Genomic DNA, 47,248 nt, shown 5'->3' on the forward strand with positions numbered 1-47,248 from the left:
AACACGTGGCCGCTGGTGGGCGTATCGAGACCCGCGGCAAGGTTGAGGAACGTCGACTTACCCGAACCGGATGGGCCCATAATCGCGATGAACGCACCCGGCTCGATGTCGAGCGAAATCCCCTGAAGAGCAATGATCTCCTCCGGACCGTTCGGATAGGTCTTACTGAGCTGAGTGAGGCGCACGGCGGAATTGACCGACGGCGGGCTTGCAAACGTGCTCGAGGTCATGAACCGGACTTTCTGTAGAGAGACGAAAAGGTAGCTCCTAACGACGCTACGATCACGCCCAAATCCGCTCTACGGGCTTTCGGGCTAACTCTCGGACTTGCACCTTTCGATGCAAATTTGCGCCCAGCGATGCCTATGGCAGAGTCCGATCAGCCATCTGGTGTCGGCGACACTCCGCCGAGCCCGAGCCCGAGACCGAGACCGAGACCGAGACCGAGGGCGCGGTGAGCGACTATTGAGCGTCGGGAAGGTCGACGAACCGGTTCTGGTATGCCCAGACCACCGCTTGCAGGCGTGATTGCACGCCGAGCTTGGGCAGGATGCGGGCGAGGTGCGACTTCACCGTCGACGTTTCGACCACGAGCTCGCGGGCGATCGCCTCGTTAGACATCCCCTGGGCGAGCAGCAGCAGAATCTCCCGCTCCCGGCCGGTGAGCACGTTGAAACTCCCCGAGCCGCTCACGGGTTGCAGACTTCGGCGCTGCACGAACTCGCGCATGATGCGGCGGGTCAGGGTCTGGTCGATTGTACCGTTACCGGCTGCCACCTGCCGGATCGCCATCGTGATCACATCGGGCTCTGCGTCCTTGAGAAGAAAGCCCGAGACGCCCGCCTCCAGCGCACCGAAGACGTAGTCGTCGAGATCGAAGGTGGTGAGCACCAGTACTGGGATCGGGTCTTCGACGTCGGGGCCGCACAACGCGCGGGCGACGGTGATGCCATCTTGTCCGGGCATCCGAATATCCAGACATGCGACATCCGGGCGCAACTCCCGTGCCATCGCGAGAGCTTGAATACCGTTGGTGGCCTCGCCGACCACCTCAAGGTCGGATTCCAGGTTCACGAGAGCCGTCAGGCCTGCGCGGACGAGGGGCTGATCGTCTGCAATGAGAACGCGGATCATGTTGGCTCCTCGGTAAGGTCTCCGCTTGTCGCGTCCCTCGGGATCGTGAGCCGAACTTCCCAGCCTCCGCCCTCGGTGGCTCCGTAGTGCACTTTGGCGCCGACGAGTTCGGCGCGCTCGCGCATGCCGACGAGTCCGAAACCGCCGCCGGGTCCCAGGTCTGGCGCGTGGGCGCCGTCGTTGCTGACGAGCACGCTCAGGTGACCCGGCTGACGGTCGTCGATCTCGACTCTGCAGTTCGCCCCCGGAGCGTGCGTTGCAGCATTGGCCAGGGCCTCCTGCACCATGCGGTACGCCACTAGCTGACCGAGCAGACCTACCCCCGATCCGAGTTCACGCTCCGTGGTGAGCAGCACAAACTCCGCCGCGGTGCCGGCACTGCGGCGTCGCTCGACAAGCTCGCGTACCGCGGCCAGTGTCTCGACCGATCGGCTCCTCTCCGACTCGTCGCGGAGGAGCCCGACCACGCTGCGAAGATCGTCGAGCACCGTCTTGCTCTGGGCGCGCACCTGTTGTGCTGCGATTTTGGCGGCCTCCGGGTCGACATCGACTTGACGGTAGATGACGGACGCCAAGAGTGCGATTCCCGATATGTGATGCGCAGCAATGTCGTGCAATTCGCGCGACATAGCCATGCGCTCCCGCGAAACCGCGGCCTGAACCAGCGCGTCGCGCTCGCGTTTGAGCGCCAGCACCTCCTTGTCACGCGCCACCCGCGCGTCGTGTCGAGCCGCAAGAAAGAGACCAATGATGAGCGGAAGGCCTACCACCACAAGACCCTGCACGAGGGCGGTTGCGATGGTTGCGAAGTCGAGCGCGACTCCGCTGCGGACATCGTTGATCGCTTGGGCGGCTGTGACGAAGAGGACGACCACGGGCAGCGCCACCCTGAGCCGGCTCGACGGTTGACGAACCGTGGCCCAGAAGACACCGAATGAGACCGCGACCGTTGTCAGACTGAAGGTGACCCCTGGAACGACAATTGCGTGCACCAGCGGGACCAGCGCGACCACCGACAACACCACGAGTGACAAACGACTCGCCCACAGCAGCGCGACTGTCTGCGAAAGGATCAGCGCGAGCACCACCCACCATGCGGCACTAACGGGTGAAACGGCGACGAGGCTCTCGTCGAGCTCGGCTGCGTCAAGCAGGGGGAGGGCAAGCAACCCACCAATAGCCAACGCCCCGGATACGAGCGCGGAGACGACCTCCGTGAGGTGGGAGAGCGCCCGATGCGACGTAGTTGTGGTGGGCACCCTTGATCCTTTCAGTTCAGCCCCTGCGGTCAGGGCTGGGTTATGACTACCTTGCCTGTGCCGTTTTCGGCCAGGGTGTGCGCCTCGATGATGTCGTCTAGGGAGAGTTCGTGGTCGACGCGAGGCGTGTAGAGCCCGTCCCTACCGAGCGCGGATGCGTGCCGCAGGAGGGCTGAGTCGTTGCGGGCATCGACTTTCCTCACGCCGAGCCTCGCGGCTCCTTGGCCGTCGATAACGGTGACGACCTGTGAGGTGTCCCCGACGATGTCCAGCAGGTCTGACAGCGAGTCGGACGGGGCTGAATGCAGGGCTGCGCCGACGCCGCCGGGCGCGAGGACTGCCACACGCTCGGCCAGTCCTGGACCATACGTCGTGGGGCGAACACCGAGAGACTGCAGGTACGGATGGTTGCTCTCGCGCCCCGTGCCGATGACGGTGGCACCAGCGGCGAGGGCAAACGCTGCGGCGGCACTGCCGACGGCGCCTGAAGCACCCTCGATGAGGAGCGTCTTTCCGTTCAGGTCACCCAGAGCATCAAGGGCGACCCCCGCGGTGACGGACGCGAGCCCAGCGGCCGCGGCCTGCGCTGTCGACCACCTCTCAGGGACTGCGGCCCATGCAGTCAGGACCGCGAACTCGGCCGTGGTGTCACTGACCCCGCCCAGACCGAACACGACGTCTCCCACGTGCGTGTCCGTCACACCTGGACCGACCTCGTCAACGACACCGACAGCGTCCCGGCCAGGGATGACGGGCAAGGCCATCGGCAGGAACTGAGCCAGATGGCCCGCGCGCAGGATCACATCGATGGGGTTCACGCTCGTGGCGTGCACCTTAATCCGGATCGATCCTTCCCTGGCATGAGGTTCCGATGCGTCTTCAATGACGAGAACATCGGGGGCTCCGTACGAGTGGAAACGGGCAGCGCGCATGGAGGGTTAACTTTCTGGTGAGCATGATGCAGCAAAAACTTGCTACGGAGAGCGGGTTGGCGTGCCCACGCGGTGAGCACGCCAACCCGTTTTTGATCAGACTGTCGCTCGCGAGCGCGCCGGCAGTACCCAGCCCGCACGGGGGAAGTGGCAGCTGTAGCCGTTTGGATACCGTTCCAGGTAGTCCTGATGCTCAGGCTCCGCCTCCCAGAATGGGCCAGCCGACTCGATCCAGGTGACCACCTTGCCGGGCCACAGACCTGACGCGTTCACGTCTGCGATGGTTTCACGAGCGATCTGCGCCTGCTCAGGCGTGACCGGGAAGATCGCGGATCGATAGCTCAGGCCGAGATCGTTGCCCTGTCGGTTGGATGTCGTTGGGTCGTGGATCTGGAAGAAGAACGCCAGGATGTCGCGATAGGTGGTCTTGGCGGGGTCGAAGACCACCTCCAGCGCCTCGGCGTGGCCCGGATGCCGGTCATAGGTGGCATGACTGTTCCGCCCGCCGGTGTAGCCGACGCGGGTCTGCAGTACGCCCGGCTGACGTCGGATCAAGTCCTCCATCCCCCAGAAACACCCACCGGCGAGGACAGCCGTCTCGGTGCCGGGTGCGCGGGTGATCTGTCCGGTGTCTTGGATGCCACTGGTCATGATGCGTTCTCCTCTGCTGTGTCGGTGTTGTCGAAGAGCGAGCGATACTCGCCATACCCCTGGGCCTCGAGTTCCGCGACAGGGATGAAGCGCAGCGCGGCTGAGTTCATGCAGTAGCGCAGTCCCCCAGCCTCGGCGGGGCCATCATCGAAGACGTGCCCCAGGTGGCTGTCGGCGCCTGCGGATCGGACCTCGTTGCGCTCCATCCAGAGTTTTCTGTCGGTCTTCGTGTGGACGGCGTTCGGATGGATAGGCCTGGTGAAGCTCGGCCATCCCGTGCCGCTCTCATACTTGTCGGCGGATGAGAACAAGGGCTGGCCCGAGACCACGTCGACGTAGATGCCGGGCTCGTGGTTGCTCCAGTACTCGTTGCGGAACGACGGCTCGGTGCCGTCCTCCTGCGTGACGCGGTACTGCAGCGAGGTGAGGCGACTGAGCGCCTCAGGAGTCTTGTGGTAGTCGTTGGACACGATTCCTCCGTTTACTGCCGCCGCTGGGTTGCGGCGTCATTAGTGAGAACGCCGGAAGTGGACCTTTTGGTCCCAAGTTTCTGGGAGCTCGCTGTGACTTCAGTTCTCGGCTCGTCCGTCAGGCGTCTGATCGAGTGCGGCACGTGGCGATGGCGACTGAGCCAGTCGCTCCGAGGGACTGGGTAGATCGTCGAGTCGCTCACCGGCGGTCATCCGACGACAACACTCTCCGTCCCGGCCCCGACGTCAAGTGTGGTTCCCGTCAGCATCGCGTGCGCGTACGGGGTGCTCACTGAGGATGGAGATCCTGTTGAAGAGATTGATGGAGGCGGCCACCCATTCAGCGCTGACGAAGGTCTCCTCTCCGAGCGCGTTGCGGGCAGCGAGGAGATCCGCTTTGCTGTTCTCGCTCAGGGGCAATTCGGTCGCTGTTTCGGCGACAGCAAGCAACGCCGTTTCCCGACTGCTGAACAAGGTGGCTTCCCGCCATGCCGGCAGAAGATCCAGCTTCTGCTGCGGCACACCCAGCTTTCGAGCCTGCCGTGAATGCAGATCCAGGCAGAAGACACATCCGTTGAGCTGCGAGACACGCACCTTGATAATCTCGCTTTCGGCGAGCGCCAACCCGTTCTTGGTGGTCTCCTTGGAGACAGCAGCCGCGAAAACCCCAGCTGCCTTCCAAGCGTCGGGGAGAGCTTTGTCCATGTAAGGGAGCGCGTCATCCCCTGAATGCATCATCGCTTCCCGGGCGCGTCGTCGCCGCGCGCGTCGAGGAGATGGTCTTCAGTCAAAGGAGTGATCTTGTCCCCCACGCTGTCTGTGGCAGCCATGCTTCCTTCTCTCAATGTGACTCAGTGAATACGACCGTGGCCCGAGCGCGCATTGCCCGGAAAAGTGGGATCCACGACATCCGCGTACTGGGGGTGAGAGTGGACGAAGGCCGTGGCGAACGGGCAAGTAAGAGTGGCTGTTCGTCCCTCCGCGCGGAGCGAATCGAGGACTCCGCCGAGGAGCTTGCCGGCGATCCCCTTGCCACGGAACTTGGGAAACACCGCGGTAGCGAGAATTGTCACCCGTGTCCCCGTTTCGTTGTATAGAAGTCCAGCTGCCGTCTTGCCGTCGACCCAGAGTTCGTAGGCACCAGCCTCCTTGTTGTCAGTGATCGTGACTTTCTCCGCCTCGGTCACGCCGGTCGTCGAGTACTCCAGTTCCCGGATCACTTGATCAGTTTCTGTCAGCGTGACCATGCTCTCTTGGCTACTTTCCATGTGCTTCCTGTCGGTCGTGTGGTCACGGATTTACCCCTCGTGCGAGCCACGCCGAGCATTCGGCGCGACACTGGCGCACGGGAGGAGAATCCGGCAAGGTTGGCATCTGAAAGCCACCGGATCCCTCAGTACTACGCCGACGCGTTCGTCTCAGTCCGGCTAGGGAGCACCCAGTCCGGGCGCACGAAGTGACAGGTGTAACCGTTGGGGTACGTGATCAAGTAGCCCTGGTGCTCAGGCTCGGCTTCCCAGAACGGCCCAGCGGGCTCGATGGTGGTGACGGCGTTTCCTGGCCACAGACCTGACGCGTCGACGTCCGCGATCGTGTCGCGCGCGATCTGCTCCTGTTGCATGGAGGTCGGGAAAATTGCGCTCCGGTAGCTCGTGCCGTAGTCGTTACCCTGGCTGTTCAGCGTCGTCGGGTCATGGACCTGGAAGAAGTAGGCCAGGATGTCGCGATACGTCGTCTGGGTCGGGTCGAACACGATCTCGATCGCCTCAGCGTGCCCCGGGTGGTTGCGGTAAGTTGCGTAATCGTTCTCACCCCCGGTGTAGCCGACACGAGTGTCAACCACGCCTGGCTGGCGCCGGAACAGATCCTCCATACCCCAGAAGCACCCGCCAGCGAAGATCGCCGTCTCGGTGTCGGGGTTGCGGGTGATCTTGCCACTGGTGTCACTGCCGCTAGTCATGCGACGTCTCCTGTCGATTCTGCGTCCGAGTTGAACAGGGAGCGGTACTGGCCGTATCCCTCCTCCTCAAGCGACGAGGCGGAGACAAAACGGAGAGCGGCGGAGTTCATGCAGTACCGAAGTCCGTTGGCGTCCTCCGGTCCGTCGGTGAAGAGGTGGCCGAGGTGGCTGTCAGCACCAGCCGAACGCACTTCGATGCGGGGCGTGCTCAGCTGATGGTCGGTTCTGGTGTCCACGGCGTCGTCATCGATCGGTTTGCTGAATGTCGGCCAGCCCGTGCCGCTCTCGTACTTGTCGGTCGAGGAAAACAGGGGCTGCCCGGAGACCACGTCGACATAGATGCCGGGCTCGTCGTTCGCCCAGTATTCGTTGTCGTAAGCGGGCTCGGTGCCCTCGTCCTGCGTGACATGGCGCTGCTGTTCGGTGAGGCGACTGAGCGCCTCCTCGGTCTTCACGTAGCCCTTCGAACTCATGTTTCCTCCTCGGTACGGCCGACCTTCCTAGAGTAGGTCATCTTGGACCTTAGAGTCCACATATTGCTCAATTGGGCGTATGCTCGACCCAGCTTAAGGCCTCGGCATTGAGCTCCCTGTGGCGCATGGCGAGGCCGGTCTCCCGGCTAAGACGACCGCCCGGTGATCGCATGTCACCACGTTGGATTCGAGAGGCTCACATGACCGACTTACGCGTTCCACCTCACGGCCCGTCGCGTGCTCTAAACCCGACAGGCCACAGCACGTCGGCTGACTCCTACGACCAGCGAGCTCTCATGGACGAGATGCAGACGACGGTATCGGCAGAGGAGCCATCGTTCTCGATCACCCTGGACGAGTCCGCGAATGTGTTCGTGGCCACGAAGGATGGCGTCGAGTTCGGCGGCGTGCTGTTCGCCGAAAAGGATGACCGGGTGCTGCTTCTCGCGACGTCGATCCTGCCGGAGTTCCGAGGACAGGGGTTGGCCGCGGCGCTCACACGAAGGGTGCTCGACATGCTCCACGCAGAGGGCAAGAGCGTGACCGTGAGGTGCCCGGTATTCCGCTCGTTTGTCCAGCACCACCCGGAATACGCCACACGCTTGGACCACCGGCCAGGACGGGATCGGAGTGCTGATGCCTAAGCGCGACATGAATCGCTTCGGTCCGGTGCTTGAGAACGTGAGCTTCCAGAACACGCGGTTTGACCCCAACCAAACCCGCTTCGGCCGTTTGGCCAGCAAGATGGCAGCGGCATTCGGGTACTCGGCGGAACTACCCGGCGATCCGCAACTGCTGCAACTACTTAGGCTTCGCGTCGCGCACCTCAACCCATGCTCCTACTGCCTCATTCTGCATACAGAGGTCGCGACCAAAATCGGGATCTCTCCCGTCGTCGTCGCGCACCTGCCGTCGTGGCGGGAGAGCACAATGTTCTCCGCGAAGGAGCGAGCAGCACTGGAATACTGCGAAGCTCTCACCGTCTTCAATCAGGAGAGGTTCGCCGCTGCGCATGACGAACTGCGCACCCACTTCGCTGAGCGTGATGTCGCAGAGATCGCTGCGGTGATCATAAACATGAACGTGTGGACTCGCCTCAAGCTCGCGCAGGGCGCTGTGCCCGTTGATGGAGAAGCGATGCGAGCGAACGAAACGCAGATCCGCGGTCGGGATGACTCGGCGTGAGCCGTCTCGTCAGCACGTACTTGGTCTGATCGCGGCCGGCGGCAGAGAACCTCGGGCGGTTCAGGGTGAGCCCGTTCTTCGTCGAGCCCGACGGGGTAGCACTACAAGCCATCGCAGCGATCATCGATCAAGGCGGGAACTCTGTTGATGTGCAACACGTCTACACCCTTGCCGAGGTCGCCGACGCCCATCGTGCCGGCGAAACTGACCGCACCCGCGCGAAGCTCGTGCCGGACCTCACCAAGTGACCGACACCCTCACCGCCGACTCCGACGCACCTGGATCGTTCTATGAAATCCGACGCGGCAGATCGAAAGACGGCGCGATGAAGCAATCGACCAACCTCGCGCAGGGCGCGCCTTGCCCGTTGACGTTCGCATGTCGCTGGGCGCCTGTCATCGATCATCCAGTAGGACCGCGCCGTCTGGACAACCCGCTGAACGGCTGACGCTGGCTTGACGCCGGTGAGCGAGCACGGAAAGTCATCGGGACGAGTGTTTGCGACTCTGCTGAGGCGAACCGCCCGAGTAGGCGGGCCGGGTAGGACTGGGCGCCGGAGTGTCAGCAGGAATCAGCCCATACTCGAGCGGGCGCCTCAACCTTCGTGACATCGAAGATCGCGTCTGCGGCGCCCCTGGGTGCGCTGTCGCGGGTGTATCTGATCTGTGCTTCGAGTGACTCGTCGCTCAGATGCAGGTCACCTTCGAGCCACACCCCGAAATGCCAAAGCCCCCGAAGCTCTGGGCGCAGTAGGAATCGGCCGTCAACGATCAGCATCGCGTCAGCGGGAATGACCGCCACCGAGGTGTCGGTGTCCAGATTTCCTTCACGGAACCGCGACACGATGTCCCTCAGGCGACTATGGTCATCGTCGGCACGGTAGCTGTCAGACCGAGGAAACGAGAGGGCATGTTGTTCCGCAGCAGCGTCGAGCGCACTCGTGGATCGGACGACTGACCACGACCCGGCGCGCATCGCCGCCGCCAATGAGTCAGCAAACTGACCGGTTGCTTGTCTATCTACGCCGTCGATCGCGATGAGAATGCGACCCCGGTGGTAGTGCTGTGTAATCTCGCCGACGAGATCATCAAAAGCGTTTGCCTGCTCAGCCGTTGTCATGAAGCCAGTATCGGGCACGCACGCAGGCAAGGGCAACGCATATTGGACTCGGCGGGCCAGTTTTCTTCCCTGAAATGTCTTCCATTTCGTGCGCTTTCCTTAATCAGCATGGGACCGCAGTGTTCCATCCATCCAGCACATCGAGTCTCACGCCGATCAACTCCACGTGCGCTCGGCCCGCTCGGCCCAGTACCTGTCCGCGGGGATCGCCAACCGGTCGAGCTCAGCGGCGTCGGAGCTCAGCGGTCGAGCGCGCGTGTTGCTCTCCAACTGTGCGGCGGTCACCGCCCCGCTGAGGATGATATGAGCCCAGTCCTGTGCAAGAGCCGCGCCGATGGCGAGCGCGTCGCTTGTGGTGCCGGCGTCAACTGCGAGGCGGTCCACCCCGGGTGTTCCACCTGGCGCGAGACGGCCGTTAGCCATGGCTTCCTTCACGATAACCGTCCACCCGTGGTCGGCGACGGCCTCGAGCGATCGCTGTGCTGATCGTTCGAGGATGTTCCATGTCGTCTGCACGGCGGAGAACGGCGATGACGGGAGAGCTAGGGCTGTGTCGATGGAGTGCGCTTGATGCGGGCCGCTCGTAGTTAGTCCGACCCGTGTGCCTTCGTCGGCCACAGCTCTGATACCCGCGAGCAGGGCGGGATCGCTGAGAGCAGGGCTCTCGGGGGTTACGGAGTGGACCAGATAGAAGTCCGGAGTGCTCCCGAGGGCGGAGCGGGTCTGGGGCCACTGTTTCTGTAGCATCGCGAGGCTGTGCTCCTTGCGTTCATGAACTGTCGCTCTCGGGTCCCACGCAGCGACGTACTCGTATCCCCATTTGGAGCTGATAGTGAGCTGGGCGCGGCGCGTCGGGTGGGAGGCGAGCCATGCTCCGAGGAAGTCTTCCGCGTGGCCGTAAGACGGGGCGAGGTCAAGGAACCGGATGCCGAGCCCCCACGCGGCATCCAAGACCTCGAAAGTCCGGGTACGCATGGCCTCGATGCTTCGGTCTCCGGGGGCGCCGAAAGCGTCGGATCTGCCCGCGGTGAGGTAGACCGGTCGTCCGAGAGCGGCGAGTCCGAGCCCGATCCTGCTCACCGCCTGGCTGTGGGCTGTCTGGTCGGCGGTCTGGTTCGGTGGGGTCATGTTCTCCTCCATTGGGTGCCTGTGGCGGTGTCGTCGATGACGATTCCGGCGGCAGCCAGCTCGTCGCGGATGCGGTCAGCTTCAGTGAAGTCGCGTGCTCCGCGTGCGCGCGTGCGATGCGCGAGCATCGTGTTGACCAACGCAGCGACCGTGGTCTCGGTGCCGTCATGGGTTGTCGCGTCCAGCACGTCGTAGGCGATGCCTAGCACGTTGAGCATCGTCAACACCGATCGGTACCCGTCCGCGACCGCGGTGAGGTCGCCGTGGTCGAGGGCGATGTTGCCCGCACGCACGTGATCATGCAGGACAGCGAGTGCGGCGGGGGCGTTTAAGTCCTCGTCGAGCGCGTTCGAGAAGCTCTCGGGGAGACGGCCGGCGACCGGGGCGGTCGCGAGCTGTTGGTGGGCTCGGCGCTGGAACGCGGTGACGCGGGTGAGGGCTGCTTCGGCGTCCGCAAGGGCTTGCTGGTGGTAGTCCAGCGTTGATCGGTAGTGAGCGCTCAGCAGATAGTAGCGGAGCGTGGCAGGGCTGACCTGCCGAAGGAGCTCGTCGGCGGAGATAGAGTTGCCGAGCGACTTCGCCATCTTCTGTTCGTTCGTGGTGACCAGACCGTTGTGGACCCAGTACCTGGCGAACTGGTCACCGGCCGCGACGGACTGTGCCAGCTCGTTCTCGTGGTGCGGGAATCGCAGGTCGAGGCCCCCGCCATGGATGTCGAACACCGGTCCGAGATAACGGCGCGACATCGCCGAGCACTGGATGTGCCATCCAGGACGCCCCGCGCCCCATGGCGACGGCCAGGAAGCGGAGTCCGGCTCCTCAGTCTTGGCCCCCTTCCACAATGCGAAGTCTCGAGTATCGCGCTTCGCTATGCTCGGGCTCTCGTCTAGGTCGAGGACAGAGTCGGGTTCTTGCCGGGTGAGGGAACCGTAGTCGGGCCAGCTGCCGACGTCGAAGTAGACGTCGCCGGATCCGTCCGTTGCCGCGTACGCGTGGCCACGATCGATCAGCCGCTTGATGAGGAGCTGGCTCTGCGGGATGTGACCGGAGGTGCGTGGTTCGTAGGTGGGCGGCAGGATTTCCATGGCCGTATACAGGCGGGTGAACTCTGTCTCGATGCGATAGGCCCGCGCCCACCATGGCTCGCGCTCGGTTGCGAGGGCGAGGACCTTGTCGTCGATGTCGGTGACGTTGCGGATGAGTGTGACGTCGTACCCCCGATGTGTGAACCAGCGTCGCCAGAGGTCGTAGATGAGCGCGCTGCGGAGGTGCCCGATATGCGGGGCGGATTGAACGGTCGGCCCGCACACGTACATGCTGACCTTTCCGGCACGCGTGGGCACGAAGTCACGGATGGCACGGACGCGACTGTCGTAGACCTGGATCACCATACTTCAGCTTGACCAGGTGCTTTGGGCTGCACGATGCGGCAGGAGCTCATGGCCGCGCCATCGCGAGGTGCGCCAGCCCCGAGAGGTTAACGAGCACCTCATGCGGTTTCTGGACGATGACAACGAGCGTGTCCTGGCAGTGCGCGCATCGCAGGACCGCCCCGATAGCGGTCACGAAGGCGTGGGCTCGAGCGAGTTCGAAGTTACGATGACAGCTTCCGCATCGTCCGACCGCGGCGGTGATCTCGATGCCGAGAGTGTCGGCGAAGAGCCCGGCGAGCGCGTTTCCGTCGAGGTGGGTCATCCACTGCCTCCGAAGCGTTCCGTGCGTATCTGTGCGGGGTCATGGCCGAGTTGGACAAGCCAACCGGCGACTGTCTCGACGAAAGGTGTCGGTCCGCACACGAAGATTCGCGGCGCCACCGAGGAGGGGAAGACGAAACCGGCAACCGATTCCCGAGTCAGTCGCCCGGGAGGACGCGGCGATTGCGGAGGAGATCTCCGCGTGTACACGATGTCGACGGTCGTCTTTGAGAGCGCAGAGAGCTCCTTGGCGAAGAACACATCCTGAGGCGTCCGAACCGAGTACAGCAGTCGGAACTCGGCGTGGTCAGCCTCGTGCTCACGAGCCGCAGCCATCGCGAACAGCGGGACCACGCCGGATCCGCCGGCGATCAGCTGGACCGGGGAACGCTCGGATTCCGAGGGGATCCAGACGAAGTATCGCCCCAGGGGGCCGTGCACCTCGAGCTCGTCGCCTTCTGCGAGCTGATGCACGAGGTATGGCGAGACTTCACCCGTGGGGAGTTCATCGACCGCCAGGATGACTCGAGTCGTCTCGCCCGACGACGCGACCGAGTAGGACCGGGTCGCCTGATAGCCGTCCGAGGCAGTGAGGCGGACATCGAGGTGGGAACCGGCGTGGTTTCCGGGCCAGGTCGGCACGTCCAGCTCGAGGCGAACCGCCGACGCGGTCTCTCGACGGCGGCGGGCGACGCGTCCGACGTGCCAGCTCGCCCGCAGCGGAGAAGTCACCAATAGCGTTCCTCCCGCCACGGATCACCACGGAGGTGATATCCGTTCTGTTCCCAGAACCCGGGCTCGTCGCTCGGCATCATGCGTATCTCGCGGACCCACTTGGCGCTCTTCCAAAAGTAGAGGTGTGGCACGAGAAGACGCGCGGGTCCCCCATGCTCGTCAGTCAAGGGCTCCCCCTCTGCCTCGGTGGCAATCCACGCTTGTCCTTCGAGCAGATCCTCCAGCGGCAGGTTGGTGGTGTAGCCGCCGTGGCTTCGGACCATGACGTAGTCATAGGAGGTCTCGACGTTCTCGAACAGCCGGTCAAGTGACACTCCGCGCCATGCCATGTCGAGCTTCGACCAATGGGTGACGCAGTGAATGTCGGTGACGATGTCCTCCACTCCCACATCCTGCAGGGCGTTCCAATCCCATCGGTGCTGCGCGCCCGTCTCGGTCGTGATGGTGAACGTCCACTCATGCGCGCCGATGTCTGGCGTCAGGCCGGCTGTCAGGACCGGCCAGTCGTCGACGAGCGTCTGGCCCGGTGGCAACCGGGTGTCACTGGCGCCGCGGCGGCCACCAAACCCGCTACTGATTACAGCCATGAGAAGCTCCTTCTTGTTTCATGTGGGCGCGTTTCAAGCGTGCCGTGGGTGTGCTCGTGGGATGTCAACGACCATGGGGATAGCGGATGTTGTGCTGGGCTCAGCCGTGAGCACTGTCTTCGTCTGGGAGTGCGGCCCGACCACAGCGCGAATCCCGATCCATGACACGAACGCACCCAGGCAGAGGAGCGCTGCCGTGACGACGGCTGGGCGGCGAAGCCCCGAGACATCGATCTCTCTCCCGACGATCACGACGAGCAGAGCGACGATGATGAGACTGGAGACGCGAGCGACCGCGTTGTTGATGGCGGACGCGGGACCGGACCGTTCACCTGGTACTGCTCTTGTCGGCGGTGAGACGGTCACCGTGAGGCCGGCTCCGAAGACGATGACGCCGAGTAGAACCCGCTGCCAGTGGTTGAGATCAGCTGACACGGTGAGCAACAAGAGGGGGCCGAACGCCATCATGATCGGCCTGACGGTCACGAACACTGGTGGACCGAAGCGACCGCTGAGCGAACGGACGCCGCGACCCAACGCGTCGCTGACGGCGCCAGCGACGAGGATTGGCGAACCGGGTGTCACCACGTACGCGTTGATCATCCACTGCTGCCCAGCAATGCCCCCGCCGAGATCCTCGGTGATCGTGGGCAGCTCGACCGTGATCACGGTGTTGTCCATGAACGCGACGAAGGCGATCGAGCGGATAAGTCGTTCGTCGCGAGCCATACCGATCACCTTACGCCGAGGGTAACCGGACCCACTAGTCCAATGATACGAAATGTGCGCGAGTCGGCGGGAGAGGAATCTGAATGCCCGAAGCGGGGACCTGGAACGTTGCGGCGGCGTCGCGTGATGCGTGTACGATCGAGCAATAAGGGACCTTTAGGTCCAGTACGTGATGCTCTGGAGTTACGCGGAGAGGAGAAGAGCGAAGGGAATCGCAAGCTGCCCAGACGAGAAAGCGTGGGATCGCCTGCGAGCCCACGCGGCAAGCCACGTTGCGGAAACACGCCGTGTGACGGCCTGTTCCCGCGAGCGTGTGTCCGATGGACACGCCGACCACAGGACGGACGCTGTCCTGCTCGGTGAGTCGGGAAGGCTAACGTAGAGGCGTGAGTAACAGCGGCGACGGTACGGGTACGCGCCGTTTGACGTCGCGTGGCGCGGCCACGAAGGCACGGATTGTCGAGGCAGCCAACCAACTGATGTTTGAGCGCGGCGTCGCGTCGACGACGCTCGCTGACGTTCGCACCGCAAGCGCAACGTCGAAGTCCCAGCTGTATCAGCACTTCGCTGACAAGAACGCACTAGTGAGGGAAGTCATCGAATTTCGAGCTGAGGCGCTGCTTACCCAGCAGCGCCGTCGCCTGGAGAAGGTGGATTCCCTTCGCGGGCTCGAGCTGTGGCGTGACGAGATGGTGGAGCGCAACGCGCTCCGGGACGGCGCGTACGGTTGCCCGCTGGGATCGATGGCGAACGAGATTGCCGATCAAGATGAGGATACGCGGCGAATCATCGCTACCCATTTCGAGGTGTGGCTTCAGATGCTCATCGACGCGATCGACAGGTTGAGAACACTCGGCGTTCTTCGGGCAGATGCGGACTCCCGGACATTAGCTAGTGGTTTGCTGGCTGCGCTGCAGGGAGGGTACTTGCTCGCGAAGACCGCCCGTGACGTGAATCTCATGAGAGTCGCCGTGGATATGGCGATCGCGCAGATACGTTCATTCTCTGTGGAATCAGACTCTCAGAACTAGGCAACGCGGCGTCCAAGCCAACCCCGTTCGTGCATGACCCCGTGCCGTGCACCCCCGAAGTCCCCGCTACGCTCCACCGTCTCCAACAGCCGGGACGACTATCATCGCACTCGCTAACTCCACCCAGCAGGTCGTCGAAGCGCAGCTCGACTTCGCCGGCCTTCGTCAGTTCGCTAAAGCCTGCGCCGGGCGCGTATGCGATGGTCGCCGAGGCTCTCGGACCTGACCTGCAGGGGTTGTGAGCCAAATACTTAGCTGGAGGCCGCCGAAATCAAACGCCGACCGATCGTCGGTCTTGCAGTCGCGGGCACACCCACTTTGGGTGGTGCATCCCGGGAGCACATTCCGCCACCGCTCCCGATCCTCATCCGCCGCGACTTCAACACCACCGCTGGCAGGAGAGACTCATTGGTCAGTGCATCTGGCGCAGTTCCCGATCCAAGTCAGTTCCGTCCGCGGGTTACCTCTTGGCCTTGGCTTCTTCGACCATCCCCATCGTGGCATCGAACTGCGCCATCATAATGGCCGCTGTGCTGGAGAAGCCGGATGCCAACAGAAGCAGGAGAGAAGGAACAAATGCGCCTGGCGGTGGGACCCATCCTCCGAGGGCCCACGGGAGAACCAGAGCGAACACGAGCGCGACGCTAGTGAGCCATTGGTTGACTACGAGAGCTCGCGACGAGGCCGATGCCCCCTTGGCGAGGATCCGGCGCACACAATCGATTGTCATCGCCACAAGCAGCAAGCCGAGCATGCCGAACGTGACCGCACCCCACATAGGGTGAAGCGCAGCGAGCGCGAGCGGAACCAAGAGAGCGATCGAATACGCAGTGAAGACCCACCGAATGGACGACCGCTGGTATCGATCGGCAGCCTCCGAGCCCTCCAAACGCATGTGCATCTCAGAACCGATGTAGAAGAACACTCCGACGATGAAGGTTCCGAGGAGTGTCCCCGCCACCCCTGCAAAGCCGAGTAGGAAGTCCTGATCCACGTCTTGCATTGTTAACTCGTCTCCTGCGCGCCCACAGCACGCCAGTTAGCGCTTTTCGATCAAAATAGGTGACGGCCGCTTGCTTGTCGCCCTTCTTCGTCTGCTGTTGCATGCGGGTCGAAGAGACGCCGCGGTCGGTCTAGGTGCGCGTTCCACTATACTGGACCCAAAGGTCCATACGAGTCCATGGGTTGAGCGGCGAACGGCAGGCCTGAGCAGGCGCAGTGGCGGCGACGGAGCTGTCAAGCAGCAAAGCAGATCAGTCGTGCAGCAACGCGGTCTCTACCCGATGGCGGCGAACGGCGGTCGATCAGGCTGATTCGGACGAGCAGGGCGGGAGGTTGGGGTTGATCAGGCTCTCGAGGGAGGCGCTCTTCCCCACGGCACTCCCGCTCGCAACCCGAACCGTTGTTCATTCCGGCTCCTCGCATCCTGTGGTCGCCGAAGGCGTCAAGCTGATCTTCGTCACCGAGGGGCGAGGGCGCCTTAGAACCGGCTCGGGCACGATCGACCTGGCCGCGGGGTCCATCGTCGTGCTCCCCGCCGGCGCATGGTGCGCTACCGAGCCTTTTCACCACGTAGAGATGGTGACGCTCTACCTTCACCCGGTGTTTGCGGAATCGCAGGTTACCTGGATGCCGGACGTACACCCGCTGACTTATCACCTGCAGGTGGCGACTTCAGGAGATGAAGCTGCCGGCGCGTTGTACTTGGGCGGGGCCGCGATGGCCGCGTTGCGGCCCCGATTGGTGAGCCTCTCCGAGCACAGTTTGACGGTCGCGGACCACTTTGCCGTGTATGCGGACCTCGCGAATCTGTTCTCCGATATCGGTCGCGTCGCTGGGCATGACTCCCCGGTGATCACTACTGCGGAGCGGTCACTGCAAAGTGTGCGTCAGGAAGTTGCGGACGCGATGTGGCTCTTGCGCGAGGATCCGGGGAGGCGTTGGTCGGTTCGCGCGCTCGCGTCCGAAGTCTCCTTGTCCGTGTCGCAGCTGACCCGACTATTCCACGAAGGGCTCGGAATCGGCCCTGCCGCCTTCCTCCGGAACCTGCGGATCGATCGGATGGCTATTCAGCTGCTGGAGGACCAGCTCTCCGTTGCCGCGGCATCGCGCGCGACCGGCTGGTCGAGCCGATCCGCGGCTAGCCGCGCGTTCAAGCGACGTTACGGAGTCAGCCCAAGTTCGTTCGCGCGTGAACGCGCTCAGAGACTGCTGACCCCGGACTCAAAGTAGTGTGCGACTTGCTGAGGCCCATCAGAGAAGTCCGTGCCGGCTCCGGCACGACCGTGCAGCGGCGAGCGGCAGTTCTTCGCTGACGTGTCACTGGCGCCTTGCGGATACGGCGTCTTGAGGTTGCTGAGAACGCACACTGACGGGCGAATAGATGCGGCGATCACCTACGTGGGTTGATCCGGCCCAGGTTTGTCATCAGCGAAGCGAAACCGCGCGACGGCCGTTTCCCCCCGACGCCCGATCGGTCAGCGAGAGACCGACGACCGTGCCTTCTCTCGCCCAACCGATGTCGAAGGACTTGCGGTGCTTGCCTGGCCAGAACAAAATGAGCTTGCCGCCGTATGTCAGTCGCCACGTTCCCTTTGTCAGGGAATGCCCGTGGGTATAGACCGTGCCTCCCCCGGCGCGGAATCGTTGGGATGCTCCGTCACTGTAGACAAGCTCCGCTCCGAGGAGAGCGGAGCGGTAGTCCGCGAAGCACACGCCGAGGAAGGAGTTCTCGGACGAATCGAGACGCTCCGGATCCACGGTTGCTCCGTCCCGCTGCGCGAACGCGACTATTCGGCCACGTGGGCAAAGAGAAACCAGCGGTCCTTCTCGAGCGTCTGCATGATGCCGATCGCCACGTCCTGGCTCGGAAGGTCGACACCATCGAGGCCGTCGATCGCCGCCTGAGTGTCACGGATCACGACGTCGATGTCGGCGATGAGAGCTCGCACGCTGTCGTCCCATCGGGTGAATCCCGCGGCAACTCGTGTCGAGGTCTTGGCGGCGACCGTGCCGACGCGCGCGTCGATCGGCAACCCCCGCGCGACAATCCGTTCAGCGGCCTGGTCAGCACTGGTCTGGGCGTTGCCGACGATCGCGTCTATCAGTTCGTGAATCGCGATGAAGTTCTCGCCTCGCACGTTCCAGTGCGCCTGCTTGCCGTTGACGGCGAGAGCCTGAAGCCCAAGTACCACCGGCATCAGGAACTGCGATGCCGCGGCCGCGACTGTCGTGGTCATGGGAATCGTCTGAGTCTCGCTCATCCTCATTGGGCTCCGGCTCGGCAGTAACTATTGCGTCAATTATGGTCCTTGGAGTCCAACTCTGTCTAGAGTAGACGTAACCGTCGATCGTCCAGGAGTGCTCGGAAGCAACGTACGGATGCGAGGAGGAGAGGAGCCGATGGAGAGAAGTAGTGGAGGTCGCTCGCACAGAGAGGCGGACGCGCGTCGTGCACTTTCCGCTGAGGGCCTCGCGTGTGCTGACATGACGGACGCGCTCAGACGAGCGCATGGACACCGAGCACATATCACCGGGCTCGTGAGCCCCGTGCCCACACGCCGCCTGTTCGGCCGAGTCATCACGATCTCGTTCTTCCCCACGTACGCCGAGAGACTAGGCCCCGAGGAGTTCAACTTCGGGCGACTGTTCCATCAGGCGGTGCAGGGCGCGACGACCGATCCTGCGCACACTGTCCTCGTGATGGCAAGCAACGGATACACCGAGACTTCGCTTGCTGGAGGAACCAAGCTCTCCCGACTCGCCAACGCCGGCCTTGCAGGGGTGTTGACCGACGGTCGCCTCCGTGACTTCGACGAACTGGCCGAGGAACCGTACGCTGCCTGGTGCTCAGGAGAAGCCGTTGCCTGGGGCGGAGATGAGGTCACGCCGTTCCAAGCGAACGTCCCCATCGTCATAGGAGGAGTCGGCGTGTACCCCGGGCAGTACGTATTCTGCGACTCATCCGGGGCCGTGTTCATTCCCGAAGCCGACATCGACAACGTGCTCGAAACTGCGCACCAGATCCGAAGGGACGACGCTTCCTCCCGCACCGTAATCGCGGGCGAGAATGTCGACGATGCACACGGGACCGAGCGTTGACTCAGCAAGCTCCCGATCGGGCGCCGACGGGCGACGAGTCGGCAAGCTTGGCCACCCTCCTCGAAAGGGTGCCAGAGGGCTGGACACGGGCGATCTACAACGGGCGAACATACGGGCTGGCCCGCACCACCCGCGCAGGGGGGCGAAGCATCACGATCTCCGCCGAAGAGCTCGGTGGCACCGACCTGGTCAGCGCGAACGTGTATCGCACCGCCGCAGCGGAACACTTACGCGCCTGCGAGATGCCCACGGCGAAGGTGCTCGCGTTTCTCCGCGCCTGGATGCCCGCATGACTCATGCCTTGACCGCCGCTCTGCTCGCTGTCATCACCTCGCTCGCGGAGGAACTACGGCCGGGGGCTCTCGAGGGCCTGTCTGTCGCCGACATCACTCTCGGGCGGCCCAAGAGCCGCGACCATGGTGACTGGGCGTCCAACGCCGCCCTCAAGCTCGCCAAGAACCTCGGAGTGAACCCGCGCGAGTTCGCCGTGGAGATTGCGGAACGCCTCGGCGAGGCGCCTGGTATCGCGAGCGTCGAGGTTGCAGGTCCCGGCTTCATCAACATCCGTCTGGATATCGCCGCCGCTGGGGCTGCTGCGAAGATGATCGTCGAGGCCGGCGGTGCGTTCGGGCTGAACGACTCGCAGCGGGGCCGCACGATCAACTTCGAGTTCGTGAGCGCCAACCCGACGGGTCCGTTGCACATCGGGCACACACGGTGGGCGGCGCTCGGCGACTCGATCGCGCGGCTCCTGATCGCGAGCGGCGCGACGGTCACGCGAGAGTTCTACGTCAACGACGCAGGAGCCCAAATGGAGCGGTTCGGCCGTTCGGTTCTGGCGGCGGCGAAAGGCGAGTGCGCGCCCAAGGACGGCTACGCGGGGACGTACATCGACGACCTCGGTCGACGCGTGGTCGAGGCGAAGCCCGGTCTGCTCGATCTCGACCCCGCCGAGCAGCTAACGGTGGCGGGCAACCTGGCGTACGAGTTCCAGCTCGGCGAGATCCAGGCCTCCCTCGCCCACTTCAACGTGCCCTTCGACGTGTGGTTCTCTGAGCGCACGCTGCACGCGCGCGGATCGGACGGACGCCCGAGTCTCGTCGACGAGGCGGTCGACCGCCTGCGCGCGCAGGGTCATGTCTTCGAGGACGAGGGTGCCGTGTGGGTGCGCACGACCGACTTCGGCGACGACAAGGACCGGGTGATCCGCCGCTCGAACGGCGAGTACACGTACTTCGCCTCCGACGCCGCGTATTACCTCAACAAGGGCGACCGCGGCTTCGCGCACAAGATCTACCTGCTCGGCGCCGACCACCACGGCTACGTGCACCGCCTGAAGGCGCTCGCGGGAGCGGCGGGTGACAACCCCGAGAAGGACATCGAGGTGCTCATCGGGCAGCTCGTCTCGATCAACGGTGCGCGGCTGTCCAAGCGTGCGGGCAACATCATCGAGCTCGACGACCTGCGCGACTGGATCGGCACCGACGCGCTGCGATACTCGCTCGCGCGCTACCCCGCCGACTCGCCGCTCACGCTCGACCCGGAGATCCTCCGCAAACGCACGAATGACAACCCGGTCTTCTACGTGCAGTACGCCCACGCGCGCACGCACAACGTCGCGCGCAATGCCGCGGCATCCGGAGTCGATCGCTCCGAGTTCGCACCCGCGCTGCTCGAGCACGAGACGGAGTCGGCGCTGCTCGGTGCCCTGCAGGAGCTCCCCCGCGTCGTCGCGCACGCCGCGGAGGTGCGCGAGCCTCACCGTGTCGCCCGCTACCTCGAAGAACTCGCCGGCCTCTACCACCGTTGGTACGACAACTGCCGTGTCATCCCACTCGGCGACGAGCCCGTCGAGGCCGTCCACCGCACACGACTGTGGCTCAACGACGCCACCGGCCAGGTGCTCCGCAACGGCCTCGGCCTCCTCGGCGTCGACACACCAGAACGAATGTAGTCATGAGCCAGACCGCGCACGGACCACAACCGACCAGATCTTTGTCGCGAGCTGAAGACTGCACGCGGAAGCTCGAACCAGCGAAGTCGTGGCCGCGGACGCATCGGCCCGTCAGCGGCGCGTCATCGGAGGCGTCTTACATAAAAAGGAGAAGCATGAACCCTGCATCAAACGAACCGCCTGAGCTCTTCGCCACCCCCGGTTACGGAGTATGGGCTCGCGAGCATCTTCACTACTCGCAAGCGTTGCGCGTCGGGAACCGGATAGAAACGTCCGGCCAAGGTGGCTGGGACGATGAGTGGTCGCTTCCGGAGTCGCTAGAGGAGGAGATTGTTCGCGCGTTCGAGAACGTGCAGCGAACGCTGGAGACGGCAGGGGCGACTTGGCGTGACGTGGTTCACGTGAACTCGTATCACGTTGCACTCGAACCTGGTGCAATCGGACGCGCACACAACGACGTTATGGTGGCCCAACTTCGTAGGTGGACGGGCGAGCGAGCCCCCATTTGGACGCAGACGGGAGTAACGGCGCTCGGGCTAGTGGGGATGCGAGTCGAAATCCGCGTCACGGCGATCCTCGCCTAAACCATCGATTCGCACCGCGAATCTGGGCGCAGCGACTCAGGCAGCCGACGAGCTCATCGGATGAACACGATAGAGCAGTTTGAATGGGGCTTCTTCGTGTCGTTCACTCGCCGGAAAAGGGAGGCGCCGGCGCTGTGAGCCCACCAGATCGTCCGTGGCTCGCTGTCGTCGGCGCCATGGGTGTGCCTCTCGCCGGGGGCACCAGTAAGGAGCTACCCCGGGGAGATCGGCGATTCGCGATCATTGGTCTCGTACCATCCTCGTCCGGGACGCAGGTAATCACGATCAAGATGGACGACTTGCGCGACTGGATCTGGATGGATGCGCTGCGTTACTCGCTCGCACGATACCCTGCCGACTCGCCGCTGACGCTCGACCCCGAGATCCTGCACAAGCGCACGAATGACAACCCGGTCGTCTACGTGCAGTACGCGTACGCGCGCACGCACAACGTCGCGCGCAACGCTGCGGCATCCGGAGTCGACCGCTCGGAGTTCGCGCCCGAGCAGCTCGACCACGAAACCGAGTCGGCACTCCTCGGCGCGCTGCAGGAGTTCCCGCGCATCGTCGCGCACGCCGCGGAGGTGCGCGAGCCTCACAGCGTCGCCCGCTACCTCGAGGAGCTCGCCGGCCTGTACTACCGTTGGTACGACAACTGCCGCGTCATCCCGCTGGGCGACGAGCCCGTCGAGACGGTGCACCGCACGCGCCTGTGGCTCAACGATGCGACTGGCCGAGTGCTCCGCAACGGCCTGACCCTCCTCGGCGTCGACGCACCGGAACGACTGTAGTCATGAGCCCGACCGGGAGCGCGCAAACACAGCCGACCAGATCTTTGTCGAGAGCTGAAGACTGCACGCGGATTCTCGAACCAGCGAAGTCGTAGCCGCTGACGCACAGGCCCTGTCAGCGGCTGTACGGGCTGTCACTCTTCTGTCTAGAGGCGGCCCTTCAACGTCGATTGCCGATCGTGTGGAGCAGTTTGGAAGGGGGCCCGGTCGGTCGCGACAGCCTCCGATGGGCGGCGCGAACTCTGGGGTCAGCCACGCCTGGGCTTCGCGGGGGTCCGGGTGGGCGTACCTCGCTGGCATCGGGTTTCGTCGGGCAACGGCGGCGAACATGCTCAGAGAGCAGGTACTCCATGCCGCGCGAGGTTCCGCACGCCTACGGCTCCCACGAACTTCCTGTCGCGATCGACCGCGATGGGGCGGTCATCCTCGGTGGCGACTCAGTGAGGGTTCTTCCCCGGCTGGCGCCGTCGATCGCGGATGCGTTGGTGACCGACCCGCCGTACGGGCTCGAGTTCAACGGGCATGCCTGGGACGGAGTATCGGGGTTCGCCGAGTCCCTGCCGGACGTCGATGTGTCGGCGATGAGCGCACCGGAGGTGTTCGAGGCGTGGTGCGCGGCGTGGGCGCGCGGAGCATTGCACGTCTTGAAGCCGGGCGCGCATCTGGCGGCGTTCGGCGGCACGCGTACCTGGCACCGGATGGTGCGCGGGATCGAGAGTGCGGGGTTCGAGGTGCGCGACCAGATTGCGTGGCTGTACTCCTCCGGGATGCCGAAGAGCATGGACATCGCCTATGCGCTGGACAAACGCAACGGGGTGCTGCGGCCGGACCGGGTGGTGCAGGAGTCAGAACGCGAGGGCGTGCTCGGCACGACCAGTCGCGTCGTGCAGCAGGGGGCGCCGGTCAGTGACGATGCCAAGCAGTGGGCTGGGTGGGGCACGGGGCTGCGGCCGTCGTTCGAGCCGATCGTCATTGCCCGCAAGCCGATCCCGGGCACCGTGGTCGACAGTGTCCTGACGCGCGACACCGGGGCGTTGAACATCGACGCGGCACGCTTCGGCGACGGCCGGTGGCCGGCCAACGTGGCGCTAGATGCCGCTCAGGCCGAGACGCTGGATCTGCTGACCGGGTCATGGCGAGGCGCTCCGGCCTCGACCCGGTTCCCGATCTTCCGCTACGAGCACAAGGCGCCGGGATCGGAACGTCCCCGCGCGTTCGGGGTCTCGCACTCGACCGTGAAGCCGCTGTCGTTGATGCGGTGGCTGGTGCGCCTGCTCACCCCGCGCGGCGGTCTCGTGCTGGAGCCGTTCGCAGGCTCGGGCGCGACGGTGGAGGCGGCGCTGGAGGAAGAGATGCGGGTGGTCGCGATCGAGAAGGACGTGAGCTTCGTCCCTCTCATCGCCTCACGCATCGACCGCGTCGCGATGCGACACGGCGAGCCCTGACCCGCGGGCGAGGGCATCTCGAGGCGGGTTGAGAAGAGCGCGGAAGGAAGCGACCATCGAACGCTCCCGAGCGGGCACCTACCTCTCTGGTGTGCGCAAGGCGTGGGCACCAGAGAGGTGGAGGGACCATCATGGCGGAGCTTCCCGACGACGGTGACCGCGGCGAGCTATGGCGCGTGCGGGTACCAGTGGTGTTCGACATCGCCGCGCGCTCGCGGCGGCGGGCTCGCGGGATCGTCGATGAGGCGCTCACTTCGCGGTCTATCGGGGCGCTGTCCGTTCCCGAGGGGCGGGAAGGCATTCGCGGGTGGTCGCATCAGGAAGACTCCTATCCGGGTCTGAACACGTCGGCGTCCGCGCAGCAGACGTTCCTGGCGGACCTGAACACGATCGAGGTACTCCGAACGCTCGTGGAGACCGAGGCGCAGGAGCCAGGCACCCTGCGCGTTCTGACTGCTGCCGAGTTGCAGCAGCTGCGCATCACGCTGGCCGCGGCGGATCGGTACGTGGAGATCCCGAATCCCGAGTACCCCGAGTCGGATCCGCTGTTCGCCGGCCACGCCACCGAGGCGGCACCCGAGCTGCCCGACGGGTTGTACGAGGGTAAGGACATCGGCGGACGGGCGGTCCGCCTTGCAGTGGGGCCATCCCGACTGAACGCGCTCGGGCGCACCGCGGCGACTCTGCCGCTGGGCAACGTGGACTCGCGCACCCTGGCCCAGATCGCCGAGGTGCTGCAGGGCTACGACCGCACCCAGCATCCGTCCGCCAGACTGGAGCAGATCTCGAACCTGGTACGCGCGGCGGGTCACGACGGTCTGGATTCCCGGGAGCTGCTCGCGAACCGGGCGGCGCGCACCCGCCCGCAGGTCGTGGCGGTCGGGGTGATCCTCTGGTCAGACGATTCCGAAGTCGAGCCCTCGATCCTCCTCGGTTCACGCAGCACTGACCTCGCACGCCGCGTCGCAACCCAGCTCTACGAGGAGCTCGCGGACTCCGAGGCCTTCGCCGGTGGCCGCGAGTTCATCGACCAGCACACCCCGATCGAGCAGTGGAACACGCCCCGAGACGTCGACCAGTGGCTCGAGGCCCTCGCCGAGGCGACCCCAATCCCGCGGGCGACCATCACCCAACTACCCGTCACCGATCTGACCGGTCCCGGCGGGCAGTACGAGCGAGACCTGTCCTACGCGCTTGCGCGCCGGGCCGCGCAGCTCGCTGCAAAGGAAGTAGCGCAGCCGCGTCCAGGCGCAGGCCCGGCGCACGAGCTGTGACCTACCTGACCTCCAGAACCAACGGCAGGACGAGGAGCATGCCATGACCGATCCACAGCAGAAGTTCACCATCCCGATCGTCGAAGTCGCCGGGACAACGCGGGAGCAGGCAGCGGGACTGCTGCACCCGCTAGTGACCCGAGCAGACCGCCTGCTCACCGGCGTTGCACCACTGGCTGGTGTCAGCGACGTCTTCTACCCTCTTGAGGATCGCTGGTTCCCCGAGGCTCAGTTGAAGCACATCGACGGGAACAGCCCCGCCGGCCTACAGCTTCGAGAACCCCATGCCTTCGCCGACACCTACGCGGACACTCCGGTGTTCGACATGCTCGCCGAGATCTTCCCCAAAGAGCCGGACCCGGATGGGTTCCGCGACGAAAACGGCGAGCTGGACGAGAACGCCTACGGAGCGGCGTTCGACGAGTTCACCGAGCAGGCGCTGGACATCGCCACCTACCTGCGACGTCCCACAGACCTCCTAGCGCGCGTCGAGCGAGCGGAGCAGGTGCGCGACGGCGCCGCCGCGCACCTCGACCAACACCCGCTGCCGGTAGAGCCGGAACGCAGGGACTACCTGGTCACCATCGCACCGAGCTACGAGGGCGAGATCGAAGACGCGCGCTACGCCTGGGATCGCACGCAGTGGCAGGCCGACTTCAACCGGATCGCACGAGCCCGAGAGCAAGGGCTGCGCCGCCTCCTCGGACACGACATCCCGGACGCGACGTCCGCCTCACGCCCCGAGCGCACAGCGCCGCAGCTCAAGGATCAGCGCGAGCGAGGCGAGCCGCATGATTACCTCGGCATTGAGGCGAACCCGACAGTCTCGACTGAGCGCCGGCCAAGTCGCCCATTCCCGGTCGACACCACCACAGACCCCGCGACCGCGGGCGCGACGCCAGCGCGATCGACCACGCAGAGCATTCCCGCGCACGCACCAGCACCTGCCCGGTCTTCCAGTACGGAACAGCTGTGGACATATCGCGTCCCCGTCGAGTTCGAGGTTGTGACTTTGTCTTTGCCGTGGTGGCTTTTCTGAGTTTCAGAATGGCGGCATTGCCGAGGCCGCAAGGCGGGTCTGTCAATCGAGACCGGGGTTTTATGGTGGTCCGCTAGGTACTGCTAGTGAGAGAGAAGACGTGTCGCGCTCGGAACGAGCGCACTCGAGATTACGTCGAGGAGATGACCGGCGCGGGGCGCGAGAGATGGCTGGTCGTAGAGCCACGCGAGTGCCGCGACCAGGGCGAACAGGTCGGTGCCGTCGATGTCGGCCCGCGCTGTCCCGGCGCTCTGCGCCCGTTCGAGAAGCCGCGCTCCGATGTCGTGTAGCGCCACGCACGAGTCGTGGAGTGCGGAATCGGCGTCTTCGAGTGCCGCTGTAAACAGAGCGGTGACACCTCGGTACTCGTGATTGAGTGCGACGCAGCCGCGGAGCCAGGTTAGGAGTGCGTTCTCGGGTGTGCTCGACGTCTCGAGGACGGACGCTTGGGCCGTGAGCGAGTCGACGTCCGTGCGAAGTAGAGCCTCGATCAGTGCTTCTCTCGTGGGGAAGTGGCGGTAGAGGGTGCCGAGCCCGACGTCGGCTTTGCGCGCGACGTCGCGCAAAGAAGCGTCGGCGCCGTGTGCGGTCACGACCTCGCGTGCTACCGAGAGCAGGCGATCGTAATTCGCCCTGGCGTCGGCTCTCATGATGTCTCCTGGATCGGGGATGATAGTGCTCAGAGTAATTCATGCACCGCCCCACGTGGGCGGCGACGTCAGTACCGGAAGGCGACTTATCGGGTCGCAGCAGCCAGTACGTTGCGAATGGTTTCTCCGTCGGCCGGCTGGCCCTGTTCGTTCGAGTAGGGCCCGTAGGGGGTTCCCCACGCGGGAGTGCCCGTCGCCTGCCGCCAGCTGTCGTCCAGCGATCCTGCGTCGATCACGTCGTAGCCGATGGACTCGATGAACTCGGTCGCCGCCGAGTTCGCCGATCGTGAGTTGCCGGCAACCGGCAGGGATGACCGGTCGGCTGCCCCTACTGGGCGGGCGAGCGAGAGTAGGTGCTTGTAAAAGATGTTGTTGAACGCCTTCACGACCTGTGCTTCGGGGAGATAGCGCTGGAGCAGTTCGCTGGAGGTGACGGACTTTTCGTCGAGGTCGGGAATCTGCCCGTCGCGCTCGGGGCCGTAATTGCAGCTGTCGATGACTGTCTTTCCGGCCAGCTCCGTGGCGGGCAAGTCGGCGAAGGCGCTGACGGGCACACTGATCACGACGATGTCGCCGGCCGCCGCGGCCTCCTGACTCGTTGCCGCCGATGCCTGCGGACCCAGTTCCGCGACCGTGTCCCCAAGGCTTTCCGGACCCCGCGAATTGCTGAGCACGACCTGATACCCGGCGTCGATTGCGAGTCGCGCGACGGTCGCGCCAACGTTTCCACTTCCAATGACTCCCAGGGTCGTCATGCTTTCGCTTTCTCCAGAACCTCGGGGAAGTAGTGGCCGTTATCCAGATCGGCGAGGAGGCCGGGGTGGGTGGGTTCCCAGCCGAGGGTTTCCCGGGTGATGAGGTTGGACGCCGGGTAGGACTGCGTGACCAGGTTGGTGAGGAACCCGAAGTATCCGGGGATCATCAGCGCGTCCAGGGGGATGCTGACGGCCGCGAGGTCGAGGCGCTGACCGATGGCCTCGGCGATCTCGCGAATCGGAATGCCCTGGTCACCGACTGCGTGCCAGTATCTGCCGGCGGGCCCCTTCTCCAGTGCCAGGCGGAACAGCGGGGCGACATCACGGATGTGCACCGCGTTCCAAGGATTTGCTCCGTCCCCGGGGTAGCCGGCGAAGCCGTTCTGCTTCGCCAGCCCGATCAGTGACGGAAGGAACCCCGCAACATCGCTCGTGCCGTGGGCAATGTTGGCAATCCGCACGACGGACGATCGCACGCCTTGATCGGCGAGGTCGATGACGGCGGTTTCCACGACGTTGCGAACCCGGAGGGTGCCCTTGTGCTCGTCGCCGACCAGTAGGGCCGGGTCGTCCTCGGTGGCCACTCGGCCAAGCTGCCCGGACGAGCCGATGCTCCCTGCCACGACTAGCGGCTTTCCGGTTCCGGCGAGTGCTTCACCGTAGGCGAGCATGATCGGCAGTTCCGCGGCGGCCACGGCGTCCATCCCGCCGGTCGGAAGAAGGTCTTGCCGGTGGGCGACATGGATGACACCGTCGGAGGCGGCGGCGGTCTCCTTGAGCCCGCCGAGGTCTTGAAGGTCACCGCGGCGGACGCTCGCGCCGAGCGCAGAAAGCGCTTGTGCGGAAGCGTCCGACCGGGCCAAGCCGGTGACTTCGTGCCCGGCAGCAATGAGTTCGGGAATGATGTACGAACCGGAATGGCCGGTCCCGCCAGTGATGAAGACGCGCATGCTGCTGCTCCTAGGAATGAAACGAAAAGGCGAAGGGGGTGGATTGCATTCAGCCGAGAATGTTGACACGGAGGGCGATATTGAAGCCCGCGCCGTTCTGGGCCAGGCCCATCAGCAGCGGACCGACACCCTCCATCCAGCGAGCCATAGCAAGGCCGCCGACGTCCAATGGGCGAAGCCCGAGACTCTCGATGAACACGGACACGGTGGCCTTGGCCTGAGCGTCGTCTCCGGCGAAGAACACGTCGAATGAGCCCTCCTGGGCCAGGACGTGACCGAAGGCAGTGTTGAACGCCTTTACGATGTGTGCACTCTGCGGGGCGGCCTTGGCGATCTCCTGCGCCCCGGAAGTCCCATCGGGGGTGACCACCCCGGAAGCGTCAGCGTTGAAGGTGTTGGAGATGTCGATGATGACCTTGCCGGCTAGCGCCTCGCCGTACTGGGAGACGACCTCGGCGGCGCTCGTGTAGGGCACGGCCAGGACGACGATGTCGCCAACCGGAACGGCCCCAAATGTCCCGGTCGTGGACCCGCCGCCGACCGCAGTGGCCAGATCCTTGGCCTTCGCCTCGTCACGGCCGATGAACTCGACAGTGTTGCCACCCTTGATCGCGCGTGCTGCCAGCGCGGTGGTCATGCCACCGAGGCCAATGAACCTGATGCTGCTCATAAGACTTGTTCTCACTTACTTCAGGTCGGACGGAACTGCCCAAACGGAGCAGTAGTCCGAATATACGGGGCGGTGCTCCGTTAAGCAAGTGGGCTCCTGAACCGATGTAGCGTATTCGTTCGTGTCCGCTACAAGCGGGCGAGCTTGTCCCAGTCGGCGTGGGTGTGCCGGATCTATGCGGGCACCACCTGACACCGCCACCACACAGCTACAAAACCCCGCCATAACTCAGCTAAAGCCACATTCGAGGTATCCGCGCGGACCGCGGACGAGGCGCGCAGGCTGGTCGATGAAGGACTAACCGGTGACGCTCCCGCGGGGATACCCGCCGCCGTGCAGCAGCGGCAAAGTGTCTTGGAAGACGGCGACGTGTACGGGGTACTCGGCTGGCGCCATCTCGTGGACGGGGAGTCGACCCCGTCACCCAGCTCACGCCTCGAGCGTGGAGCGCTGGTGTCCGATCTGCTGCGCCATCGCGGCCACCAGCTCACCGAGCATGAGGTCAGTGACGACGAGACACAGACGCTACGAGGTGGCCTGCGCCCGGACTCGCCGGGCCGGTGAACCCGGTCAAGCGTCCGGCCACTGGACGGCGCGGCCGGAAGGGAGCAGCTCGGTGACCTCGAGCTCGAGCGCCTGCGCCAGGCGCACCAGCATCTTCAGCGACGGATTGGCCGGGGATCCGGGCTTCCAGAATCCCCGCTCGAGCTGCTGGTAGTGCGTGCGGGTGAGCCCGGCCTGGTGGGCAAGGTTCTCCTGCGTGACGTCCAGTGCGATCCGACGACGCTGGAGTTCGATTCCGAGCGCTTTGGCGTACTCCTCCCAGGACGACGGCACAGTGGAAGAGGGCATCCTCCCACGCTGACGAACCCACCTGTCTTCCGTCAGCCAGAAATATCCGGCATAATTTATCTGGCCTTCGCGCCGGTTGATCTCAACGCAGCCCCGCATCTCATCTCAGAGCCTCGGCGGCTGTGCTCGCGGTGCGCGCGGCTCGTGCCGTGCCCGAGTCATGCATCTCTGTTGCCGAAACGCGCATCTTCGCCCGAAACGCTGGACGGAACTTGACTGTCGGGTTCCGATCGGTAGACGCCGCATCTGTGTACTCGATGCAAGCGACGAGCTGTTTCAGGGTCAGGTTAGCGGCTGCGGGTTTCGGGCTGATGACGCGCACCTGACCATTGCGGTTCGGCGCTCGTCCCCTGAGCCGCGAGAGGAGGCGAACATGATGGGGCCGCTGCAGGAGACCCTGAGCGCGCTGCGCGAGCATCCTCGCTCCGTGCGTGTTGCCGCCTTAATGTACGCGGCAGCCGGCCTCGACGTGTTCCCTTGTGGCCCGGGCGGCAAGCAGCCGCTGACCGAGCGCGGCTACCGTGATGCGACCACCGACACGCGGCGCATCCGCGGCTGGTGGGCATGGCAGCCCGAGGCGAACATCGGCATCGCCACCGGCCACGGACTGGACGTACTCGACGTCGACGTGCACGCCGGCGGAGACGGCTACGGCGCCCTCGAGCGTCTTCACCGTGCGGGCATGGTGCACGGAGCACTCGCCGCAGTGCGCACCCCGTCGGGAGGCACGCATCTGTACTTCCCCTCTGATACCGACCGGCCACAGCAAACATGGTCGCGCGGCACGAGTCACGTCGACTTCCGCGGCACCGGCGGCTACGTCCTCGCCCCGCCCTCGACGGTGATCGATCGCGGCAAACCGGCGGGATACACGATCCTTACGCTCAACGCCGATCCACGCCCCGTCGATGGCGACCGGATCCGCGAGCTCCTCACTCCCATCCGGCCACGAGTCACCACGGCCCGCGCAGGTTCTGCGCGCGCGGAAGCCGAGCGACTCACGCACTGGCTCGGCGGTGCCCGGGATCGACCTCGCCGGTGTCGTGGAACACAGCGACAGCCCCTCTTATGCGCCTGGCGACCGGGTGCTGGTGAACGGCTGGGGCATCGGCGAGACGCACTGGGGCGGTCTCAGCCAGCGGGCTCGCGTGAGTGCGGACTGGCTCGTGCCGGTTCCTGATGCGATCTCGGAGCGGCAGGCCATGTCGATCGGCACGGCCGGATACACGGCCATGCTCTCCCTCATGGCCCTCGAGTCGCACGGCCTCACCACTGATTCGGGTGACGTCCTTGTCACGGGCGCGAACGGTGGGGTCGGCGGGTTCGCGATCGCGCTGCTGGCACGCGGCGGCTACTCGGTCGTTGCGTCGACCGGCCGTCCCGTTGAAGCCGATTACCTGCGCCGCCTTGGCGCCACGACGATCGTCGACCGGACAGAGCTGTCGGGGCCGGGCCGGCCGCTCGGCAAGGAACGCTGGGCGGCTGCGATCGACTCCGTCGGTAGCCATACCCTTGCGAATGCCTGTGCCGGGACGAAGGCGGGCGGCGCCGTCGCCGCATGCGGGAACGCACAGGGCATGGATCTGCCCGCCACTGTCGCACCGTTCATCCTGCGCGGGGTGAGCTTGCTCGGCATCAACAGCGTCACCCAGCCCCGCGACAAGCGCGTCGCAGCGTGGAACCGCCTGGCCGACGAGCTCGACCTGGACTTGCTGCCCGCGATGAGCCGCGAGGTCGGCCTGAGCGAGGCCCTCTCCGTTGCCGATGACCTTCTGGACGGCCGCATCCGCGGCCGGATCGTCGTCGACGTGAACCGCTGACCATCCCCCAAGACCACACAAACGAAAGAGGAAGACCATGACGAAGATCACCGTGCTCGGAGCGGGCGGACGTATCGCAAGACACGCCATCGCCGCGCTTCTCGAGGAGCCTGCCAACGAACTGACCCTCTACCTGCGTCGCCCCCAGAGCCTGCCGGATGCTCCCAGCGACCGCGTCCAGATCGTCGAGGGCGACGTGCTCGACAACGAACTCCTCACACGCACCGCCACGGGACAGGACATCGTCTACGCGAACCTCGGCGGAGGCGACATCGAAGCTCAGGCCCGCGCCGTCGTCGCAGCGCTGACCGCCGCGGGAACACGACGGTTGATCTGGATCTCCACCCTCGGCATCTACGACGAGGTGCCCGGTGAGTACGGCAAGTGGAACCACCGGATGCTCGACGGCGGATACCTGCAGACGTACAGCGCCGCCGCGAAATTGATCGAGGAGTCCAACCTCGACTACACGATCATCCGTCCCGCGTGGCTGTCGGACGCCGACGAGGTCGACTACGAGCTGACCCAGAAGGGCGAGCCCTTCCAGGGCACCGAGGTGTCCCGCAAGAGCGTCGGCGCGCTCGTCGCCGAACTCGTCAAGAACCCGGCCGACAGCATCGGCGCCTCGCTCGGCGTGAACAAGCCCGGCACCGACGGCGACAAGCCATCCTGGTACTGAACGGAGCATGCCATGACCGCTTTGGACACGCTCACCGAGAACGGCTTGTCCCTCGGGATCGAGCTGCCCCTGGACAACGATCTCGCCCGACGAGACGTCTCCGGTCAGGGACTCTTCCCTGACCTGACCCGGCATCAGGAGCGTGCGCAGCTCGCCGACCGGCTCGGGTTCCGGGCGCTCTGGCTGCGGGACGTGCCGATGTGGCGACCGCGTGACTTCGGCGACGCCGGACAGGTCTTCGACCCCATCCCCTACCTCGGCTACCTCGCCGCATCGACCGAGCACATCCTGCTCGGAACAGCGGGGATCGTGCTCCCCTTGCGGCATCCAGTCGCGCTCGCGAAGGAAGCTGCAACCGTGGATGTCCTCTCCGGTGGGCGGCTGCTGCTCGGCCTCGCCTCGGGCGACAGGCCGGGTGAGTACCCGTTCTTCGGAGTCGATTTCGATCGTCGGGGAGAGACCTATCGCGACGGTGTGCGCGTGCTGCGTGAGATCTGGTCGCAGGCGGCGCTGGGCCGGATCGATCAGGACTCGTTCCTGCCCGCCCCTGCGGACGGGACGATTCCACTGATCGGGATCGGTGGCGCGCAGCAGTCTCCTGCGTGGGCGGCAGAGCACCTCGACGCGCACATGACGTACCACCGTGCAGGTCCGCAGATGCGCGCCGTCGCTGCGCAGTGGCGGGCGATATCGCTCAAGCCGTTCATGACGAACCTCTACCTCGACCTCGCGGAGAACCCGGACGCTCCCTTCGAGCCGATCCGCCTCGGTGCACGGGTCGGCACCACCGGTCTCACCGATTACCTCACCGGACTGGCAGCGGCAGGGGTCGTGCACGTCAACCTCGTGCTGCGGCCGGGACGACGAGACGTTGAAGACGTCATGGAGGAGATCGGACAAGACGTCATCCCCGCCCTCCGAGCCCGAACCGCATCAGAGCCAGCCGGCGCAGACATCCGATCGTGACCGAATCCACCGAAACAAGAAACAAACGAGCAGGGAGAACGATTGATATGAGCAGCACAGACACCATCGCCACGACTGCGAGCGACCCGACAGCGGTTGTCGCGACCGCGCAGTTCCTTACCCCCGTCGTACTCGGCCTTCAGGGGCTGACCATCAACGCCAAGCAGGCGCACTGGCACGTGCGTGGCTCGAACTTCGTCGGCGTCCACGAGTTGCTGGACACCATCGCAGGCAACGCCGGCGAGTTCGCCGACGCGGCAGCGGAACGCATCGTCGCCCTCGGCCTCCCGCTCGACGCCCGCGTCAGCGCGGTCGCCGAGAAGAGCTCCGGGACAAGCGTCCCGGCCGGCTTCGCGAACTCAGACGACCTCGTGCACGCGGTGATCGCAGACATCGACAGGCTCCTCGCCGACGTCCGCGCAGCGGTCGATGGCCTCGACGGCATCGACCTGACCAGTCAGGACGTCGCGATCGAGATCCAGCGAGGTCTCGACAAGGACCGCTGGTTCCTCGTGTCTCACATCGCAGCCTGACCGACCTGCCAAAGCGGCGCCTCTCACCGGTCCGGTGAGAGGCGCCGCGCGCACTACGTGGTGCAGTCGGACAACACGGGCTAATCGAGGATCGCGGTGACTTCGAGCTCAACGAGAACGTCCGGCTCGAAGAGGTAGTCGACCCCGATCAGGGACGCGGGCGGCAGGGGCTGAGGCAGCTTCAGCTCCTCAGCGACCCGAGCGATCCCGTCCATGAAAGGTGCGATCTTCTCGGGCTCCCATTCGGTGACGTAGAAGGTCAACCGAAGCGCATCGTCGAAGGATGCACCCGCGCCTGCGAGCGCACGAGCTGTGTTGCGGAGAACCTCCGCGACCTGACCCGCGAGATCGTTGATCGCGATGGGCTTTCCTTCCGCACTACGGGCGACCTGGCCGCTGATATGCACGTGACGCGTGCCGGTGCCAATGGCGACGTGATCATACGGCGTTCCTGGCTGGAGACCGGCAGGACTGAAGCGTGTGACTGGCATAGAAGGTCCTCTTCGTTGGTGGTTTACTATTGATACTTGGTAGTTGAAGGACACTTCAAGGAGACCTGGTTTCATGGCCGATACCGACGCCGTATGCGAAAGCGAGCTGCGTATCGCGACGCCGCATCGCGAGCTGCTCGACCAGGTGCTCGACAAGTGGTCACTCAGCGTGCTCAACGAACTGTGCGAGCGACCCTGTCGGTTCAACGAGTTACGGCGTGCGATTCCGGGAGTGACGCAGAAGTCCCTCACGGCGACGTTGCGTCGGCTGGAGCGAAACGGAGTCGTGCAACGCCGAGTCATCAGCACGCGGCCGGTGGCCGTCGAGTACGGGATCACCGCCTTGGGCAAAACGTTGCGCGGGCCGATTGACGCGCTCGTCGCCTGGGCAGATGAGCAACTGCCGAACATTGAACGCGCACGCATCGCCTTCGACGAAGACGAACAGTAGACGTCGGGACATCTTTCCCCTCGCGACCAAGCAAGAGCGCGGCTCAGCTCTCTGTCGGATGTTCAGGCTTTGCGCCTTCTCTGTCTCCCATGACGGCGTCCACCATGCCCATCGTCGCGTCGAACTGCGTCATGACCAGCGCCGCTGTGCTCGCGAAGCCGCACGCGAGAAGGATGAGCAGCGAGGGGACGAACTCAGTCGGATCGGGCACCCAGCCTCCCAATGTCCATGGCAGGACCATGGCGATGACGATGCCGGCGCTCGAGAGCCATTCGTTCACGAATAGAGCGCGTGAGGAGCCGGACCCGCCCCTCGCGAGGATACGACGTCCTGTTTCCACTGTCATCGCTACCAGGAGGATGCCGAGGACGATGAAGCTCAGCGCGCCCCAGAGCGGATCAAGCGACGCGAGCACGAGCGGAACAAGGAGCGGAATGGAGTAGGCGGTGAAGACCCAGCGGACCGACGAACGGAGATACCGGTCCGCAGCCTCCGACGCTGCGAGTCGGCGGTGCATCTCCGAGTCGATGTAGAAGAACACGCCCACGATGAACGTGCCGAGCATCGTTCCCGATACTCCGGCGAGCCCCAAGAGGAAGTCATCATCCGTACCTGACATCGTCTGCGTCCCTTCTTCCCTGGGCACCTGTGAAGCGGGCAATCCATGCGGTCGCAGGATTTCGTGCCAGATCGGCGAGGCTTCCTCGCTGCGTGATGCGCCCTGCCTCAAGGACGATCACCTCGTCAGCGAGCACCTCGACGTCTTCACGGTCATGTGTGACGAGGATCGTCGGACCGGCGAACTGGCGGAGACGCAGACCGAGGTCGGCACGCACTTCATCCCGGAACTCCACGTCCAGCGCCGCGAGCGGCTCGTCGAGGAGCAGTGCCTTCGGCTCGGATGCGAGGGCACGGGCTAGCGCTACACGCTGAGCTTGCCCGCCGGAGAGTGCACTGGGGTATCTCTCTGCCAGGTCCGCCATTCCGAAGCGAGACAGCCAGGGGTCTGCGCTGCGCCGGGCGGCGGACCAACGCCCACCGCGGACTTTGGCTGAGAAGGCGACGTTCTCGCGCACCGTGAGGTGAGGGAAGAGGAGCAGGTCTTGGAACATGACGCCGATCCTTCGCTGGTCAGCAGGAAGACCGGCCAGATCCTTGTCCCCCAGTCGAATCGTGCCGTGGGACTCGGTGAAGCCTGCGATCGCCGCGATGGCGCTGGACTTTCCGGCACCGTTCGGTCCGACGACGGCGAGCACACTTCCGGGATCCGCTTTCAGCTCCACGACTACGTCGAAGGCGGGGCGTGGGATACGTGCGGAGACGGTGAGCTCGAAGGTCATGCGGTGCCTGGCAGCCATCGGTCGCGGAGTGCGAGGAGCACACCCAGTGATACCGCGAGCAGGACGAGTGCGAGGGCGATCGCGGTGTCGGGGTCCGAGTTCATCGCGAGGTACGACGCGATCGGGAGTGTGCGCGTCACGCCGGGGAAGGAGCCGGCGAACGTGATAGTCGCGCCGAACTCGCCGAGCGCGCGGGCGAAGCACAGCACGGCGCCCGCGGCGATTCCAGGCGCGGTCAGCGGAACCGTCACGAGGCGGAAGATCTGCCACGGGCTGGCGCCCAGGGAGGCGGCGGCTAGTTCGCTGCGGCGGTCCGCTGATCGCAGCGCGCCTTCGACGGCGAAGACGAGGAAGGGCATCGCGACGAAGGTTTGCGCGAGCACAACGGCACCGGTGGTGAAAGGAATAGTGATGCCGACCTGCGTGAGCCATTGCCCGAGGATGCCTCGCCGTCCCAGCAGGAGAAGCAACGCAATGCCGCCGACAACGGGAGGCAGTACCAGCGGGATAGTGATCGCCGCCCGCAAGAGGCGGCGCGGCAGGACCTTCCAGTGAACGGAATGGCTCAGCAGGACGGCTAGCGGGATACCGAGGATGAGACTCAGGCCGGTAGATAACGTCGCTGTGAGTAACGAGAGCCCGAGCGCCTGCAGTACCTCTTGCCGAACGAAGAGTTCGCCCAGCTGGCCCCATGGTGCACGCAGGATGAGTCCGAGCAGCGGGAGAACGAGCAGCGCGAGACCGATCACCCCGAGGGCGAGGATGACCGGCTGCCGGCGTTCACGGGGCCGCGAAGCCTGCATGCTCGAAGACCTGACGTGCCTCATCGGAGCGGAGGTAGTCGATGAACGCCTGTCCTGCGTCGGGGTTCGGTGCCTCGGCAAGAAGGGCGACCGGATAGTTGTTGATCACCTGCTGCGCCTCAGGCACATCGATGCCTTCCACCGCGCTCCCTGCTGCGACGACGTCGGTCACGTAGACCAGTGCGGCGTCGGCCTCACCCAGAGAGACTTTCGTCAGTGCGGCACGCACGTCCTCCTCAAGTGTGTCCGGTTGGGCCTGAACACCAGCAAGGTCGAGCAGGGACTGCGCTGCGGCTCCACACGGCACCGCGGTGTCGCACAATGCGATTGTCAGCTCAGGCCGTGCGAAGTCGGCGAGACCGGTGATCCCTGCAGGGTTCCCGGCGGGAACCGCGATCTGCAGCGTGTTCGTGACGAGCACTTCCGGATCGGCGGCCAGGCCTGCGTCGACAACAGACTGCATCGTCGCCTCATTCGCTGAGAAGAACACGTCCACCGGGGCACCGGAGACGATCTGCTCGGCGAGCGCCGACGATCCGCCATAGCTGGCGACCACGTCGACATCTGCGTTCGCGTCCTCGAACCTCTCGGCGAGGACGTCGATCACGTCGGTCAAGGAGGCTGCGGCCAACACTGTCACCGTTCCGGAGGTCATGTCGTCCTTGCTTGCCCCGACATCCGATTCGTCGCTTCCCGTGCCGGGCGATGAGCATCCAGCGAGCAGAAGGAGCGCTGCGGCTGCCGCAAGGAGGGAGGGGGCACGCACGACAGGAACTCCTCTGAAAGACGGTCGGTCAGGCGAACGAAGTTGCCGACCTGTCTCAAGCCTCCCGTAGCCGAGGTCGTGAGAATGGCCTGCGACTGCTGGGCTTTGTCTGCTCTCTGCTGTCTCGCCGCTTCCGACCTCACCCGCTGGGACCGGCTCCCTAGCCTGAAGGCATGCCGGTCAATCCGCTCTCTCCGACCTTTCAGAGGCAGCGCGTCCTCACGGGCTTCGGCGTTCCCGCTCAGGAGCGTCTTTCGAGAGCGCATGTGCTCGTGATCGGCGCGGGTGGGCTGGCCAGCACCCTGTTGCCGGTCCTTGCTGCCGCAGGCGTCGGCAGCCTCACGATCGTCGATGACGACACTGTCGCCGAATCGAACCTGCACCGGCAGACGATGCACACGCCCGGCGACATCGGTCGCAGCAAAGCGGTCTCAGCCACCATAAGGCTCGCGTCGCTCGCTCCTGATGCTGAGCTCCGCGCCGTCGAGGGGCGTTTCGACGCCGTGACAGCCGAGGGTCTGCTGCACGGTGTGGACGTGCTCGTCGATGCCAGCGACAACCCGGCAACAGTGATGCTGGCAGACCGTGTTGCTGCCGAACGCGGCATTCCGCTCGTGTGGGGGTCAGCACTGGGGTACGCCGGCCAAGCAGGCGTGGCATGGGATGCCAGAGGCACCGACTACCGCGACTTGTTCCCGCATGGTCCGGACTCCAGTGCGGACACCTGCGACATGATCGGCGTGCTGCCGAGCGTATGCGCCGTCATCGGGGCGTTCATGGCGACCGAGGCACTCAAGCTCCTCACCGGCATCGGAGAGCCGTTGATCGGCCGGGTCGCCGCGTACGACGCACGCACCGGCCGCACCCGCGAGATCGCCTACCGGCGCGACGAGTCCGCCCGTGCCGCAGCGCAGAACATCGAGACCACTCCGCTGTCATCCGACGATCAGAACGCCGTCTCGCCCGAGGAACTGCGCGACCTGCTCACAGCTTCCTTCCCGCCGCTGCTGATCGACGTACGCGAACCGTGGGAGGCCGACATCGCAGCGATCCCGGGAAACGTGCTGATCCCCTTGACCGAACTCCCTCGCCGGGCACCAGAACTCGACACCGGTCACCCCATCGTGCTGTACTGCCACCGCGGCACACGCTCACGCCAAGCGCTCGATCAGCTCCTCCAACTCGGATTCTCCGATGTGCGGCACCTCACCGGAGGCATCGATGCCTGGGCTGTCCGCATCGACCCCACGGCGAGCAGATACTGACATGCCCCGCACATCGGTCGCTGAGCACACGGCCCGAGTCCGCACCCTCCTGAACGCCGTGAGCCAGCGCCCCGTCGAGCAGGTCGCCCTGTCTGACGCGCTAGATCGGGTGCTTGCCCACCCCATACGGACTCCGATAGATCTGCCCCCGTTCCGGAACTCACAGATGGACGGCTTCGCCGTCCGTACGGTTGACCTCGCGCGGACGCCAAGCAGTCTGCCGCTGCGCGGTGCGATCCCCGCTGCTCCTGGCACACCTGGGCCGCTTCGCCCTGGCCATACCGTCCGGGTCATGACCGGTGCGCCGATCCCCGACGACGCCGATGCGGTCGTCCCTGTCGAACACGCCACCGTCCAGGGAACGACAGTGACGTTCACGCGGAAGCCGGACGTCGGAGAGTTCGTGCGTGAAGCCGGCTCTGACCTCGCGGTCGGTGAGCCTCTGTTGTCTGATGGATTCCGGCTCGCTCCTCGCCACCTGGCGGCGCTCGCAGCTGCGGGAGTGGCGTCCGTCCCCGTTCGCTCACAGGTACGTGTCGCAGTGATCTCGACCGGAAGCGAGCTGGCCGCTCCCGGTGAGCTTCTGGCTCCCGGCCAGATCTACGACGCCAACGGCCCCGCACTCGCCGCAGCGGTACGAACCGCCGACGCCCTCTTGGTCGATGAGCATCGTGTCGTCGATGACACGGCCGCGTTCGCGCGCGCTCTCGACGCGTCGTGTGCGGCGGGAGCCGAGATCTTGCTCACCAGCGGGGGCATCTCGGCAGGCAACTACGAAGTCGTGAGGGAGCTTCTGGAGCCGCTCGGGGCGCACGTCGATACTCTCGCGATGCAGCCGGGCGGCCCCCAAGCCACTGCCATCTACAAAGGCGTTCCCATGGTGTGCTTCCCAGGCAATCCCGTGTCCGCGCAGCTGTCGTTCATGCTCTTCATCGAGCCGGTCCTCCGTGAGGCAGCAGGACTGCACGCGCGACAGCCCGAGCCGCGGACCCTGGCCGAGCCCCTCACCTCTGTCGCCGGGAAACGGCAGTTCCGCCGTGGTGTGGGGTTGCCTGGAGGCCGGGTGGCACCGGTTGGCGGCCCTTCCTCGCACCTTGTCGCCGCCATGGCGGCATCCGACATGCTCATCGATGTCCCGATCGATGCCGTCACCCTCGACATCGGGACACGCGTGGAGACCTGGAATCTATGAACGAACTGCCGCACCTCGACGATCACGGCCGATCGCGGATGATCGACATCGGCGGGAAGGCGATCACTCGGCGCACGGCGATCGCGACCGGCCGCCTCGACACGACACCGGCGGTGCTGGAACTGCTCGCCGCCAACCAGCTGCGCAAAGCAGACGCGCTCCCGACAGCGCGGGTCGCGGGCATCCAGGGCGCCAAGCGCACCAGCGAACTTGTACCCCTCGCGCACACATTGCCCCTGGAGTCCGTCACCGTGGACTTCGAGCTCAGCACCTCATCGGTGGAGATCCGGGCCACGGTCGCAGCGACGGCGAAGACTGGGGCCGAGATGGAAGCCCTCACCGCCGTCGCCATCGCCGGTCTCGCTCTGCACGACATGATCAAGTCCGTCGATCCGGCCGCCGTGCTCGGAGACATCCACCTCATCGAGAAGACCGGAGGAAAGCGCGGGCACTGGGTTGCAGGCGCATCCGTGCCCGCAGACCACGGACAGGCGGTCGTGATCGTCTCCTCAACGAGCACCGCGGCCGGTACGCGCGAGGATCTCACCGGTCCGGCAATCGCAGGCTGGCTTCGCGACCACGGGTATCAGCCAGACGAGCCCGTCGTTGTCGCTGACGCGGATATCTATCAGGCGCTCACGGATGCTCTCACCAGCGAGCCGGTATTGATCGTCACGACCGGCGGCACCGGGGTGCATCCCGAGGACCGCACCCCCGAGGCGACGAGCGCGGTGATCGAGAGAGCACTTCCCGGCATCGCCGAGGCCATCCGTGCAGCGGGCCGCGCGGCGACGCCGACAGCCTCGCTCAGCAGGGCGCTTGCAGGGATCGCCGGACGCACGATCGTCATCAACCTGCCTGGATCGCCACGCGGCGTGGAAGACGGCCTCATCGCACTGGAGCCGCTCTTGCCACACCTGCACGACCAGCTGGCCGGCGGCGGACATGCCTGACCCGATCGGTTTCGTCACCGCTGCTCCGCTGGACAAGACGCAGCTGGAAACACGGATACGCAGTAGGAAGAACGGGGCGGTGGTCACCTTCGAAGGCATCGTGCGCGACCATGATCACGGAGAGGACGTCGGCTCTCTCGACTACGAGGCGCACCCCGACGCGGAACGAATCCTCATCGACGTGTGCACGAGGATCGCTCAAACCACGGACTGCGATGTCGTCGCCGCTCACCGCATCGGTCACCTCGAGATCGGCGACGTCGCACTGGTCACGGTCGTCGCCGCCCCGCACCGGGCAGAGGCGTTCGCCGTCTGCGGGAACCTCGTCGACGCGATCAAGGCAGAGGTTCCGATCTGGAAGCACCAGCACTTCACCGACGGCAGATCGGAGTGGGTGGGGTTGTAGATACACCGCACGACCTAGCGAACCCGCCGGGTGAACGATGGTGCAATCACCGAGGAAAGAGGCGCCAGATGACTGGCATTGAGACTGAAGCACACAACTTTCATGGCAACCGACTTCCCCCGTCAGAAGCCGCCCGCGTCGCACCCACCGATGCGGCCGCTCGGACCGTTCTTGCGAGCCTCTGATGTCGTTGCTGCGTGGTGGTGATGCGTTCCCCGCCCTCGAGCTGGTCGAGGTGGGAGGCACACGCCGAACGATCCCGGCCGTATTCGCCGGGCAGTACGGCGTGGTTCTCTTCTCTCGCGGGGCAGGCTGCCGGCCTTGCGTGGAGCAGCTGCGTGCGTTCCAGCGCGGCCTACGACGCTTGTCCGCCGCGGGTATCGCTGTCGTCGCGGTGACTGCGGACGAGGAGCCGATAACCGCGGAGCTCGTGGCGCGCTATGGGCTGACTTTTCCGATCGGACACAGCACCGATGTGGGGCAGATCGCGGCCGCGACCGGAGCGTTCGTCACCGTGGACCCGCCGCAGTTGCAGACGACCGGATTCGTGCTGGATCCCGATGGGACGGTCGTGATCAGCGTGTACTCCTGCGGAACGTTGGGACAACTCGTTCCCGACGATGTCCTCGAACTCATCCGGGAGTTGCCTCAGCATGCGGATGCGAATCGGAAGCGGGCAGACCGATGAAAACCATCGATGCCATCTCGAGAGCGCGGATGCAGACCGCTGCGAGAGCAGTCGGCAAGGATGTGCGCAACCAGAACAGGATGCAGACACATCCTCTCTTGATCGTTCCGCCGGAGAAGCGACGTTGACCTCGTCTCCGAACGCCTCAGGTGCCACTGGGACAGCCGTCTGGGAGGAGCTCGCTCAGGAGGTCCTCAGCAGAAACCCACGCGGCCGGATACTCGTCGCCATCGACGGCGTGGACGCTGCAGCCCGCATGCACTTCGCCGACGCCCTGGCGGCAGCGCTGCGTGCAGTGGGACGTCACGCGACTCGTCTCAGCGCGGCCCCGTTCACGGACGATGACGCCGTCCGAACCATACTGCGCATGTTCCGCCACAACGGACCTGAGAGCGAGCTCGCTGCCGCGCCTGAGGACAGGATGCTGATTGTCGACGGTTGGTCACTGCTGCGCTCTAGCCTGCGCTCGGCGTGGCACTTCACCGTCTTCCTCGACGGCGGTGAGCCGGCGCACCCAGACACCCATGAACGGCATCTCCGCTACATGCGCGAGGACATTCCACGCGAATCATCCGATGCCGTGTACGAGGTGAGCGACAGCATGCATCCCCAACGCTTGTACTTCGATTCCTGCTGAGACAAGGATCTGGGCAGCACCGCGGTCGTCTCACGTAAGAGGATGGCAGCGCAGGAGACGAATGCAGTTCACGACACGTGGACCCCCGCGGTGGATCGGACCTCAGCCGCTTGTGGTTTGGCTCAGCCGCCGGAGAACGGGGGCAGCACGTCCACCTGCGCGGAGACCGGTCGCGCGGGATCGCGTGAGGCGATGCCGTCGACGAGGAATGTCCCCTTTGCGATCACCGGCTCGAGTGCCGGGTGAGCTGTGAGGAGCGCGTCCTTCGCCTCTCCGAGGGTCGTCGCCTCGACGTGCTCTTCTTCGCAGCCAGCCGCTTCAGCGGCGGCTGCGAAGTATCGGACGAGTATGCGTGACATCGTCAGCCTCCGATCGCTCCCATGGAACGGGCCGGTCGACGAAAGCTCTTCTCTTCCATCCCGTGCCCAGCCTGTTTGTCCCACATCGTCGCCCGCCAGGCGTCGGCGATAGCGGCATCGTCTGCTCCACTTCGCAGCATCGTGCGCAGGTCTGTCTCGTCGTCTCCGAACAGACAGGAACGTACCGAGCCTTCGGCTGTCAGCCTGGTTCGGTCGCACGCGTCGCAGAAGCTGCGTGTGACGGACCCGATGATGCCGACGGTGGCCGGGCCTCCGTCGACGAGCCACTCCTCTGCGGGAGCGGACGGGTCTTCACGCCCGGCCGGGGTCAGCCGGTATCGGCGTCCGAGCACAGACAGAAGTTCTTCGGCGGAGACGAGGTGGTCTCTGCGCCATGTCTGATCTGCATCCAGCGGCATCTGTTCGATGAACCGCAACCGCACGCCGTTGGCAAGCGCCCACGCCAGCAGGTCGGGCGCATCCGCGAGGGTCTCGCGCAGCGCCACCGCGTTGATCTTGATCGGGCTGAGCCCTGCGTGCTGTGCCGCCTCGATCCCCCTGAGCACGGCAGGCAGGCGATCGCGTCGGGTGACAGCGGCGAAATGCTCGCGGTCGATCGTGTCCAGCGACACGTTGATCCGCGTCAGTCCAGCCTCCACAAGCTGCGGCGCCTTGCGGTCGAGGCCGATCCCATTGGTCGTCATCGACACCGGCAGGCCGGGCACGGCTGTCGTCGTCTGGCGCACGATCTCGACCAGATCAGGTCGCGTAAGCGGCTCGCCGCCGGTAAAGCGCACCTCACGGACTCCGAGATCGTGGACGGCTATGGTGACCAGACGCGCGATCTCTTCCGGAGTCAGCAACTCCCCGCGAGGGACGATGGGCAGGCCTTCCGCCGGCATGCAGTATGTGCAACGCAGTGAGCAGGCGCTTGTGATCGATACGCGCAGGTCTCGCGCGATGCGCCCGAACCTGTCCACGAGAAACGGTGTCTCGGGTCGGCCGACCGTCGAGCGCGCGCGATGGCGAACGGTCGGCATGCCGAGCGCAACAGGGCACATGGTCACAGACTTCTTCTCGATGCTTGCGGGGGGGGGGGGGCGAGGTCGCCCGGTGGGGCGTCCTGTTCCACAGTGTGGTCGGCACAGTGGCCCGTTTTCACGCCGGGGACTCATCACCTGCAGTCATGGGCAAGTTCCGCGCAGGACCAGGCGATCAGCGAGAGAGCTCCCGCAATATCGTCGGTGGTGTACAGCCAGAGAAGACGGAAGGGGCGATGTATGTCGTTCACTACTCGCGGATTCGCGGGACGCCGGCGTGGACCCGATGATCAGCTCCCTCCGGGACAGACGCTGTTCGACAACTGGCCGGTGCTCACCGCCGGTCCCACCCCCTATGTCGATACCGAGACGTGGGATTTCGCCATCCTCGATGAAACCGGTACCGAGCATCACTGGAACTGGGAGCAGTTCCTGGCGCTCGGTGCCGAGGACATCACGGTCGACATCCACTGCGTCACGCACTGGTCCAAGCTCGACATGGCCTGGCGCGGGGTGAGCCTGGACAAGCTGTTCGAGAACGTCGAGACATCCCATGACTACGTCATGGCGCACTCCTACGGCGGCTACACCACGAATGTGCCGCTTGAGGATCTCCTGGATGGCAAGGCCTGGATCGCGACCGAGGCCGAAGGCGCACCGCTCGACGCAGAACACGGCGGGCCGGCACGTCTCCTGATCCCGCATCTGTACTTCTGGAAGAGCGCGAAGTGGGTCCGGGCATTGACGATGATGCCGACGAACGACCCTGGGTTCTGGGAGCAGAGCGGCTATCACATCTACGGTGATCCGTGGAAGGAAGAACGCTACTGGTGATGGAGCAGACCCGGCTCGCTCCGCTTCGCCCCCGCGTGAGGCCGTCGTGGTTCGTCGCCACGGTTTCGGAGGTGCGTCCAGAGACGCCGACTGCGGTTCGGCTGGTGCTCGATGTCCCGGGGTGGCCGGGGAGCGAGGCGGGCAGCCATCTCGATCTGCGACTGACCGCTCCGGACGGCTACCAGGCGACACGTTCGTATTCGATCGCATCCTCCGAGACGGGCGGAACGATCGTCCTTGCGGTCGATGAGCTGCCCGATGGCGAGGTGTCTCCGTTCCTCGTCCGTGAACTGCGCGTCGGTGACCAGCTCGAGGTCCACGGACCGCTGGGATCGTTCTTCCTCTGGCGCCCGGGACAGAGCCAGCGCCCCGTGCAGCTCATCGCCGGCGGGTCAGGTGTCGTGCCCCTCTACGCGATGGCGGCGTCTCATGCGGCCGCATCCGATCCCGTTCCGTTCCGGCTGCTGTACTCGGTGCGCACCCCGGAGGACGTCTACTTCCACCAGGAGTTCCTCGAGCTGTCGGACGGGTCGTTCGCGATCGACCTCGTGTACACGCGACGAGCGCCAGCTGGGTGGCAAGATCCGGTCGGACGGCTCACAGAGTCGACTATCGCGGCGCGGACGCTCCCTCCGGAAGACCGCCCACGCATTTTCGTGTGCGGTTCGACAGGCTTCGTCGAAGCCGTCGCGCCGTGGCTCGTGAAGCTCGGCCATGCGCCGCAAGACATCCTCACCGAACGATTCGGAGGCCTATGATGACCAGCCACCTCGACGGGAACATCCTCGCCGGGACTCTCGCGGATTTTCTCGTGCCCGATGCAACGATGATCGAAGGACGGTGCGGAGGCTGCGGGCGCGTCGCGCCCCTTGGCGAGGCAATCGTGTATCCGGACGCCCCGGGGCTGGTCGTACGCTGCAAGACGTGCAGCCACGTGCTGGCGACGATCATCGACGCCGGTGAACGCCTCTTCCTCAGCTTCGCGGGGATGACCGCGTTCGCGATGAGGCGGGATCAGGCTGAGGAGTCGGTCTCAGTCGCGTAGGCCCTGAGCTGTGCGATAGCCATGTCGAGAGCGGCACGCATCGGATAAACATCTCGACTCGCCTTCGCCAGAAGATAACCTCCCTGCAGTGCCGATAGCAGCCCAATGGCAAGCGCTCGCGAGTCCGCATCGCTGCGCAACACGCTGCGTGTCTTCAGCCTCTCCACGGCATCGATCAGCATCTCCAGCCAATCATCGAAGTGGGCAGCGATCGCCCGGCGGGCATCCTCATTGTGGTCTGCGATCTCGTTCGCCAGAGACCCGAGCGGGCACCCGTACGCGCCGTCGCGTAGCGCGTTGCGTTCGACGAGTTCATCCCGCCACAGCTCGAACCCGCGTAGGGATTCCACGCGTCGAAGGCGCCGGCGCTGCTGCGTCAGGACGTCCTCCGCCCGGGTCTCGATGACTTCCTTCACGAGTGCGTCCTTGTCGGCGAAGTGCTGATAAACCTGAGACTTCGATGTCGCGCTGGCGGCTCAGACGTCGGCGAGGGTCGTCGCCGCAACGCCTCGCTCATACATCAACTGGTTCGCTGCGTCGACGATACGCGCCCTCGTTGCCGCCCCTTTCGGCGTCAACCGGCGCGCACTCGTTCCGTCGGCAGTCACGCCTCCAGGGTAGTCTCCTCCGTCCGCAGGACTCGAAGTCGTCCGTCACGCGATGCCAGCCCGGCCGGCCCAGTGAAGTCCAGCGGAGCGGGACGCTCGCATCTCACACCTTCACAATAATGGACCTCGGAGTCCTTATCCAAGTCGATCCGAAACACCTATGGCGATCCAAGCGTCCTGCTTTTCAGACCTGCGACACCTCTCGTCAATCGACGTCCCG

General features: G+C 65.1%; 59 protein-coding genes and 3 pseudogenes. 29 read left to right on the forward strand and 33 right to left on the reverse strand.

The genetic code is table 11. The features are described from left to right. From ACWIDW_RS14125 to msrB (ACWIDW_RS14170), 10 genes are all read right to left on the reverse strand, one after another. Positions 1-230, reverse strand: a 230-nt coding sequence (locus ACWIDW_RS14125) for an ATP-binding cassette domain-containing protein (RefSeq protein WP_454125917.1), incomplete at its 3' end; no start/stop codon positions are given. A 232-nt stretch (positions 231-462) separates the two neighbouring features. Then, positions 463-1,134, reverse strand: coding sequence for a response regulator (locus tag ACWIDW_RS14130; protein WP_454125918.1), 672 nt, complete (start codon positions 1,132-1,134; stop codon positions 463-465). Beyond that, positions 1,131-2,393 (reverse strand): sensor histidine kinase, encoded by a 1,263-nt coding sequence (locus ACWIDW_RS14135; RefSeq protein ID WP_454125919.1) that lies wholly within the window; start codon positions 2,391-2,393, stop codon positions 1,131-1,133. The genes ACWIDW_RS14130 and ACWIDW_RS14135 overlap by 4 nt, the downstream gene beginning before the upstream one ends. A gap of 29 nt (positions 2,394-2,422) precedes the next feature. Next, complete coding sequence (locus ACWIDW_RS14140) at positions 2,423-3,325, reverse strand: NADP-dependent oxidoreductase (protein ID WP_454125920.1); 903 nt, start codon at positions 3,323-3,325, stop codon at positions 2,423-2,425. 96 nt (positions 3,326-3,421) lie between these two features. Continuing rightward, positions 3,422-3,976, reverse strand: coding sequence for a peptide-methionine (S)-S-oxide reductase MsrA (gene msrA / locus ACWIDW_RS14145; protein ID WP_454125921.1), 555 nt, complete (start codon positions 3,974-3,976; stop codon positions 3,422-3,424). Continuing rightward, positions 3,973-4,446 carry a peptide-methionine (R)-S-oxide reductase MsrB gene (msrB, locus tag ACWIDW_RS14150; protein WP_454125922.1) on the reverse strand — a complete coding sequence of 158 codons (474 nt, stop codon included), beginning with the start codon at positions 4,444-4,446 and terminating at the stop codon, positions 3,973-3,975. The genes msrA (ACWIDW_RS14145) and msrB (ACWIDW_RS14150) overlap by 4 nt, the downstream gene beginning before the upstream one ends. A gap of 246 nt (positions 4,447-4,692) precedes the next feature. Then, positions 4,693-5,151 carry a carboxymuconolactone decarboxylase family protein gene (locus ACWIDW_RS14155; protein ID WP_454125923.1) on the reverse strand — a complete coding sequence of 153 codons (459 nt, stop codon included), beginning with the start codon at positions 5,149-5,151 and terminating at the stop codon, positions 4,693-4,695. A gap of 146 nt (positions 5,152-5,297) precedes the next feature. After that, positions 5,298-5,693 carry a GNAT family N-acetyltransferase gene (locus tag ACWIDW_RS14160; RefSeq protein WP_454125924.1) on the reverse strand — a complete coding sequence of 132 codons (396 nt, stop codon included), beginning with the start codon at positions 5,691-5,693 and terminating at the stop codon, positions 5,298-5,300. Positions 5,694-5,845: 152 nt separating this feature from the next. Beyond that, entirely contained in the window at positions 5,846-6,406 is a 561-nt protein-coding gene (gene msrA / locus ACWIDW_RS14165; protein ID WP_454125925.1) for a peptide-methionine (S)-S-oxide reductase MsrA, read from the reverse strand. Then, a complete protein-coding gene (gene msrB / locus ACWIDW_RS14170; RefSeq protein WP_454125926.1) occupies positions 6,403-6,879 on the reverse strand; it encodes a peptide-methionine (R)-S-oxide reductase MsrB in 477 nt (158 codons plus the stop codon). The genes msrA (ACWIDW_RS14165) and msrB (ACWIDW_RS14170) overlap by 4 nt, the downstream gene beginning before the upstream one ends. Before the next feature lie 296 nt (positions 6,880-7,175). On the opposite strand from msrB (ACWIDW_RS14170), the gene ACWIDW_RS14175 reads away from it, so the two are divergent. The 4 genes and pseudogenes from ACWIDW_RS14175 to ACWIDW_RS14190 all read left to right on the forward strand — a co-directional run bounded on the left by ACWIDW_RS14175 (position 7,176) and on the right by ACWIDW_RS14190 (position 8,512). After that, complete coding sequence (locus ACWIDW_RS14175; RefSeq protein ID WP_454125927.1) at positions 7,176-7,523, forward strand: GNAT family N-acetyltransferase; 348 nt, start codon at positions 7,176-7,178, stop codon at positions 7,521-7,523. Then, a complete protein-coding gene (locus ACWIDW_RS14180) occupies positions 7,516-8,064 on the forward strand; it encodes a carboxymuconolactone decarboxylase family protein (RefSeq protein WP_454125928.1) in 549 nt (182 codons plus the stop codon). The genes ACWIDW_RS14175 and ACWIDW_RS14180 overlap by 8 nt, the downstream gene beginning before the upstream one ends. 50 nt (positions 8,065-8,114) lie before the next feature. Further along, a pseudogene (locus tag ACWIDW_RS14185) lies at positions 8,115-8,312 on the forward strand (zinc-binding dehydrogenase); the annotation flags it as partial. Then, positions 8,309-8,512: a hypothetical protein gene (locus tag ACWIDW_RS14190; RefSeq protein WP_454125929.1), complete on the forward strand. Its 204-nt coding sequence runs from the start codon at positions 8,309-8,311 to the stop codon at positions 8,510-8,512. The pseudogene ACWIDW_RS14185 and the gene ACWIDW_RS14190, both read left to right, overlap by 4 nt. Before the next feature lie 113 nt (positions 8,513-8,625). Here ACWIDW_RS14190 and ACWIDW_RS14195 read toward each other — a convergent pair whose 3' ends face one another. The 7 genes from ACWIDW_RS14195 to ACWIDW_RS14225 form a co-directional block, all read right to left on the reverse strand. After that, positions 8,626-9,183, reverse strand: a complete 558-nt coding sequence (locus ACWIDW_RS14195) for a hypothetical protein (RefSeq protein ID WP_454125930.1) — start codon at positions 9,181-9,183, stop codon at positions 8,626-8,628. Between the two features lie 156 nt (positions 9,184-9,339). Beyond that, a complete protein-coding gene (locus ACWIDW_RS14200; RefSeq protein WP_454125931.1) occupies positions 9,340-10,323 on the reverse strand; it encodes an aldo/keto reductase in 984 nt (327 codons plus the stop codon). Then, a complete protein-coding gene (cysS, locus tag ACWIDW_RS14205) occupies positions 10,308-11,702 on the reverse strand; it encodes a cysteine--tRNA ligase (RefSeq protein WP_454125932.1) in 1,395 nt (464 codons plus the stop codon). Before cysS ends, ACWIDW_RS14200 begins: the two co-directional genes overlap by 16 nt. A 46-nt stretch (positions 11,703-11,748) precedes the next feature. Beyond that, positions 11,749-12,006 (reverse strand): DUF6510 family protein, encoded by a 258-nt coding sequence (locus ACWIDW_RS14210; protein ID WP_454125933.1) that lies wholly within the window; start codon positions 12,004-12,006, stop codon positions 11,749-11,751. Then, on the reverse strand, positions 12,003-12,737 hold the full coding sequence (locus ACWIDW_RS14215; protein WP_454125934.1) for an FAD-binding oxidoreductase: 735 nt from the start codon (positions 12,735-12,737) through the stop codon (positions 12,003-12,005). The genes ACWIDW_RS14210 and ACWIDW_RS14215 overlap by 4 nt, the downstream gene beginning before the upstream one ends. Beyond that, a complete protein-coding gene (locus tag ACWIDW_RS14220; protein WP_454125935.1) occupies positions 12,734-13,327 on the reverse strand; it encodes a molybdopterin-dependent oxidoreductase in 594 nt (197 codons plus the stop codon). Before ACWIDW_RS14220 ends, ACWIDW_RS14215 begins: the two co-directional genes overlap by 4 nt. A 33-nt stretch (positions 13,328-13,360) precedes the next feature. Next, positions 13,361-14,056, reverse strand: a complete 696-nt coding sequence (locus tag ACWIDW_RS14225) for a hypothetical protein (protein ID WP_454125936.1) — start codon at positions 14,054-14,056, stop codon at positions 13,361-13,363. Positions 14,057-14,442: 386 nt separating this feature from the next. Between ACWIDW_RS14225 and ACWIDW_RS14230 the strand changes: the two genes are divergently transcribed. Beyond that, positions 14,443-15,087 carry a TetR/AcrR family transcriptional regulator gene (locus tag ACWIDW_RS14230; RefSeq protein WP_454125937.1) on the forward strand — a complete coding sequence of 215 codons (645 nt, stop codon included), beginning with the start codon at positions 14,443-14,445 and terminating at the stop codon, positions 15,085-15,087. Between the two features lie 460 nt (positions 15,088-15,547). On the opposite strand, the gene ACWIDW_RS14235 is transcribed toward ACWIDW_RS14230, so the two are convergent. Next, a complete protein-coding gene (locus tag ACWIDW_RS14235; RefSeq protein WP_454125938.1) occupies positions 15,548-16,081 on the reverse strand; it encodes a hypothetical protein in 534 nt (177 codons plus the stop codon). A gap of 224 nt (positions 16,082-16,305) precedes the next feature. Here ACWIDW_RS14235 and ACWIDW_RS14240 point away from each other — a divergent pair, with 224 nt between their 5' ends. After that, positions 16,306-17,319, forward strand: coding sequence for a helix-turn-helix domain-containing protein (locus ACWIDW_RS14240; RefSeq protein WP_454125939.1), 1,014 nt, complete (start codon positions 16,306-16,308; stop codon positions 17,317-17,319). Between the two features lie 195 nt (positions 17,320-17,514). Here ACWIDW_RS14240 and ACWIDW_RS14245 read toward each other — a convergent pair whose 3' ends face one another. Both ACWIDW_RS14245 and ACWIDW_RS14250 read right to left on the reverse strand, forming a co-directional pair. Then, entirely contained in the window at positions 17,515-17,847 is a 333-nt protein-coding gene (locus ACWIDW_RS14245; RefSeq protein WP_454125940.1) for a hypothetical protein, read from the reverse strand. 29 nt (positions 17,848-17,876) lie between these two features. Beyond that, positions 17,877-18,350, reverse strand: coding sequence for a Dps family protein (locus ACWIDW_RS14250; RefSeq protein WP_454125941.1), 474 nt, complete (start codon positions 18,348-18,350; stop codon positions 17,877-17,879). 139 nt (positions 18,351-18,489) lie between these two features. On the opposite strand from ACWIDW_RS14250, the gene ACWIDW_RS14255 reads away from it, so the two are divergent. The 8 genes and pseudogenes from ACWIDW_RS14255 (at position 18,490) to ACWIDW_RS14290 (ending at position 26,275) form a co-directional block, all read left to right on the forward strand. Beyond that, a complete protein-coding gene (locus ACWIDW_RS14255; RefSeq protein WP_454125955.1) occupies positions 18,490-19,188 on the forward strand; it encodes an RraA family protein in 699 nt (232 codons plus the stop codon). A 47-nt stretch (positions 19,189-19,235) separates the two neighbouring features. Then, a complete protein-coding gene (locus ACWIDW_RS14260) occupies positions 19,236-19,481 on the forward strand; it encodes a hypothetical protein (protein ID WP_454125942.1) in 246 nt (81 codons plus the stop codon). Next, positions 19,478-21,142: an arginine--tRNA ligase gene (locus tag ACWIDW_RS14265; protein WP_454125943.1), complete on the forward strand. Its 1,665-nt coding sequence runs from the start codon at positions 19,478-19,480 to the stop codon at positions 21,140-21,142. Before ACWIDW_RS14260 ends, ACWIDW_RS14265 begins: the two co-directional genes overlap by 4 nt. A 155-nt stretch (positions 21,143-21,297) precedes the next feature. Beyond that, entirely contained in the window at positions 21,298-21,726 is a 429-nt protein-coding gene (locus tag ACWIDW_RS14270) for a Rid family hydrolase (RefSeq protein WP_454125944.1), read from the forward strand. A gap of 284 nt (positions 21,727-22,010) precedes the next feature. Next, positions 22,011-22,517: pseudogene (locus tag ACWIDW_RS14275) on the forward strand (DALR anticodon-binding domain-containing protein); the annotation flags it as partial. Between the two features lie 350 nt (positions 22,518-22,867). Then, positions 22,868-23,962, forward strand: coding sequence for a DNA-methyltransferase (locus ACWIDW_RS14280; RefSeq protein ID WP_454125945.1), 1,095 nt, complete (start codon positions 22,868-22,870; stop codon positions 23,960-23,962). A 191-nt stretch (positions 23,963-24,153) separates the two neighbouring features. Continuing rightward, positions 24,154-25,236 carry a hypothetical protein gene (locus ACWIDW_RS14285; RefSeq protein WP_454125946.1) on the forward strand — a complete coding sequence of 361 codons (1,083 nt, stop codon included), beginning with the start codon at positions 24,154-24,156 and terminating at the stop codon, positions 25,234-25,236. 43 nt (positions 25,237-25,279) lie between these two features. Continuing rightward, positions 25,280-26,275, forward strand: coding sequence for a hypothetical protein (locus ACWIDW_RS14290; RefSeq protein WP_454125947.1), 996 nt, complete (start codon positions 25,280-25,282; stop codon positions 26,273-26,275). A gap of 83 nt (positions 26,276-26,358) precedes the next feature. Here ACWIDW_RS14290 and ACWIDW_RS14295 read toward each other — a convergent pair whose 3' ends face one another. The 5 genes from ACWIDW_RS14295 to ACWIDW_RS14315 form a co-directional block, all read right to left on the reverse strand. Next, positions 26,359-26,925, reverse strand: a complete 567-nt coding sequence (locus ACWIDW_RS14295; protein WP_454125948.1) for a TetR/AcrR family transcriptional regulator — start codon at positions 26,923-26,925, stop codon at positions 26,359-26,361. An 86-nt stretch (positions 26,926-27,011) separates the two neighbouring features. After that, positions 27,012-27,680 (reverse strand): NADPH-dependent F420 reductase, encoded by a 669-nt coding sequence (locus ACWIDW_RS14300; protein WP_454125949.1) that lies wholly within the window; start codon positions 27,678-27,680, stop codon positions 27,012-27,014. Then, positions 27,677-28,630, reverse strand: coding sequence for an SDR family oxidoreductase (locus tag ACWIDW_RS14305; RefSeq protein WP_454125950.1), 954 nt, complete (start codon positions 28,628-28,630; stop codon positions 27,677-27,679). The genes ACWIDW_RS14300 and ACWIDW_RS14305 overlap by 4 nt, the downstream gene beginning before the upstream one ends. A 49-nt stretch (positions 28,631-28,679) precedes the next feature. Then, positions 28,680-29,300 (reverse strand): NADPH-dependent F420 reductase, encoded by a 621-nt coding sequence (locus ACWIDW_RS14310; RefSeq protein ID WP_454125951.1) that lies wholly within the window; start codon positions 29,298-29,300, stop codon positions 28,680-28,682. 570 nt (positions 29,301-29,870) lie between these two features. After that, positions 29,871-30,152 (reverse strand): helix-turn-helix domain-containing protein, encoded by a 282-nt coding sequence (locus ACWIDW_RS14315; RefSeq protein WP_454125952.1) that lies wholly within the window; start codon positions 30,150-30,152, stop codon positions 29,871-29,873. Positions 30,153-30,597: 445 nt separating this feature from the next. Between ACWIDW_RS14315 and ACWIDW_RS14320 the strand changes: the two are divergent. From ACWIDW_RS14320 to ACWIDW_RS14340, 5 genes and pseudogenes are all read left to right on the forward strand, one after another. Then, positions 30,598-31,020: pseudogene (locus ACWIDW_RS14320) on the forward strand (bifunctional DNA primase/polymerase); the annotation flags it as partial. A 40-nt stretch (positions 31,021-31,060) separates the two neighbouring features. Then, positions 31,061-31,972 (forward strand): acrylyl-CoA reductase (NADPH), encoded by a 912-nt coding sequence (gene acuI / locus ACWIDW_RS14325; protein WP_454125953.1) that lies wholly within the window; start codon positions 31,061-31,063, stop codon positions 31,970-31,972. A gap of 37 nt (positions 31,973-32,009) precedes the next feature. Continuing rightward, positions 32,010-32,651: an SDR family oxidoreductase gene (locus tag ACWIDW_RS14330; protein WP_020622159.1), complete on the forward strand. Its 642-nt coding sequence runs from the start codon at positions 32,010-32,012 to the stop codon at positions 32,649-32,651. Positions 32,652-32,663: 12 nt separating this feature from the next. After that, a complete protein-coding gene (locus ACWIDW_RS14335; RefSeq protein ID WP_020622158.1) occupies positions 32,664-33,617 on the forward strand; it encodes a TIGR03571 family LLM class oxidoreductase in 954 nt (317 codons plus the stop codon). A gap of 47 nt (positions 33,618-33,664) precedes the next feature. Next, positions 33,665-34,150: a Dps family protein gene (locus ACWIDW_RS14340; RefSeq protein WP_020622157.1), complete on the forward strand. Its 486-nt coding sequence runs from the start codon at positions 33,665-33,667 to the stop codon at positions 34,148-34,150. An 80-nt stretch (positions 34,151-34,230) separates the two neighbouring features. Here the strand turns inward: ACWIDW_RS14340 and ACWIDW_RS14345 are convergent, their stop codons facing one another. Continuing rightward, positions 34,231-34,641 (reverse strand): RidA family protein, encoded by a 411-nt coding sequence (locus ACWIDW_RS14345; RefSeq protein WP_043276424.1) that lies wholly within the window; start codon positions 34,639-34,641, stop codon positions 34,231-34,233. A 73-nt stretch (positions 34,642-34,714) separates the two neighbouring features. Here ACWIDW_RS14345 and ACWIDW_RS14350 point away from each other — a divergent pair, with 73 nt between their 5' ends. Beyond that, a complete protein-coding gene (locus tag ACWIDW_RS14350; RefSeq protein WP_020622155.1) occupies positions 34,715-35,092 on the forward strand; it encodes a winged helix-turn-helix transcriptional regulator in 378 nt (125 codons plus the stop codon). A 43-nt stretch (positions 35,093-35,135) separates the two neighbouring features. On the opposite strand, the gene ACWIDW_RS14355 is transcribed toward ACWIDW_RS14350, so the two are convergent. The 4 genes from ACWIDW_RS14355 to modA are packed head-to-tail and all read right to left on the reverse strand — an operon-like array spanning position 35,136 to position 37,890. Continuing rightward, positions 35,136-35,657 carry a hypothetical protein gene (locus ACWIDW_RS14355; RefSeq protein WP_020622154.1) on the reverse strand — a complete coding sequence of 174 codons (522 nt, stop codon included), beginning with the start codon at positions 35,655-35,657 and terminating at the stop codon, positions 35,136-35,138. 37 nt (positions 35,658-35,694) lie between these two features. Next, the gene (locus tag ACWIDW_RS14360) at positions 35,695-36,432 is read right to left on the reverse strand and encodes an ABC transporter ATP-binding protein (RefSeq protein WP_020622153.1); all 738 of its coding nucleotides are present in this window, start codon (positions 36,430-36,432) and stop codon (positions 35,695-35,697) included. Then, positions 36,429-37,235 (reverse strand): ABC transporter permease, encoded by an 807-nt coding sequence (locus tag ACWIDW_RS14365; RefSeq protein WP_020622152.1) that lies wholly within the window; start codon positions 37,233-37,235, stop codon positions 36,429-36,431. The genes ACWIDW_RS14360 and ACWIDW_RS14365 overlap by 4 nt, the downstream gene beginning before the upstream one ends. Next, complete coding sequence (gene modA, locus ACWIDW_RS14370; protein ID WP_020622151.1) at positions 37,213-37,890, reverse strand: molybdate ABC transporter substrate-binding protein; 678 nt, start codon at positions 37,888-37,890, stop codon at positions 37,213-37,215. Before modA ends, ACWIDW_RS14365 begins: the two co-directional genes overlap by 23 nt. Before the next feature lie 284 nt (positions 37,891-38,174). On the opposite strand from modA, the gene ACWIDW_RS14375 reads away from it, so the two are divergent. The 6 genes from ACWIDW_RS14375 to ACWIDW_RS14400 all read left to right on the forward strand — a co-directional run bounded on the left by ACWIDW_RS14375 (position 38,175) and on the right by ACWIDW_RS14400 (position 43,142). Further along, complete coding sequence (locus tag ACWIDW_RS14375; protein ID WP_070709080.1) at positions 38,175-39,266, forward strand: ThiF family adenylyltransferase; 1,092 nt, start codon at positions 38,175-38,177, stop codon at positions 39,264-39,266. A 1-nt stretch (position 39,267) separates the two neighbouring features. Further along, entirely contained in the window at positions 39,268-40,458 is a 1,191-nt protein-coding gene (locus tag ACWIDW_RS14380; RefSeq protein WP_043282517.1) for a molybdopterin molybdotransferase MoeA, read from the forward strand. Continuing rightward, positions 40,455-41,411 (forward strand): bifunctional molybdenum cofactor biosynthesis protein MoaC/MoaB, encoded by a 957-nt coding sequence (gene moaCB, locus ACWIDW_RS14385; protein ID WP_043282516.1) that lies wholly within the window; start codon positions 40,455-40,457, stop codon positions 41,409-41,411. The genes ACWIDW_RS14380 and moaCB overlap by 4 nt, the downstream gene beginning before the upstream one ends. Continuing rightward, positions 41,404-41,817, forward strand: coding sequence for a molybdenum cofactor biosynthesis protein MoaE (locus ACWIDW_RS14390; protein WP_020628091.1), 414 nt, complete (start codon positions 41,404-41,406; stop codon positions 41,815-41,817). The genes moaCB and ACWIDW_RS14390 overlap by 8 nt, the downstream gene beginning before the upstream one ends. Before the next feature lie 184 nt (positions 41,818-42,001). Beyond that, a complete protein-coding gene (locus tag ACWIDW_RS14395; RefSeq protein ID WP_020624684.1) occupies positions 42,002-42,505 on the forward strand; it encodes a redoxin domain-containing protein in 504 nt (167 codons plus the stop codon). 256 nt (positions 42,506-42,761) lie between these two features. Then, complete coding sequence (locus tag ACWIDW_RS14400) at positions 42,762-43,142, forward strand: nucleoside/nucleotide kinase family protein (protein WP_070709081.1); 381 nt, start codon at positions 42,762-42,764, stop codon at positions 43,140-43,142. A gap of 122 nt (positions 43,143-43,264) precedes the next feature. Here the strand turns inward: ACWIDW_RS14400 and ACWIDW_RS14405 are convergent, their stop codons facing one another. Beyond that, positions 43,265-43,501 carry a MoaD/ThiS family protein gene (locus tag ACWIDW_RS14405; RefSeq protein ID WP_020625377.1) on the reverse strand — a complete coding sequence of 79 codons (237 nt, stop codon included), beginning with the start codon at positions 43,499-43,501 and terminating at the stop codon, positions 43,265-43,267. Between the two features lie 2 nt (positions 43,502-43,503). Beyond that, positions 43,504-44,562: a GTP 3',8-cyclase MoaA gene (gene moaA / locus ACWIDW_RS14410; RefSeq protein WP_043279905.1), complete on the reverse strand. Its 1,059-nt coding sequence runs from the start codon at positions 44,560-44,562 to the stop codon at positions 43,504-43,506. Between the two features lie 219 nt (positions 44,563-44,781). On the opposite strand from moaA, the gene ACWIDW_RS14415 reads away from it, so the two are divergent. The 3 genes from ACWIDW_RS14415 to ACWIDW_RS14425 all read left to right on the forward strand — a co-directional run bounded on the left by ACWIDW_RS14415 (position 44,782) and on the right by ACWIDW_RS14425 (position 46,420). Next, complete coding sequence (locus ACWIDW_RS14415) at positions 44,782-45,375, forward strand: molybdopterin-dependent oxidoreductase (protein ID WP_067115756.1); 594 nt, start codon at positions 44,782-44,784, stop codon at positions 45,373-45,375. A gap of 104 nt (positions 45,376-45,479) precedes the next feature. After that, positions 45,480-46,133 carry an FAD-binding oxidoreductase gene (locus tag ACWIDW_RS14420; RefSeq protein WP_371204942.1) on the forward strand — a complete coding sequence of 218 codons (654 nt, stop codon included), beginning with the start codon at positions 45,480-45,482 and terminating at the stop codon, positions 46,131-46,133. Beyond that, positions 46,133-46,420 (forward strand): DUF6510 family protein, encoded by a 288-nt coding sequence (locus ACWIDW_RS14425; RefSeq protein ID WP_043279909.1) that lies wholly within the window; start codon positions 46,133-46,135, stop codon positions 46,418-46,420. Before ACWIDW_RS14420 ends, ACWIDW_RS14425 begins: the two co-directional genes overlap by 1 nt. Here the strand turns inward: ACWIDW_RS14425 and ACWIDW_RS14430 are convergent. Continuing rightward, positions 46,390-46,836, reverse strand: a complete 447-nt coding sequence (locus ACWIDW_RS14430) for an LmrA/YxaF family transcription factor (RefSeq protein ID WP_454125954.1) — start codon at positions 46,834-46,836, stop codon at positions 46,390-46,392. The genes ACWIDW_RS14425 and ACWIDW_RS14430 overlap by 31 nt on opposite strands. Between the last annotated feature and the right edge of the window lie 412 nt (positions 46,837-47,248).

The organism is Microbacterium sp. NPDC055312 (assembly GCF_053645675.1).

Bases quoted from the DNA above. Each gene is read 5' to 3' on its own strand.
- ACWIDW_RS14175 (WP_454125927.1), top strand. From the start codon at position 7,176: ATGGACGAGATGCAGACGACGGTATCGGCAGAGGAGCCATCGTTCTCG.
- msrB (WP_454125926.1), bottom strand. From the start codon at position 6,879: ATGAGTTCGAAGGGCTACGTGAAGACCGAGGAGGCGCTCAGTCGCCTC.
- ACWIDW_RS14360 (WP_020622153.1), bottom strand. From the start codon at position 36,432: ATGACCTTCGAGCTCACCGTCTCCGCACGTATCCCACGCCCCGCCTTC.
- ACWIDW_RS14210 (WP_454125933.1), bottom strand. From the start codon at position 12,006: ATGACCCACCTCGACGGAAACGCGCTCGCCGGGCTCTTCGCCGACACT.
- ACWIDW_RS14265 (WP_454125943.1), top strand. From the start codon at position 19,478: ATGACTCATGCCTTGACCGCCGCTCTGCTCGCTGTCATCACCTCGCTC.
- ACWIDW_RS14200 (WP_454125931.1), bottom strand. From the start codon at position 10,323: ATGGAGGAGAACATGACCCCACCGAACCAGACCGCCGACCAGACAGCC.
- ACWIDW_RS14315 (WP_454125952.1), bottom strand. From the start codon at position 30,152: ATGCCCTCTTCCACTGTGCCGTCGTCCTGGGAGGAGTACGCCAAAGCG.
- ACWIDW_RS14345 (WP_043276424.1), bottom strand. From the start codon at position 34,641: ATGCCAGTCACACGCTTCAGTCCTGCCGGTCTCCAGCCAGGAACGCCG.
- ACWIDW_RS14355 (WP_020622154.1), bottom strand. From the start codon at position 35,657: ATGCTCGGCACGTTCATCGTGGGCGTGTTCTTCTACATCGACTCGGAG.
- modA (WP_020622151.1), bottom strand. From the start codon at position 37,890: ATGACCTCCGGAACGGTGACAGTGTTGGCCGCAGCCTCCTTGACCGAC.
- ACWIDW_RS14375 (WP_070709080.1), top strand. From the start codon at position 38,175: ATGCCGGTCAATCCGCTCTCTCCGACCTTTCAGAGGCAGCGCGTCCTC.
- ACWIDW_RS14400 (WP_070709081.1), top strand. From the start codon at position 42,762: ATGCACTTCGCCGACGCCCTGGCGGCAGCGCTGCGTGCAGTGGGACGT.
- ACWIDW_RS14380 (WP_043282517.1), top strand. From the start codon at position 39,268: ATGCCCCGCACATCGGTCGCTGAGCACACGGCCCGAGTCCGCACCCTC.
- moaA (WP_043279905.1), bottom strand. From the start codon at position 44,562: ATGTGCCCTGTTGCGCTCGGCATGCCGACCGTTCGCCATCGCGCGCGC.
- ACWIDW_RS14340 (WP_020622157.1), top strand. From the start codon at position 33,665: ATGAGCAGCACAGACACCATCGCCACGACTGCGAGCGACCCGACAGCG.
- cysS (WP_454125932.1), bottom strand. From the start codon at position 11,702: ATGGTGATCCAGGTCTACGACAGTCGCGTCCGTGCCATCCGTGACTTC.
- ACWIDW_RS14130 (WP_454125918.1), bottom strand. From the start codon at position 1,134: ATGATCCGCGTTCTCATTGCAGACGATCAGCCCCTCGTCCGCGCAGGC.
- ACWIDW_RS14160 (WP_454125924.1), bottom strand. From the start codon at position 5,693: ATGGTCACGCTGACAGAAACTGATCAAGTGATCCGGGAACTGGAGTAC.
- ACWIDW_RS14390 (WP_020628091.1), top strand. From the start codon at position 41,404: ATGCCTGACCCGATCGGTTTCGTCACCGCTGCTCCGCTGGACAAGACG.
- ACWIDW_RS14290 (WP_454125947.1), top strand. From the start codon at position 25,280: ATGACCGATCCACAGCAGAAGTTCACCATCCCGATCGTCGAAGTCGCC.
- ACWIDW_RS14365 (WP_020622152.1), bottom strand. From the start codon at position 37,235: ATGCAGGCTTCGCGGCCCCGTGAACGCCGGCAGCCGGTCATCCTCGCC.
- ACWIDW_RS14225 (WP_454125936.1), bottom strand. From the start codon at position 14,056: ATGGCTCGCGACGAACGACTTATCCGCTCGATCGCCTTCGTCGCGTTC.
- msrA (WP_454125925.1), bottom strand. From the start codon at position 6,406: ATGACTAGCGGCAGTGACACCAGTGGCAAGATCACCCGCAACCCCGAC.
- ACWIDW_RS14305 (WP_454125950.1), bottom strand. From the start codon at position 28,630: ATGCGCGTCTTCATCACTGGCGGGACCGGCCATTCCGGTTCGTACATC.
- ACWIDW_RS14270 (WP_454125944.1), top strand. From the start codon at position 21,298: ATGAACCCTGCATCAAACGAACCGCCTGAGCTCTTCGCCACCCCCGGT.
- ACWIDW_RS14425 (WP_043279909.1), top strand. From the start codon at position 46,133: ATGACCAGCCACCTCGACGGGAACATCCTCGCCGGGACTCTCGCGGAT.
- moaCB (WP_043282516.1), top strand. From the start codon at position 40,455: ATGAACGAACTGCCGCACCTCGACGATCACGGCCGATCGCGGATGATC.
- ACWIDW_RS14220 (WP_454125935.1), bottom strand. From the start codon at position 13,327: ATGGCTGTAATCAGTAGCGGGTTTGGTGGCCGCCGCGGCGCCAGTGAC.
- ACWIDW_RS14415 (WP_067115756.1), top strand. From the start codon at position 44,782: ATGTCGTTCACTACTCGCGGATTCGCGGGACGCCGGCGTGGACCCGAT.
- ACWIDW_RS14180 (WP_454125928.1), top strand. From the start codon at position 7,516: ATGCCTAAGCGCGACATGAATCGCTTCGGTCCGGTGCTTGAGAACGTG.
- ACWIDW_RS14195 (WP_454125930.1), bottom strand. From the start codon at position 9,183: ATGACAACGGCTGAGCAGGCAAACGCTTTTGATGATCTCGTCGGCGAG.
- ACWIDW_RS14255 (WP_454125955.1), top strand. From the start codon at position 18,490: ATGGAGAGAAGTAGTGGAGGTCGCTCGCACAGAGAGGCGGACGCGCGT.
- ACWIDW_RS14395 (WP_020624684.1), top strand. From the start codon at position 42,002: ATGTCGTTGCTGCGTGGTGGTGATGCGTTCCCCGCCCTCGAGCTGGTC.
- ACWIDW_RS14300 (WP_454125949.1), bottom strand. From the start codon at position 27,680: ATGACGACCCTGGGAGTCATTGGAAGTGGAAACGTTGGCGCGACCGTC.
- ACWIDW_RS14250 (WP_454125941.1), bottom strand. From the start codon at position 18,350: ATGAGCGAGACTCAGACGATTCCCATGACCACGACAGTCGCGGCCGCG.
- ACWIDW_RS14335 (WP_020622158.1), top strand. From the start codon at position 32,664: ATGACCGCTTTGGACACGCTCACCGAGAACGGCTTGTCCCTCGGGATC.
- acuI (WP_454125953.1), top strand. From the start codon at position 31,061: ATGGCGACCGGATCCGCGAGCTCCTCACTCCCATCCGGCCACGAGTCA.
- ACWIDW_RS14310 (WP_454125951.1), bottom strand. From the start codon at position 29,300: ATGAGCAGCATCAGGTTCATTGGCCTCGGTGGCATGACCACCGCGCTG.
- ACWIDW_RS14155 (WP_454125923.1), bottom strand. From the start codon at position 5,151: ATGGACAAAGCTCTCCCCGACGCTTGGAAGGCAGCTGGGGTTTTCGCG.
- ACWIDW_RS14295 (WP_454125948.1), bottom strand. From the start codon at position 26,925: ATGAGAGCCGACGCCAGGGCGAATTACGATCGCCTGCTCTCGGTAGCA.
- ACWIDW_RS14330 (WP_020622159.1), top strand. From the start codon at position 32,010: ATGACGAAGATCACCGTGCTCGGAGCGGGCGGACGTATCGCAAGACAC.
- msrA (WP_454125921.1), bottom strand. From the start codon at position 3,976: ATGACCAGTGGCATCCAAGACACCGGACAGATCACCCGCGCACCCGGC.
- ACWIDW_RS14405 (WP_020625377.1), bottom strand. From the start codon at position 43,501: ATGTCACGCATACTCGTCCGATACTTCGCAGCCGCCGCTGAAGCGGCT.
- ACWIDW_RS14140 (WP_454125920.1), bottom strand. From the start codon at position 3,325: ATGCGCGCTGCCCGTTTCCACTCGTACGGAGCCCCCGATGTTCTCGTC.
- ACWIDW_RS14350 (WP_020622155.1), top strand. From the start codon at position 34,715: ATGGCCGATACCGACGCCGTATGCGAAAGCGAGCTGCGTATCGCGACG.
- ACWIDW_RS14280 (WP_454125945.1), top strand. From the start codon at position 22,868: ATGCCGCGCGAGGTTCCGCACGCCTACGGCTCCCACGAACTTCCTGTC.